Raw genomic sequence first — 57,671 nt, forward strand, 5'->3', positions numbered from 1 at the left:
GTTTGTGCTTTGTACAAATATAAGAAATTAAAGCGGAAGGGAGTAGGAGGGCTTGTGTTTGTATCCGGTTATACTTTTTATGCAGCCTTTGAATATACCATAAGTTCTACCATAAATAAGTTTGGGGGCATCAACTTTTGCTGGAAGTTTATTTGCAGCACCGGGTCCAACCACCCTGCCCATTCTGGGGATTAAGGGGCCCCCTTTAAAGCCAAGGACGGGAGTTTTTGCTATTACTTTAGCCGCTTTATAGAATAATAGTCTTGGCCACGCATCGGACAGGTCGCGACCTGTCCCTACGAAGGTGGAAACACAACCCTGCACCCCTCTCTTTAAAAGAGGGCCCCTACCCCCAGAGGGGAATTTCTGCCATTACCTATTTAAATTTCCTCTCCATTTTCAATAGCCGCCAGCTAAGAAGTGTCAACCCCAGCCTTTGCGTTGAGCGCCTTAGCGGGTTCCGGTGACGAACGGAGTGAGGCAGCCCGAGGCACGATAAAGAGGGCCCCTACCCCCGGCAGGAAGACGGTGCAGCGCGATGCGAAAAGGCGAGGCCTCGCGGCCTTGAGCGTACCAAGCCTGATATGGAACAATAGGCAAGTAAGACTGAGGATTAAATCCAGTTTGAAAGAATAGTACCTCTCTACTTCTCTCTAACCCTCTTATAAACCCTGATCGCCAGCATAAGCATAACCGAAAAAAGGATCAACCCTACAATGCCCCAAACCATACTTAGCGCATTCTTCAGCACCACTAAAAACACAATACTGATAAGGAAAAGCGTGGCTACCTCGTTCCAGATACGAAGCTGCGTAGAAGTATACTTTAACACACCCTGCTGCTGTTGCCTGAAGATACTGTGACAAAGAAAATGGTATACATACAGCCCGGCAACAAAGGCCAGTTTCCAGAGCAGCCACCCCGGAAATGGGTCATAGAGTTGCAGTGAAATAACAATGCTTGTCCCGAAAATAAGGGTAAGTATGGCCGAAGGCCAGGTAATGCCATACCACAGACGCTTCTGCATGATGGCGAACTGTTTTTGCAGGATACCACGCTCCGGCTCATTTTTTTCAGAGGCCTCTGTAAAGTATATAAACAAGCGAACAATGTAAAACAGACCTGCAAACCAGGTTACTACAAAAATTATGTGCAGTGCCTTAAGGTATAGATAACTCATAAAGTATGGGTGGCGGTTTCTGCAAAGGTATGATGAAATGTTCAATTAAGCGGCCGTTACCTTCCGGAATGCAAACTCATTTTATCATGCAAAGTCTGTTTCCGGCTAAGGGCATTTGCCTAAAGATTAGTACCTTCACAGCACTCTAAAAGAAATTGCCTTTAGAAAAATGAAAATAACAACACCTACGCTACTACTGGACAAGAAGAAGGCCCTGAACAACATCCAGAGGATGGTGGAGAAAGCCAGAAACAGCGGTGTTCGCCTGCGCCCACATTTTAAAACGCACCAGTCGGCGCAGGTGGGGGAGTGGTTCCGCGATTTTGGCGTGGATGCCATCACTGTTTCCTCTGTCAGGATGGCCCATTATTTTGCCGACCATGGCTGGCAGGACATACTGGTGGCTTTTCCGGCTAACATTCTGGAAATGGAAAGTATAAATGAGCTCTCCGGTAAAATTAACCTGCACCTGGTGGTGGTGAACCTTGAAACGGTAGAGGCACTGGCAAAACAGGTGAAACATCCGGTTCGTGTCTGGATAAAGGTGGATACCGGTTACCGGCGCACTGGTGTGTTGCCGCATGCACACCATGAGTTCGATAACATCTTACAAACTATAAGAGATAGCAAACAGTTAGCTTTTGAAGGATTTCTGGCGCACGACGGGCATACCTACAAACAAACCGACAAAGACGCCATCCAGACAATCCATAATACATCGGTATACTTACTGCACCTGCTCCGCGACAGGTATAAACAAAAATTTCCGGAGCTTAAGCTGTCCTTAGGCGATACACCCTCGTGCAGTATTCTGGATGATCTGAGTGGGGTGGATGAGATAAGGCCTGGCAACTTTGTATTTTATGACCTAACGCAGCAACGCATCGGGGCATGCGCTTACGAGGATATCGCCGTGTGTGTAGCTTGCCCGGTGGTAGCCAAACATCCCGACAGGAATGAGATCATACTTTACGGAGGCAGTGTACACTTCTCTAAAGATCTGTTACTGCAAGAGGACGGCTCCGCAAGCTTTGGCCGCATTGTAACCTTAACCGACAACGGCTGGTCCGAACCGCTGGAAGGTATAGAATTGGTATCGCTGAGCCAGGAGCATGGCATTGTGCAGGCTTCACCAGAGCTGTTTGAGAAGTATAAAATCGGCGATCTGATGGAAGTATTGCCGGTGCACTCCTGTCTTACTGCCGACCTGATGAAGGGATATCTGACAACTGACGGGGAATATCTGGAACATATGTCAGGGGTTGTACAGCAGCACGTGTAGCTATGGCAAAGCAGATGGATTTGTGGCCGGATGATTTTAAGGCCACCAAAGAAGAAGAACTGGCACTGGCAACTATCAAAAAGATAAAAAATGCTGCGCCAAAGTATAAAGACAGCCCTAAGCGCCCCGCATCCAAAAAGCCTCGAAAGCCCAGGGCTAAGAAAAAACAGTCAAAGTCCTCTAAGCCATTCTGGATTGGGGTGGCAGTACTGGCATTTATTGCGGTGCTGGTTATCTATGTGGAGTTTTTTGCTGGCAGAAAACAGCCTGCCTGGCCCGAAGGCCACAGCCCGATGGGCAATACCTTGCTGGGAGTGGATGTGTCGCGGTACCAGCATAAAGTGGACTGGGAAAAAGTGAAAGCCAACGATGTGTCTTTTGCCTTTATCAAAGCCACTGAAGGGGAGAAGCTAAAAGATGGCTTCTTCGAAAGAAACTGGGAAAACACCGGCAAGGCGGGCATCATCAGGGGTGCGTATCATTTTTACCTGCCGTATGTTACGCCAGACCTGCAGGCCAAAAACTTCATCGGCTCTGTTACGCTCGGCCCAGGTGATATGCCTCCGGTGCTGGATGTGGAAGTAAGAGGTAAGATGCCGTTAAACTATTTCCGGGGCGACCTGAAAGAGTGGTTGGTAAAAGTAGAACGTGCCTATGGGGTTAAGCCCATAATCTATACCGGTTATAGTTTTTACAAAGACTACCTGGAAGGCTACTTTGATGAGTACCCGCTCTGGATCGCACACTACAATGTAAAAGAGCTGTCCCTGCAACGAAACGACCGGACACTGCTTTCGTTCTGGCAGCATACTGACAGGGGAGTTATCGAAGGTATAAAAGGAAATGTGGACTGCAACATATTCTACGGCAGCATGCGTGAGTTGAAGAGCTTTTGTATACAACCAAAACCGAATAACTAAAAAGGGCAGCCAAACGGCTGCCCTTTTTAGTTGCTATACTAGTTACAGTTAAAATCTATCAAAATCTCTGTCGCGGTCTACGTCTCTGTCCCAGGTTCTGCGGCGGTTGTGGCTGCCCAGGAAATCTGGTTTTCTGCGGGTATCAAAGGCGTGGTTCGGATCATAGTCGTAGTCGCTGTCCGGGTGGTGAATGCGTGTATTCTCTATATCCCGTGCATATGGGTCGTGACGCTCACGGCTGCTGTAGCCTCTGTCTAAAGAGCTGCCTGATCTCTCTGAGCTGCCACTTCCGTAAAATCCCGAAGAGCCGTAGTCGCCCTGGCTTGAGCCTCTTGAGCTGCGGCTATAACCACTGCCCATGTAATTGCCCTCTGAGCCTCCGTAGTTTTGAGAACTGAAGTTATCACGATCCCAATAGTTACTGCTGTCGCTCACACCACGCTGCCCACGGTTTCGGTCGCGGTCTCGGTCTCGATCTCGATCTCGGTCTCGGTCTCGATCTCGGTCAAAGTCGTAGCGGCTCTGGTCAGAACCCTGGAATCTTCTGGAAACATCTGATCCGTAAAGGTCCCGTGGCGTGTCGTCGTGACGGTATCCGGTGCCATGGCTATCGTAATCACTGCTATAGCCAAATGAGCGGCGTTCGGAGGAAGGACTCTGGCTGGAGCCTCTGCCGCTTTCATAATGGTAAAGCGAGCCGGAGCTGCCTTCGCGCTGCGACGAATACCCGCCACGGCTGCTGCCATAGCCCTGTGCACCGCCATAGCTGCCCATGTTGCCAAAATTGCGTGATGTACTGTAAGAGTCGCCTTGGCCGCTCACATTTCTGGAGCCACCCATTTCGTTGCCCTGGTTGCCCCAGGTGCCACTGTAGCTTTCGTTGCCATAGCCACCCCTGGCCGAAGCGCCGTAATCGTCGAAGCGGACGTTAGAATCACGTTCCGGGTGGCGATAACGGTCAGAGCGCCGTGTTTCAAAATTTTCTTGTCTACCAAAATGTTCTGGCTGATTCGTGTTCATAGCTTTCGTTTTTATTAGTTGTAAACTTGATTTTACTTTCTTGTAAACGAAAGAGACGGGGAGGGGTTAAGCAAAATGTTTAATCCTGCTTGTTTTGCTTCAGTTTTTGAGAATGGAAAAAAGCTGACAGTGAACTTGGCTTGGGGCGCATAGGGTCTGCCTTAACTACTGTAGGCTGCAGGTAAGAGCTTAATTGGCTACGGCCCAGGGTATAACCCGCTGAAATAAGCGCGGCTGCCACAACCAGTACGTAGGCAGTATACCGGATACCATCGTAAAAGCCATGGCGCGTGCGGTGCACCATCAACCTGAGTGGCATAAACACCGGCTCCAGCAAAGAGGCATGCAGGATGTTGCGCCGCACCCACATCATAAACCGTTCCTGCCCGATCACAACAATCGCACCCACAATGGCCACGTTGGTAAGGGCAAACAAAGACATCATCTGCACATAGGGGTTATTATACACATGCCCATACTTATGCTGACTATACACGATGGCGCCTATACTTAGCAGGCATATCAGTATATTGGGCAGACTAAGTATAAAGTTGTTTTTGGGCTTGTCGTCTTTGGGTGTGGGTATGTATGGCACCTTAATACGGAGTATCGCATAGACCAGGCCCAGGCCAAACACCCACCAAGTGCCGGTGCGCAGAATGCCGCCAAACAGGTGAAAGCCCTTCTCATTCTTCTCGTGGTACCAGCGCTGCGCAAATTGCCTGATACAGATCGAAATGCACAGAAATGGCATGAACATGACTATGAACTCACCCAACGATACATACCACGGAAATTCGGCAAGTATAAGCGCCAGCACCGGTATGATGAAGTCAAAAAAGTTGAATACCCCGAACAGGTAGTATAAAGGCAGTGTGAAATAATGGATCTTCTGTTGCCAGGTAAATTTGGAGAAGAGCTTGGGATATACTTCAAAAAGCAACTCGAAGGTACCGCGTGCCCACTTTATCTGCTGCTTATAGTATGCTGAAAGTGTGGCCGGCACAAGTCCACGGGTAAGTATTTTGGGCACGTACACCGATTTCCAGCCCTTGGCATGCAGTTGCATGGCCGTGTGCATATCTTCAGAAAGGCCAGCGGCATGGCCGCCTATACTGTCCAGGGCACTTCTCCGGAAGGTGCAGTTTGCCCCGATGGCCTGCACGGTGCCGTAGCTGTTCATGCCCATCATCAGAGGCCCATAGAAGTTGTAGGTCTGCTCGGCGGCGCCATAGGCGATCAGGCTTTCTTTCTGATTGCTGTAGGCCTGCACCACCTGTACAAACCCAACGTCAGGGTCCTCAAAGTATGGCAATACCTCATCCAGAAACTCAGGCTTTGGCACGTGGTCCGGGTCAAGTATAAGGCAAATATCACCGGTGGCCTGTTTCAGGGCATTATTTATGTTACCGGCTTTGGCGTCAATCTTTTGTGTGCGGGTTACGTGTTTTACGCCTAACCTTTCACAAACCGACTTCAGATAAGGGTCGTTGCCCTCATCGCAGAGGTAAGCCGTGTGCGGGTAATGGATCTGCTGTATGGCCTCCAGTGTGTTTACGATCATCTCGTGCGGCTCGCCGGGGCAGGCCGTAGTAAGTATATCTACTTTATACTTAGACTTGAGATTGGGTTTTATAGGAGCACTTACGCTAAAGTAATGGTACCATTCGTGCAGCGTGCGCAGCAGCTTAAAACCCAAAACGGTGGTAAGGAGCCAGAAAAGCGGACCATAGCCAATATGATCTTTATCCAGGAACCAGTAAAGGAACAAGCCCATTGTAATAAGGCCAAGGATGATCATAAGCCGGATGGCCTGAACATCTTTCGGTTTAGGTTCATGGTCTACGTCAGGCTTTGTAAGCTGAAGTTTCTGATGCTCTGGGTTAGTAGAAAACATCATATTAGGGTTTACTAAAAGGAGTAGTAATTAGTTTAATCGCAGAAACTGCACGGGCCTAACATCACATCTTCGTCTTCCGGATTCGTGAACATCTGTACCCTATCCTCGTAACTATACTTATCCAAAAATCAAAAGTTGATTTCCACATCCATATTAGACTATATTCATATTTAAGTTATAGTACATCATCCTTATGTTATATTTGAGGCTTTGTTTTTACACTTTTATACTCTCTTTGGCAGTTTGCTCCCTCCAGTTTTTGAACAGCTGCACCTCAAAACCCACCTCCCAAGACAAGTATGTTGCGAGTAACAGAAAAGTAGAGGTGGTGCGGGAACAGGACGGCAGGTTTACACTATATCGCAACGGAGAGCCCTACTATATTAAAGGCGCAGCCGGCTACGACCACTATGATAAACTGTCGGCTTATGGGGGCAACTCCGTGCGTGTATGGCACACCGACAATGCGCAGGAAGTACTGGACGAGGCACACCGGAACGGACTGACCGTTACCCTAGGCCTTTGGATGCAACGTGAACGGGAGGGTTTTAACTATTACGACAAGGAACTGGTGCAGCAGCAACTGGATGAGATGAGACGGGTTGTTTTAAAGTATAAGGATCATCCGGCATTGCTGATGTGGGGTGTGGGCAATGAGCTTTATGCCGAGGGTTCCAATGTAAAAGTATGGGATGCCGTGAACGGTATAGCCGAGATGATACATGAAGTTGACCCTGACCACCCAACCACCACCACTGTAATGAACGTGCCTGTAAAAGTGATAAACCTGATTGTAGACCGTTGCCCTGCACTGGACGTACTTTCCATAAACTCGTTTGCCGGCATGCATGCCCTGAAGGATGATCTGGAGCAGACTGACTGGAAAGGCCCTTACGTTGTATCGGAGTTTGGCGGCAGAGGCTACTGGGAAGCATACCTTACCTGGTGGATGGCACCCATCGAGCAAACAAGCTCTGAGAAAGCAGAATTTACCAGGAAGTTTTACAAAGACATAATCCAGAAGGACACCAGCCGCTGCCTGGGCTCTTATGTGTTTTTGTGGGGCGAGAAACAGGAAACCACCCCGACCTGGTTTAGCATGATAAACAAACAGGGCGAAGAAACCGAAATGGTGCAGGTAATGCGCGAACTCTGGAGCGGAAACAAGGCAGATAACGGAGCACCCTATATCGCCTACCTTAAATTGAACCATCAGTTCGCCTTCGACCAGATATACCTCAGGCCAAAGCAAACCTACCTTGGCGCAGTTTATACTTTTGATCCCGACAAGGATTCACTGCAACTACACTGGGAAGTTTTGCCTGAAGTAAACAGCGAAGACGGAAACACCGGCAACGAAGTGACCCCACCACCCATACCGGGGCTGCTGTCTAACATAGCAAACGACAAGCTCATACTTACTACCCCTAAGAAGGAAGGGGCCTACCGCCTTTACGTTTATGTAAGGGATGGCAAAGGCAACCTGGCAACGGCAAATGTGCCTTTCTATGTAATGGACTATTAAGTAATTGAAGTTGCGCGATACAAAAACAGTTTGATTTCTGGTATATGCAACACACCCCTAACCCCTCTCAAGAGGGGAATCAAATGCATGATCAAAGTTCAACCCCTCCGAGGATACGCTTAGAACACAAGTATAAAAATGCACCTTCTACCGCGAGTTTTCAACTCGTGGTTGTCCATGAGGCAAGCTTTCAGCTTGCGTGAGTCGCTTTTTTTATACTTGTGTATTTCTTCGCAAGCTGAAAGCTTGCCATCTAATAAGCCATGAGTTGAAAACTCGCGGCAGGAATAGCAGCGAGTGTAAGTTTGTTCCCTAATAGTAGCCTCGGAGGGCTTAGGGGTGCGTAAATCCAGTTTTTAAATAAAGAAGCTCGCAATTTTAAGTTAAGTAGCATTTACCGACACCAAGGCTGGGTTATACAGTATTGCACTAAGCAAACTAATAGTTGCGCAAAACCAACGAGTTTCAGGTATAGTGACACCATAGTACAACAAACCAAATCCTACTCAAGTACATCTATCTTACCTGAGACCACGGGAGTAGTGCTTTGCTTTACGTTCTGGCACTACCAAATGCTCAGGCTAAAACGAGAACAAACACTATGTCAAAAATAATAGAACTGCAAGAGGGCATACATCAGCAGAAGGCGCACGATTTCTATCGTGAGGCCCTGGGTATACTTGCTCAAAGCAAAATAGATTTTTTGGTGGGAGGGGGCTTCGCCCTGCGCCTTTATACCGACATCATGCGCGACACCAAGGACCTGGATATCTTTTGCAGATCCGGCGACTGCCCTAAGATACTGAAGGTATTTAAGGAACACGGTTTTGAAACAGAGCTAACGGATGCCCGCTGGCTGGCAAAGGCAATCAGCGGACCCAACTTCATGGACATCATCTTTAACAACCCCGGCAACCACTGCGCCGTGGACGATACCTGGTTCGAGAAATCAGTGAAGTGTGAGCTGTTGGACATGAAAATGCGCGTTATTCCGGCCGAAACGTTAATATGGTCAAAGCTGTATGTGCAGAACAGGGAGCGGTACGATGGGGCAGACATTAACCACATTATTCTGCGGTACGGTAAAAAACTGGACTGGAAGTGGCTGTGGATGCACATGGAAACTCATTGGCAGCTGGTGCTGCAACAGTTCATGTCTTTTATGTTTGTATACCCATCTGAGCGTGATCTGATTCCGAAATGGCTTTACGATGAACTGCTGGAACGGGCAAAGGAGCAGTATGAGATGCCGGCCCCGGTTGAAAAAATTTGCAGAGGGCCTTTAATTGACCAGACACAGTATGCAACCGACATCACCAATTGGGAATATAAGGTGGTAACCATCAGATCAGTGTAACACATGGCAACACAGAAAAACAAAGAACCTAAAGTTAAAATCGCAGCCGTTGGGGATATACATGTTCGCGAAAACGACACAGGCAAGTTAGAGGACTTTTTTAAAGATGTTTCGGAGAAGGCTGATGTGCTGCTGCTTTGCGGCGACCTGACCGATACGGGCAGAGTGGCCGAGGCCGAAGTACTGGCACATGAACTTAAAGCCTGCTCCATACCGGTAGTAGCTGTGCTGGGAAACCACGACTATGAGCGCGACCACCACAAAGGCATCCGGAAAACCCTGATCAGGGAAAACGTGCATGTGCTGGATGGCGATTGTGTGGTTATTAACGGAGTAGGGTTTGCAGGCGTTAAAGGTTTTGGAGGCGGCTTTGACAAGGGTATGCTGGGTATGTTTGGCGAACCAATGATCAAAAGTTTTGTGCAGGAGGCAGTAGACGAAGCGCTTAAGCTGGATGGCGCGCTAGCCCGCTTAGACAGTGAGCACGAAAACATCAAGAAGGTAGTGCTGCTGCATTATGCCCCTATTAAGGCCACCGTGGTAGGAGAGCCGGAGCAGATCTTCCCGTTCCTGGGGTCCTCCAGGCTGGCAGAGCCTATAAACAGGCGCGATGTGGTGGCGGCTTTCCACGGGCACGCCCACATTGGCACCCTGAAAGGAGAAACCTCTAAAGGTGTAAAGGTTTTTAATGTGTCTAAGCCTATACTTATAAAAGAAGGCTACGAGCAGCCATACTTTGTGCTTGAAGTATAAATTGCTCTAAGCACGATTGCTACCTTATCTGCAAAGGAAGCCAATTTGTTTTCGGGAGATGCAATTAATAATAAAAAAGTATTGTTGGCTTTCAGGAGATTAGTAAGTAATGATATATGTCAGTAATTATTGCTTCAAAATCTCCCGAAATTTAACATACCTTTACACCCATTTTGGGTCGGAAATTATTATCCAGCCTGAATTTAACAACATTAATAATTTATGGCTGCACCTAAGTTTCAGTCCCAGAAAGACTCTTTTCACGCTGAATTAAAGCGAAGAATACATGAATACTTCCAGGAGGAAGGTATAGAACCCACCGGTAATTACAAGCTTTACACCAAAGCGATTATACTTACCCTGGGCCTGTTGCTGCTTTATATCCATCTTGTTTTCTTTACGCCGCAGAGTGCTTTGCTGGCACTTTTAGAATGTGCTGTGCTTGGAGTTATCACAGCGGGCATAGGGTTTAATATCTCGCACGATGGTTCTCATGGCAGTTTCAGTAAAGTGAAAAAGGTGAACGAGATGGCGGGCCTTTTCCTGAATGTGCTTGGTGCAAACGAGTTTATGTGGAATTCAAAGCACAACGTTATTCACCATGCCTACACCAATATAGACGGAATAGACGATGACCTGGATGCAGGCCCTTTGTTAAGGCTTTGCGAGTCTCAGAAGCGGCTTAAGATACATCGCTTTCAGCATTTTTATTTTTGGGCGGCATACTCCATGCTTTTCTTTTTCTGGGTGTTCTTCTCTGACTATCAGAAGTACTTTACAAAAAGAATCGGATCGATGCCTTTAAAGAAAATGAAAGCATCCGACCATATCGAGTTTTGGGGATATAAGGCGCTGCATTTAGTTTTCTTTGCTGTTCTGCCTGTTTATACTGTTGGCTTTTTGCCTTGGGTTTTAGGGTTCCTGGTATATGGACTCGTGACCGGTTTTGTGATGAGCATTGTGTTTCAACTGGCGCACACAGTCCGTGAAACACAGTTTCCGGTAGCTGAGGCTACTACAAACAGGATGGAAGATGAGTGGGCCATCCATCAATTGAAGACTACCACGAACTTTGCAACGAACAACAAACTGGTGACTTGGTTTTCTGGAGGGCTAAACTTTCAGGTGGAGCACCATCTGTTCCCTAAAATTTCGCATGTGCATTATCCGGCCTTAAGTAAAATAGTGGCTCAGGCGTGTGCCGATTTTGGTATTCCTTATCATAACATACCTGGCATGCGCATGGCGGTGGTGTCTCATGTTTCGCACCTGAAGCAGTTGTCAAGACCGTAAAGTATACTTTATACTTACTTAAAACGACTGAGGGCCGCAATTTTGCGGCCCTCAGTCGTTTTAAGACTTCGTGATGGCAAGCCCGCTGCTCAGCATAATGGCATCCTCGAGGGAACCACTGAAAGAGTCGGGTAAGTTTGTGAACTTCCGGATGGCTTTGCGAAGATAGAAGCTGCCAAAGGTGCCGGCTATGGCAGCGGCAGCGCCAACCAAAGCGCCTTTCACCGTTTTATCCTTATTAGCCGTGAACAGAGTAGCGCCTACTACAGCCCCAGAGAGCGCCCTGATGATTAGAGAAGGCGGGTTGATCCGGTCTGGAACTTTAGGCAGTTTATCGCCGAGCAGTTCTGTTGCAGCCATTATCTTTAACCCGGTAGCCACAGAATCGGACTGTAAAAAATGAAGTGGACTGGCAGCCAAGGCATTAGTTGGCATTTTGCTTAGCTCGTCACTTAACAAGGCAGGCGCCGACATGGCCCGCATTCCGGCAACAGCACCAAGCCCCACTGTTTTTAAAATGTAGTTGTTCTGATTGTACAGCATAAGTTTGTTTTTTATGGGGTATACGTAGGGGAGGGGATAAGTATGGTTTTATGTGAAGTTGTGTGCTGGGTTGAATGTTTGATTATACTTTACACTGGTCTTTTTAACTGGCTTTCTTCCTCAGTTTTACTAGCCAATTATTTCATAGTTTGCTGTGGTACCCTCAAGGCGGTGGTTGGGGTGGTTTGACCCGGTAATGCGAGATTTCCCTCTGGGGGTAGGGGTGTGTTTACACCTTCGTAGGGATAGATCGCGACCCGATGCCGTCAACTTAGGAAACAGCTCTTTCGGACTTCTTAGTCCGGAAGCTTTCTGCCGGGGATTTCCTAATCCTCATATTACATGTAATGCGCGGACTAGGAAGTCCGCAGCAGAAAAAGATCCGGACAAGGATGTCCGAACCAGCATTACAAAACCCTTAAGTTGACGGCATTGGGTCGTGACCTTTCCGTTTGATGGCTGTACTACGAAGCTTATACTTCAATTTAAAAAAGGCGGAAAGTCCCCCTTGGGGGTAGGGGCCCTCGAAAAAGAAGGGGGTAGGGGGATGTTTACACCTGTGTAATTACCCGCCTTGGCTTAGAAGAGATAAAGGTAATTATACCCGGTTTAGCCAATATATTATATTAAATCAAAAAGAGGAGCCTATTTTCAGGAACTCCTCTTTTATACTTAACCAGCTTTGTTATAGAGCTTATAGGTATAAATAAAGTCAACAAAATCATCAACAGAATAAACGGGCACATCATCAGGTATCACAAGATCAAACTTCTTTTCGAGTTTAAGTATGATCTCAACCACATCCAGGATATCAAAACCAAGCTCAGTCAGGTCGTTAACCTTTATCAGTTGCTGAGCCGTTACTTTTTTTATTGAGGTAATAACGTTTATGACTTCTTTAAAAATTGTCTGTGATGTTAAGGTATTCATAACAAAAGTTTAAATTACTGTAATTGTGCATCCGGGTGTAATTGGCTTGTTCAGGTGCCTCCTACACCCGGACACACAAATAATTACTATGCATGTGCATGGCTCATCTTAGACTCTTCCAGCAGGGCAGTCTCGTGCTCCAGCTCTTCCAGCGTCTTCTCTTCCAACTCAATCACAGTCTTCTTGTCCATACCGAACTTTGCCAGAATCCTATCGAAGCCGTAGTAAATGATCGGCACTACAATCAGGGTAAGGAACATGGATGAGCTCAGACCACCGATCAGGGCCCATGCCAGACCGTTCTTCGTAGCCGCTACTGAACCACCTGCCAATGCAATCGGCAACATACCAATCACCATGGCCAGCGTCGTCATCAGGATCGGGCGGAAACGGATACGAACGGCTTCAATCAGCGCCTCTTTCACTTCCACGCCTTCATCTTTCAGCTTGTTCGTAAAGTCAACCACCATAATCGCATTCTTCGCTACCAGACCGATCATCATGATGATACCAAGTATAGAGAAGATACTCAGCGACTGCGAAGCCAGCGCCAGGGCAAGCAAGGCACCGATGATCGCCAGAGGGATTGAGAACAGAACCACCAGCGGGTACACGTATGAGTCGTAAAGCGCCACCATGATCAGGTACACGAAGATAATGGAAGCCAGCAAGGCAATACCCAGCGTACCGAAACCTTCGCTCTGGTTTTTCAGGTTACCGCCAAACTCGATGCTTACACCGGCAGGCATGTCCACTTCAGCAATTTTTGCCTGTATGTCGGCACCTACCGAACCAGAAGGACGCCCTATTACCTGTGAGTTCACGTTAACGGAAGTTACACGGTTGTAGCGCTCCAACCGCGACGGACCAGTAGACTGCTTGATATCAGCGAACTGCGCCAGGCGAACGATCTGCCCTTTGTTGTTCACGAATGACAGGTTACCGATATCGGTTACGCTGCGGCGGTCAAACTCGTCCAGGCGGATGTTGATGTCGTAGTCTTCGGTGCCGGAGCGGAAGGTAACATCAGAGTTACCGCTAAAAGCTAGCTGCATACTTGCACCCACGTTCTCCAGCGACAGGCCTACGTTTGCCATCTTATCACGGTCCACTACTACTTCAATCTCAGGGTTACCGCCCTCTACCGACATATCCACGTCGGCAGTACCTTGCACACTCTCCGTAATGGCCATCACCTGCTGTGCGAAAGTCATCACAGAATCCAGGTTAGAACCAGATATGATTAGCTGGATCGGAGCCTGTGCAGTACCTACCAGCCCCACCGGAACCGGCGTTACCTCCACGTTCGGCAGTTTGCTTTCGATGTCTGCCTTGGCTTGGCGGCTGAACTGCTCTGTGCTGAAATCACGCTCCTTCACGTCTACCAACGATACCGAAACGTCTGCTTTATAGGCCGTGTTCTGCCCGGCTTGTGCCGAAGAAGTAGTACCTACGGTGGTAAATACTTTCTCTACCTCAGGGATAGACTGCAGGTATTGCTCTACTTGTCTGGTGGCAAAGTTTGTCTGCTCTACCGTTGCATTCTTAGGCAGTTCCAGCTGTAAACTTACTTCACCGCGGTCACCGGCAGGTATAAATTCTGAACCGATAAAGCCAAAAGGAACTAGCGCAAACGAAGCAAACAGCATCAGTATAGTTACAGCTAGTGTAATGAACTTGTGGTTAAAGGCCCATTGCAAAGCAGCAGTGAAGCCATCGATGATCCTGTCCAGCAGGCGCTCGAAACCAAGTATAAATCGTCCGAAAATATTCTTGTCCGAGATGTGCTCCAGGCGTGAGAAACGGCTAGCCAGCAGCGGGATCAGGGTAAAGGCCACGAACAACGAGATCATGGTTGCTACGGCTACCACCACGGCAAACTGGCGCAGGATATCTGATACCAGACCCTGTGAAAGCGCAATCGGGATAAACACGACCACGATCACCAATGTAATGGAGGTAACTGTTGCCATAATCTCGCGGATACCATCATAGGCAGCCTGCGCAGGCTTCTTACCCATCTCCATGTGGCGGTGAATATTCTCGATCACTACAATGGCGTCATCCACCAGAATACCTACCACCAGCGACAGCGCCAGTAGCGACATCAGGTTAAGTGAGTAGCCAAACAGGTACATGGCGATAAAGGTGGCCACCAATGAGGCTGGGATAGAGATCATTACGATCACCGCGTTACGCAGCGAGTGCAGGAACAGCAACATCACTACCGCCACCAGTATAACCGCGATTACCAGGTCATGCATTACCGAGTCGGCAGCCTCCAGGGTAAAGTCAGAAGAGTCGCTGGCAATGTTAAAAGTCAGGCCCTGCTCTGCATACGTTTGCTCCAGTTTGGCAAGTGCTTCCTTGGTCAGGCGGCTTACTTCCACGGCGTTGGCATCAGACTGCTTCTGAATTGTGATACCCACAGAGGCTTTTCCGTTGTTACGGGTCAGCACTTCCACATCTTTCTGCGTATCCTGCACTTCAGCCACATCTCCCAGGCGAACTATACCTTTATCATCTTCGCGGATGATCAGGTTGCGCAACTGGTCCAGCGAGCTGAATTTACCAGCCAGTCGGATCTGTGTCTGTCCACTTTCCTGCTTGATCTTACCCGTAGGGAAGTCCAGGTTGGAGTTGCGGATTTTCTGCTGCACCTGCAGGATAGACAGGTTATTGGCTTCCAGTTTATCTGCGTCGATGTTTACTTTGATCTCCCGCTCCTGGCCACCCAAAATTTTGATGGCAGCCATACCTGGTACACGCGATAGCTCCGGCTTGATTTTTTTATCGATCAGGTCATAGAATTCTGTCGCTGACAAGTTAGCCGTAGCACCCATCTTAATGATCGGCAGGTCGTCGAAGTCGAATTTGTTAAGCGTTGGTGAATTAGCATCGTCAGGCAACTTCGATAAAATGGTGTTGATCTTACGCTGCGCATCCTGCAGGCTCAGGTCTACATCGGTGCCTTGGTTCAGTTGAATGGTTATGATAGAAAAGCTCTCCAGCGAAGTACTTTTCATCTCCTTCACGTTCTCCAGCGACGATAATGCGTCTTCAATTTCTTTTGTTACCGAGTTCTCTACTTCGTTAGGCGAAGCACCCGGGTAAATGGTACTAATCGTAAGCACCGGTGGGCTGAACTTCGGTAACAGTTCGTAGTTAAGCGATTGGTAGCTGACCACACCAAGCAGGGTAAGGACGGTAAACACCACCACTACAAGGGTTGATCGCTGTATCGATAATTTGGTTATGTTCATTTCTAGATTCTCTTATGAAAGAAATTTTATACTTTGGAGATGTTACTCTCCTGATGTGTTTCATCCCCCTGCCCCCTTCAAAGGGGGACTTTTTCTGTAAATATTCCCCTCTTGAGAGGGGTAGGGGTGTGTTATGGTTTGTGCTTAACAAGATCCTTTCAAGATGACAAAAGGAGTGGCAATAACTTCAAAGTCCCCTTTGAAGGGGGTAGGGGGATGACAATCGTTGTACAGTCTTAAAGCACTGTAACTTTAGAGCCTTCGCGCAGGTTGATCTGGCCAGTTTGAACGACCTTTTCACCCGGCTTCACGCCTTCCAGTACCTCTACCTTATCCTGTGTAACTACACCTACTTTTACCTGGCGCATGAAGGCTTTGCCATCTTTTACCACGTACACGCCTGGGTTCTGGATGCTACCTACAATGGCCTCACGCGGCAACAACTGTGCATCGCGTTGATCGGCTACATCAAAGAAAGCGGTGCCATACATACCTGCTCTCAGGTTATTGTTAGCGGCATTTTTTACTTCCACTTCCACGTCAAATTTCAGCGTTGGGTCGGCTTGCGCGGCAATAGCTGTCACCACACCTTCATACTCCTGACCAGAACCGGCATCTGCTTTCACCGTTACTTTTTGCCTCTTCTCTATCAACAATACTTCGCTTTCGTTCACTTTTGCTTTCAGTTTTAGCTTGTCCACGTTCACGATGTCGTACAGCTTTGTGCCCGGGTTCAGGAACGAACCTACTTCCACGTAAATCTCGTTGATCTCGCCGCTGATAGGGGCTGTGATACGGGTTTTGGCCAAACGCTGACGTGCAGCTACCAACTGTGCCTGTGTAGACTTCGCAGCCAATCGGGCATCTTCCAGTTGTCTCTGTGTAATGGCTTCGCCGGCTGCCAGGTTCTCGAAACGCTCCAGGTCACGCTTTGCTTTCTCTGCATTAGTTTGTGCAGTAGCCAAATCGGCAGCCATAGTATTACTTTCTACCACTGCCAGCAGTTCACCTGCCTTTACTTTATCGCCTTTGCGCTTCAGCACGCTCTTTATCTGGCCCTGTGTTTCGGATAGTAATGTCAGGCTCTGGATAGGGGCGAAGTTACCCTGTGCCGTAAAGGACTTATCCAGTTTAGCGGTTTCTACTTCTGTCAGCGTAACCGGAATGGCATCGCTCTTGATCTCTGCCACCGCTGCCTTTGCCGCCATTTGTTCTTTGTTGCTCATCAGCTTAAAGCCAATAGCGCCCAAAATCGCGATAACAACTACGATATAAATTACCTTCTTCATTTTAGTTTTGATGTATGTCTTATTTAGATAGTGTTTCCAGAATTCCTTTTGCTTTCAGATAGTTGAGTTGTGCTATCTGGTACTTAAGTCTTTCGTTATTAAGGTTGGTCTGTGCTTCGCGTAAGGCTGTTTCCGCATTCAGCAGATCGCTAAGAGGTGCCAGTGCTTCCTTGTATAATTTGTTGGTGGTGTCGTATACTTCCTGTGCTAACTCTACATTTCGTTGCTGGGCTGCTATGTTGTTCTGGCTGTTGCCTAGTTGGCTCAAGGCATTGCTCAATTCCACCTGTGTGCTCTTGTTGTATTGCTGTATGTCCAGGTCAAGTTTTTTGAGCTCTACCTGGCGCTGCTGCACCTGGGACTTTTTGCGAAGGCCATCAAACACCGGGATGTTAAGCTGCACTCCAACCTGGGAGTTCGGGAACCACATGGCATCCGAGTTGCCGATCATCTGCCCATCGTACTGCGATTGGTAGTTGTAATTGCCAAAGGCTGCTACAGAAGGGTAGTACCCGGCTCTGATGTTCTCCATCTCCAGCGCCTTAAGCTCTTTCTGCTTGTTCAGGATCTTGAACTGGGCACGCTCTTCGGCAGCTTCGCCGGCACTGGCCAGTGTTGGCTGCTCTTTCAGTAGCACGTCTCCTGCAGACCCTTGTAAGGCAATCTCCTGCTCTATTGGCATCCCCATAAAGAACTTCAGCACATTAAGCTGCTGCACATAAGCTGTCTGCAGGTTTTCCTTCTGGTTCTCCAGGTTGATCTTGTTTACTTTGATGCGGTTTACATCCACCTTCTTTACCAGGTCGTTCTTGTACTGCAGGGTAAGTATCTTTTCCAGCTGTTGTAGCTTATTAAGGTTGGCGTTGATGCTGTTAAACTGCTCTTCGATCTGTAAAACCTGGTAGTAAGCGCTGCCCACGTTAAAGATCACGTCTTCAGTGGCCATTTCCTTGCGGATGCGGTACAGGTCTTCGGCACTTTTAGCGGCCTTTAAGCCCACAAAGTATGATTTGTTAAACAGCAACTGTATAACCGATAAGCCAGCCTGTACCATGTTGTCAGTACCCATTGGCTTAATAAGCGGACCGGTTCCTTCCGGGTTAAAATCGGCAGGTAAAGCGATCATAGACTTTTCCAGGGTTCTTACTGCCGAGCCTTTTATATCAACCTGCGGCAAACCGGCACTGCGAACTTCATTGATCTGGTATTTAGAGCCTAACTCATCGTAACTGGCCTTTTTTATACTTTCGTTGTGCTCCAGGGCATAGTTTATACTTTCCTGCAGCGTTAGCTCCTTTACACCACCTGTAGTTTGCTCCTGAGCAAAGCCTGGCGATACCATCAGAGCGACTAAGCCAACAAGTATGGTTTTCTTTATCACGGTTTTCTTTGTTTATTAAGTATTATAATATTGTAGTTAGTTCTGAAACAAAAGAACTAAAAAGCTAAATTTTTTTATTTCCTGGTTTGTTCCCACTTCTCCAGAAGATTAGGCAACTCATGCTGCAAGTAATCCAGGAAGTCGATAAACTCGGCTAAGCAAGCATTAAACTCAGATGCCTTCTCAGACCGGGCTTCCTGCACTTCTTTCAGCAGCGACTTAAAGTTGATGATGTTATTGAAACGCTGCGCCAGCGAATCCCGCCAGTTAGACGTTTTTAACTTAAAATAACGTTTTCTGTCGCCGGCAAAAGTAATGTACTCAACGGGGCCGGTTTCCAGCAAAAGGTTAAGCGCTGTGCTGGTGGCACTTTTGCTTATGTTCAGGGCCTCGCGTATTTCATCAAAAGTCAGCTCTGGCCTGTCCGATACAAACATTAATCCCATGATGCGCCCTGCAGCTGGCTGCATGCCCAACTTCTCATAGAATATGCCGATCTTCTCAATGAGAGCTTTCTTCTGTTCTGATAATACCATGCTGTTTTATATATGTTCTGAGTTAAGAACATGGCAAAGGTAGAGATTAGTTCTTTTGGTTCAAAATTTTAAGAACTAAAATTCTGCCTTCAATTTTCTGTGAATATAAAACTGTTTGACTAAAGGAGGTAGCTTTTACAAAAAACTTATAAGTAAAGGCTGAAGATTTAACTAGCTGTTGAGGTTTACAGGGGATGAAAGCGCAGGTAATTTATAGTGTTGGAGCTGTGGCAATATCCAGGCTTTGGCCTCTTCGGTGGTATCAAAGAACTCCACGCCTATACTTTTGCCATAAATGCGGTATGCCTTCTCCCGGAGTGAGTGACCCGGATTCGATTGTGTGCTGCCCAGAGAACGAACGATGGCAATATGCCTCAGTTTACTTTGAGTAAGTATAAGTGCAAGAACCTCAGTTGTCCACTTTTGGTCTTCAACGCTTAGGTCCTGCAGGCGCCTGCTCTCATGTATCCACAGCGCGATCTCTTTATCGTGAACGATACGGACAAGATGCTGCAAGCCTTCTCTGTACTGTGCACTATCGATAGGGGTTGCCCATTTACTATACAAAAGTTTTTTTGAGGCATCGATCCCATATAGCAGATAATCTAATTCAATTTTCATGACCAGGTACCTTTAAGCTGAAAGTATAAACACTCTTTCCTCTAAATCCACAAAGCACGAGCCAAACAGGACTCTAAAAGTATAAATATTTCTGCTATATTATGCTGAATAAAGAAAAAACTGCAGCTGTAATGCCGGAAGCAATAATTACAGCTGCAGTTTCAGGATGGCTACTTGTGTTATAGGTAAATAGTTATAAAACGGTAATTTCTACTTTTGGGAATTTTACACCTTCCAAATACTTATTTGGGATATTTAAAAACGCTTTTGAGGGAGGTTGTTCAGCCCTGATCTGAAAGCGTACGGCATTGTACAGGTATTTGTAAAGTACCACTCATTATTGCGTTTAAACTCTAATCCTCCTCATTGTTTTTCCACTTCTGTGCCGCCATGCCGGCAAGTATGGCACCGCCCAGTCCCAGAATGCCGCTTAGTACTTTATACTTATTTTTACTCAGCCATAGTTCCGGGCTAAAGTCTGTTGCCTCGGCATCGAAATTACCGTGTGCTCCATGGTCGCCGGGGATGGGCTCCCAGAGGTTGTGCTTGCGGTTAGGGTCTTCGGGCTCGTCGGTTTGCTGTCCTTTAAATCCTGTTTTTGCCAGTACATAATCGCCTAGCTCTGGGGCAATTTTATCTCCTACAATGGCCTGTACGGTAGGGTAGCCCACGTAAATCTCGCGCCTGTCGTGTTCGGAGGCAAAAAGTATGGCATCTGCGGCAACTTCGGGCTGGTAGATCTTACCCATCGGGCGGGGCTTATTGGGCAAGCGCGTTTTTACAAAGCCAAACTGGGTGGTGTTCATGGCAGGTAGCTGTACCATGCATACTTTTACTTTGCTTTCGTCGTGCATCAACTCAGAGCGTAGCGAGTCGAAAAAGCCCTGAATGGCGTGTTTGGAGCCACAGTAGGCCGATTGTAGCGGAATGCCACGGTAAGCCAGCGCAGAACCTACCAACACTATAGACCCTCTGTCGCGGGGCAGCATGCGCTTTAAGGCTGATAGGGTGCCATATACCTGGCCAAGATAGGTGACTTCGGTAACCCGCTTATACTCTTCCGGCAGCATCTCCTTTACAGGACTAAAAACACTGTTCATGGCATTGTTCACCCAAACGTCGATCTCGCCAAGCTCCTCTTCGATTTTGGTTGCAGCATCGTCAACCGCCTGCGCATCGGCCACGTCGACCTGCACATACAATGCTTTTCGGCCCATTTGCAGTACTTCTTTCTTGGCGCCTTCCAGTCCGTCCAGGCCCCGTGCCAGTAGTCCCACATCGTAACCAGCTTCTGCAAATTTACGTGCGCAGGCTCTGCCAAGCCCCGCCGATGCCCCGGTTATCACCACGACGCCCTTTCTGGTATCTTCAGTTTTTTCCATAGGTCTATTCTGTGTTGGTTCAGTTTATATGGTTGTGTTACGCCGCTGTTTTACTGTGAGTTTATTTTTCCGGATGAATAAGAACTGGGAAGCGCCGCAGAGCAAGTATAATTCCGGAAAAACACCTGCTGTAAATGCACCGTAAACCTGAACCATACTTCAACAGCTATGAAACAAGAACTTACAACTATAGATAAGATCCGAAGAGACAGCAGCACCGCAACCGAATGCCGCCGTGATATTGCCGCCCTGGCCGCTGTCGGCTTATTGGATTTTAGTTTGATCTCACTTTTTCAGATGGGTAAGATACGGGAACTGCCCGACCTGCCAGATAAAGTGTTTGACACGCATAAGGTAAACTCCTCGGAGGACGCAGTAGTAATGGGCTTGCCAGACGGTGTGGTAAGTTTGGGTGCCTATACTGCCACCATGATGCTGGCGATGGCCGCTACTCGCTATAAAAAGCAGTCGAGGGTATTGGACGTGGCGCTGGGCGGAGTATTGTTAGGGCAGGCGGCAGGGGCGGCACACTACCTGGTAAACATGACCACGGTGCAGAAGAAGGCCTGTATTTATTGCATTGCCGGTGCCGTGATCAACTTCGCTGCTTTGGTACCTCTGAGCAGGTTGTTTAGGAGGAGGGGGTAAGAAGGTATAAATGGGAAGAAGGTTTTTTAATGGCTTAACTAAATTATGGTGTAGCAAAAGTTTAAGAGTGGTTGTGGGTTATTATTCAACTCTTATCTCTTTTGAAACCTGATCTATTAATTCGGCACAGTTTAAAACTAATTGACTATCTACCTCAACTAATGTAGATACTTCTGAAATGTCCCCTTCTTCAAAGAAATTCTCTCTTGTCATTTTTACCCTAAATGGTAATGAACCAGATTTTGCAAGAAGTGCATCATAGCTCTTTCCTTTGCCATGTTTGAGTACGTTGATAGCATAATAGAAGACAAGGAATCGGTCGTGGAGTTCATCTTTACCTTTTTGAATAAGTATCTTTTAGGCCTACTCGAAACCATTGCGGCATGATAGTTCATCTTGCAGTATTGATTCAAATATTGAGAATATACCAGTAGCTAATATTGCTCTTTGTAATTGAATCATTTGTAGATTCTTAACAGCAATAGTTGATGCCCCTGTTTGGAGTGTATCTAATATTTGAGAATGTACTTCTTCCAATGCATTCAGTGTGAATGCTGTACTTCTGTATACTAGGTCGTCAAAGTTTTGCATATTTTTAAGTTACTGCTTACGGCTTGTATAAAATGCGAACCAGGCGTAGCCGAAGTGTGACTTTTATACCTTGATGGCGTTTCGTTTTTCTATTTAACACATCCAGAACTTCTTGTTCTTGAAGTCAATTATTGATGGTCCACCCGTACATCCACCGATTTCATCAACATTCACATCTTTTCTGTCACTTGCTATTATCCAGTTCCCAGATTTATGTTGAAGAATAACCCCTTCATCCAGCACTTCACTCTTTTCTGCCGTCAATTTTCCGTCGCCAGTATAAATAACTTTTGCAGAATCTCCTTGAATTACTACAGTCACTTTCTCGCCCATAGATTTTCCCTCCCATTCCGCGAATGCTACATCAAATCTGTATTCTCCGTCTGGCGGTATCGCTAAACTATCTTTCTCAGTTGTTCTGTTCTGATTATAGGTTACTATTTCTGAGCCGTCATTATTTTCAATAATTGCTTTATCCGCTTCAGATGAACACGAAAACAATAATGAGGTCATAAGTATAAATGAAGTCTTTTTCATAGCGCTAAATGTACGCCAACTAGCGTTTATCTGTAAACATACACTTATACCTTCAAATTTGCTGGCTAAACGTAAGCCTTGTTATGTTAAATATACCGAATTGTATATAAAAAGAAAGCACCTTGATCAAGGTGCTTCTTGCTAATTAATTTACTCTTCGGTTTCCTCCAGGTGCACGAGGTATTTGGTTAGTTTGTCCCATTGCAGTTCCTGCACGCCGGCCCATCCGCCTTCGGCAATTAGCGTGTTGATCAACGCACGTTCTCCGGCTTCCTCACCCTGGTTGTTTATGCCTTCGTTCTTGCCAATTTCGTAGCCATAGATGGTGTTACCCTCGCGTGTAACTCTGAACGTGCTGCTAGCTTCTTTAATGAAAAAATGCTCAATTTCTGCCTCGCCCTCTCCAAGTTCTTTAGGCTGCTCGCTGGGGTGTACAATAAACTCTGCCAGTTTTTCCTCTACGCGTATGTCCGTAATCTTTACCCAATTATCCATGGTGGTAGCCGGTAGCACAATTTTTAGATAATAGCCTACCTCGGGCATTTTTGCTGTGGTGCGCTTGCCACGGTTATCATACAGCTGGAATGTGGAGTTGATCCCCGACATGTTTGACCATTCATTTACATCAAAGAGCTTTTGTTTAGAGTGCTCAAACTCCCGGATGGCCGTTTGTTCGTCGGGGTAAGAGTGCTTGTTGCTGTATATTTTATCCTTGGTCTTATCACCCTGCACAACCTTCACCTCCTCCTTTATCTTCTTAAAAATATCCTTTATTGACATGATCTTGCAGCCTTGAAATAAATTGTAGCTAAAATTTATACTTTGATGGAGGTACGCATGGCTATGGCAGATGTTCTCTATATAAAACTACCTAAATGTTGCCGAAGTAAAGCCGCAAACAGGTAAAAGTTATAGCGGAGGCTAGAGTAGTTTTTTGAATAAGTAACTCAAGTTGCGTGATATTATAAACCGGGCAGGTGTAAAAAACACCTCTGCGCCCTTTCTTTGAAGAGGCCCCTACCCCCGGAGGTTAAGCTTGTCCTCCCAGCCACCAAGATCCTTCCAGGATGACAAAAAATAATGAAATGGCCCTGCCCCAGAGGGGAATGACGAACAAAATTCCCCTTCTCTAGACTAGACAAAACGAGCGCTTTGAGCTAGCTAGCTCAGCGTTTTAGGGCTGGGTAACCCCAGTTTTAGATATGTAATATGCTGTATATTAACAATTTGTGGCGGTGTGCCGTTAGAAACAATGCAGAACTATACTTAAAACTATGGAAGAACCTGTTGGAGATCTTTTTTTAGGCCTTGGAATTATCGGCATCATTCTGGGGCTTGTGGTGCTTATACTTTATATCTGGAGCATTGTGTGGGCATATCGGGATGCAGAGAGAAGGGGCAAACCCGGCTGGCTGGTTGCCATTGTGGTGGCCTTCCTGGCCTGGCCGCTGGGCTTGCTGGTATGGCTGCTTGTGCGGCCCGGCGATAGAACCACTTACCACCCATAACGCTGGATTCCGAAAAAGGAGAGGGGATTTACTTTTTATTGATCAGATAGGCGCCCACGATCAGGGCCAGGGCACCCAGGGCACGTGTGAGGGTAATAGGGCTTTCCTTTAATCCAAAGAAGCCAAATTGGTCGTACAGGAGTGCCGTGATCAGCTGGCCCGCCACAACCAGGCTAAGCAGGTTGGCCACGCTCATCCGCTGCACCGAAACAATAACACTGGTAATGAAGAACGCGCCCAGTGCGCCACCCACAAATTTATACCAGGAGGCACCAGCCAGCTGACGAAATTCAGGTAGTTCCTGCTTTGTGAAAAACACCAGCATCGCCAGCACCACTGTACCCACTGTAAAAGAGATCAAAGCGGCCACAAACGGACTTCCGACCACCACCCTGAGTTGCCCGTTAATTGCAGTTTGGGTCGCCACAGCGGCACCCGCGATAATTGGTAAAAGTATGATCCAGTTCAGGTTGGGCTGAGGCATATGCAGGGGCTAATGATTTTTACAAATTTATACTTTACCAGCTAAGTATAAAGTATAAAAACAAAAAAGCAGCGACCAGTAGCCGCTGCCTTTCCCAATGTCTATTCTCTTATTAGTTTCCTGTGCGGTTCAGCTCTTCCAGGTTTATGTTGCGTTTGCGGGCCTCAAACTTGGTGCCTTTGTTAAAGCGGTAACGCAGGTTAAAGCGAATGCTACGGGCACCCTGGTATTGGTTTATGGTGTTCACGTTGCCGTTCAGTTCTGTATCGATCTCCATAATGCGTCCCTTGAAGATATCTGTCGCATTCAAGCCCAGCGTAAGCTTGTCGTTCAGCAGGCTATACTTCAGGCCGGCATCCACCCACCACTGGTCATTCATACTATACAGGCCAAATACAGCAGGACTTTGATAGCCTCCGTTCACTTCCAGCTTCAGGTTTTTTGGCAACACTATGCTATGGTTACTCTGGATAATGCTGGTCAGTTTGTCGTTTACCACCGTGCCGCCTTTGGTCATCACCGTGTACTCCTGGTACATGGTAATGATATTGTTGCTCACCTGCCATTTGTTTGAGATCGTGATTGGGGCAACTATCGTAACATTGACGCTTTTCAGATCATCCACGTTCTGCTGCTGGAAAACAGTGGTGTTATCTTCGGGGTTCTGCTCCGGCATCTCAGCCATAAAGTCTTTGGTGTTGGCATAGCTCAGGATCAGATTGTAACGCTGCTTATAGGTGTTCGTTATCTCAAAGGAATTCACATACTGTGGCCTTAGGTCAGGGTTACCTTTGGCATAGGTATAACGATCTATGTAAAAAACAAAGGGGTTGAGTGCCTGGTAATTAGGGCGGTTTATGCGGCGGCTATACTTGTACCCTACCTGAAAATTATCGCTTACTTTCTGCTGTAGAAAGATGCTTGGAAACAGGTCCAGGTAATTGCGTTCGTTCTCTTTGTTTTTGGTCACGAGTAAGCCTGTAGAGATAGTCTGCTCGGCACGTAAGCCGGCTTGCATGGTAAGGTTTTTACCAATAGGTGCAGAGGCGTTGGCATACGCAGCGAAAATGTTTTCTTCATAGATAAAATGGTTGCTGCGCTTGGGGTCTGTTACGCGTCTGCCATCCTGCAGTTCAAAAAACTGCAACTCGTTATCCGACTTCACATAGCTGGCCTTGGCACCCATTTCCATTTTGGTCTTACCAATGGTCTTGCCAAAATCAACTTTGGCAGAGTAGATGCTGTAAGCCACCGGGTTGTCGCTTTCAAGTTGCTCTCTTTCATCAAAACCACTATTGCCGGCAAACTGCGACAGGTTGTTTATCCAGGCAAAGTTGTTGTTGGAGATGTTCACATAGTCCAGGTCTGCAGATAGGGTAGTGCCCAGCGAGTCCAGCTTGCCGGCATAATGCAGGTTAAACGTGCCGCCTTTGCCAGATTCCTGTGTTCTGTTTCTGGACTGAATATACTGGTTCTGGCTGTGGCGCAGGTAAGAGTCAGAGGAAAAGGTACCGTTGTTCTCGACCATGTTAAGGCGGGCCATCACGCCAATGCTATGGTTCTTGCTCAGTTCATAATCTGTGTTCAGGCGCAGTGCCGGGTACATGCGCTCCGACTGTTCGTAAGCAGTCTGGTCGTAGTTGCTTTTGCTGCCATCTTTATTTAAAAATACTCTTGCCAGTTCCGCATCTCTGTACCACATACGGCGTGTAAAGTCCAGGTTGGCCGAAGTGTTCCACTTTCCTGTTTTATGATGGACCTCACCTCCTGAAGTATACGTGCTCAGGCTGTTGTAATTGTAGCCTGCGTATACACTGCCGCTCATGCCGCTTGTCTGGGCTTTTTTCAGGTTAATATTGATCACACCGGAGGCGCCTTCTGCATCAAACCTGGAAGATGGATTGGTGATCACCTCCAGGTCTTTGATATTCTCGGCAGACATACCCTGCAGCATACTTTGCAGCTCTTTACCAGACAGGAAAGAACGCTTGCCGTTTATCATAACCTGCACGCCTGCTTTGCCGTTCAGCTGTATGTTACCGTCCTGGTCTACCCACACGCCCGGAGACTTTTCCAGCACCTCGTAGGCTGTAGCACCGCTTGCCAGGGCAGTTCCCTCCACGCTTACCACCATTTTATCAGGGTGCATGGTTACGGTTGGGCGTGTAGTCTGTATCTGCACTTCAGCCAGCACTTTTGTATCCGACTTTACCTGGATCTTACCAAAGTCCTTTGTAAAGCCAGGTCCGCTCACCTCAAAGGTCTGTGACTTAAAATCTGTGTAGCCAAGGCCGCTTATCTTTAGCAGGTAACTGCCGGCAGCAGGTGTCTTGATCTGGAAACGGCCATCCATGTCGGCAATGGCGCCGGTTACAACTTTGGCGGTGGCCGCCTCAAGTACAGCCACATTCACAAAGCCCGCCGGCTGCTGTTTCTCATCTGAAACAGCGCCGGTCAAAAATCCTTCGGATTGGGCTAATAAGGTTTGGCTGGCAAGCAGCAATAGCGAGAATAGGAGATAAACTTTTTTCATAGTGTTATTTGGTTCGTGGTAATGTTGATCGATTAACTGATACAAATTTAGTTATAGTACTTTGTAATGCAAGGTACTGTTTGCATATTTAGACGAACTGCTCAATTTTTTCTATTAACATAGGATGATGTTTGCCGAGTTTTGAAATGGCTGCCAGTAAAGTCGACAGTACATAGATGCAGCAAGTATGGAGGAGGTTGCCCGGAGGTCTGGAAAAAAAGGGAATAGGGTAGGTATAAAAAAACAGTGCAGACAACCTGTTGATTATCTGCACTGTTAAGAAGCGTTGCGCAACTATTTTACTTATTCACAACTTCTTTCGTGCTACCGCAGGTCATCATGGCATCGCCAAAGTATGGGTTGCGGATCTCTTTGTTAGTGCTAAGCCAATATGCGCCTTTGTTGTTAAGGGCCATCGGGCAGTGCTGGTAGTATAAAGTGCCTTCGGCCGCATCAAATGCTTTTGCCATTGCAAACACCGACTCGGATAACTGCTCCAGGTTTTCACGCTGTGCAGCTACATCGCCGGCTGCTGCGATTTTCTCTGCGCTGCTAACCACAGTGGCAGTTTTTTCTTCGGCAAAAGACTTCGCATCGCCGGTTAAGTTGGCTACAGGCATAGCTTTCGCCACAGTAAGTACCTCGTTAGCAGCTGCTTTGGTGGCAGCTGCGTCAGATGCCACCAAAGCGTCTTTTAGTTTAATGTATTGGTTTACCAACTGCTGTACCTGTGTTTTTACAGGCTCTGCAACGCTAGCATAGTCTGGCGTTTCTACTACTACAGTACCATCCATGGCGTCATGCTCCATAGAGCTGTGGTCCATTTCATCATGCATTTCTGTTGTTGCCTCAGTGTTTTCTGTTGTGTTCTCAGAGCAAGCCGAGAAAGCGAATGCTGCTACAAAAGCTGCTGCGAATAGCGTCTTTTTCATTTGTTGTTTTTTATAGTTATTGATTTAATTGATCCATTAATACAATAGTGACTGCTGCGCCAAGAATTACAAACCATACCCACTTCAGCCATGCTTTGTTTTTCTTTGGCTCTTCGTTTCCGGTTTTACAGCAGTCTTTCATTTTATACTTTTAAACTTATACTTATAGCTTTTAATGCACATGGCTCTGCACTGGCTCCGGTTTTTTGGCTTTGTCTACCATTACCTGTCCCTGGCGATAGGTTTGGGTAGTTTCGCCGCAGGTTAACATCGCATCGCCAAAGTATGGGTTGCGAATATCCTTCTGCTCGCTCAGCCAGAAAGCACCTTTATCGTTCATGGCCATCGGGCATTTTTGCTTGTATACCACATCTTTGTTTGTGCCGAAAGTCTCCACGGCATCAATCAGGTGATCCGACAGCGGAGAGAAAGCTATACGCTGCTGCTCTATTTTGGTACCCTGCTGTATTGCTTCGGCATGTCGCTTCAGGCCTGGTAAAAGCTGCATCCACTTGGCGTGCGTGCTGCCGTCCAGCAGGCTCATGTCCACTTTGTTGATGGCTAGTATAAGCTTTTCAGCGGCTTTACGGGCAGCAGCGGCATCAGATGCTACCAATGCGTTCTTTAAAGTATAATACTGGTCTACCACTGCTGTAAACTGATTCTGGAACGCCTCAGGCACTTCCATCATTTTATTGGCAGGGGCAGTCATCATGCTATAGTTTCCGCTTAGCTGCGCGGCACCGTCTACGGCAAAAACACCGTTGGTAACCACCTGCTCGCCCTGGCTTAATCCGGACTCTACCAGGTACATATCGCCTACACGCGGGCCTAAGACTACCTCGCGCATCTCAAAAGCCGGCTTTTCACGGTCATCTACTTTTACATAGACCACAGAGCGTTTGCCCGTCCAGAGTACGGCAGTACGTGGCACTGCCAGTGAGCTGCCTTGCGCTTTAGCGGCTTTACCCGATGACTTGATATTCGCATTCACAAACATACCCGGCTTCAGCTGGTTGCCAGGGTTCGTTACTTCGGCGCGTACCTGCACGGCACGGGTGCTGGCATCCAGCACCGGCGTCACAAACTGCACTCTGGCAGTGAACACTTTGCCAGGTATGCCTGGGGCTGTAAAGTTAACTGTTGCACCTTCTTTCAGCCATGTCAGATCCGTTTCGTAGGCATCCAGCACAACCCAAACGGAAGAAAGATTAGCTACCTCAAACATCACGGAGCCCGTGCTAACATAATCGCCCACCGATACCATACGCTCTGTCACTACCCCGGACATATCAGAGTAAATGTCAAAGTTAGTGATGATCTGGTTGGCATTCTGGATACGCTCTATTTGTCTGTTCGACAGGTTCCAGAGTTTAAGTTTTGTTCTGGCGGCTTCGTACAATTCCGGGAAAATATCTCTGGATTTGGCCGCTTCCTGCAGCTCGCGCTGTGCCGTGATCAGCTCAGGTGAGTATACTGATGCCAGTCTCTCACCCTTTCGTACTTCCTGGCCAGTAAAGTTTACATACAGCCGCTCAATACGGCCCGGAAACTTGGCTGTGATGGAAGATACTTTTTGCTCGTTTAGGGCTACAGTTCCGGTTAGTAACAACTCATTCTCCGGGTTCATCATTTGCACCGGTGTGGTCTGTATGTTGGCCAAAGCGATTGCCTCCGGTGTCATCTCCAGCACGTAGGGGCTAGGCTCTCCTGTACCGCCTTCGGCAGCCGTTACCGGTATCAGATCCATGCCGCAGATGGGGCACTTGCCTGGCTCGTTCTGGCGGATCTGTGGGTGCATGGAGCAGGTATACTCTACCACGCCAGCTGTTTCGCCTTCGTGGTCGTGCGCTTCCTCAGCGGCTCTGCCCCCGAAGATCAGCCAGCCCAGAAACAGGCCAGCCAAAGCTACCAGAAGGTATGTCGCGTATTTTTTATTTCTTGGGTTCATCTGTTTATCTCGTTTCCTGTCATTTCGAACGCTAGTGAGAAATCTGGAATCTTTTTGAATCGTAGAATGCTCCAGTTTTCTCCCGTTGGTCGAAATGACATTAGCTACTTAACTATCGCTGTTCATCATTCTGTTAATGGCCGATACTGCAATGTGCTGGTTTGTGATGGCCTGCAGTTGCTGTTGCCTGTAACCAAGTATGGCCTGGCGCTGGCGCAGGATCTCCTCAATGCCTGCACCTGCTACGCTGTAGTTGGTAGTCAGTAAGCGGATGGCCTGCTCGTTTAAGGTGATCTGCTCTTCCAATAGCTTTAAATTACTGGTGGCACGCTCATAATCGTAAAGCAGGTTTGAGAGTTCGGTAAACAGCATATTCTTAGCCGCTTCCTTGTTCAGCACCGCAGCCTCCTGCTCAAACTTAGCTTCTTTTTTAGCTGCGTTATACTTCTTGCGGTAGATCGGCAGCGTTACGCTTACCATCGGCATTACCATGTTATCGCCACCCATCTGCATCTGTGTAGATTCATCTGTGCGAGGTTTGAATACCATGTAATTCAGGCCTACTCCAAACATAGGTCTGCCCATCAGCTGCGCCATGCGGTATTGCGCCTCCCGGGCTTTCTCGTCCCATTCATACATTTTCAGCATGGGGTGGTTCTGCAGGATGGAGTCCTGGATTAGGGCCAGGGTAGCTGGCAGGGCAACAGGTTGCAGTGTGTCTGCTATCTGCACTGCCACATCCGGCTGCCGGTTAAGCAGGTTGTTGAAAGCAACGATCAGCGGTTTTTTCGCATCGCGGAGCAACGTTAACCTGTTCTCCATGTCTTTCACCTGCACCCGTATAAGTATAACATCCACCATGCTGCTACCAGATGATGCCATGGCTGCCATTCCGCCACCTGCCATGCCTGCATTGCTGCCAGACCTTGACTGCGTGGAGCTGCCAGTAGTGCCGCTGCCCATACCTCCCATGCCGGAAGATGTATTACCAGCAGAACCACTTCCCATACTTGAAGACGAACCTGAACTACGCTGTGGCGTACTTGGCGCACCACCAACCGGGGCAGATTTATACTTGGCCAGCGCCACACGTTCCAACGCCTGCAGTATCTCCAGTTCACGCTCCAGCAATTGCACTTCTTCATTTACCTGATACAGATTCAGCCAGGTGGTACGTACATCGTGGTACAGGTTGATCTTGGCTTCCATGAAATTCGAGAACTTCATCTGCGCCATGTAGTTTGCCTCGTTTTTAGCAGCACTCAAGCTACCAAACCATGGGAACATCTGCATGATGGAAGCTTCTCCTACCTGGTTGCCCATCACTCTTTCCATGGGTTGCAGAAAGAAACCAAAGTTTGCCTCTGGGTCAGGCAGGGCACCAACCTGTGGCACTTTCTGCAAGGCTGCCTGGTACTCGGCATAGCGGGCTTTCAGCAGCGGGTTGTTCTCGCCGGCAATTACCTGGTACTCCTGCAGGGTTTGCGCCTGCAGGGTAGGAGTAAGTATCAGGAGAAAAAGTATACTTGCTATTAACTGTTTCATTTTTATCTCACTTAATGCTTTTAGCCGGCTTTTCGCCTCGCCGGCTAGGCCATACTTTTCTCCTTGATGAGAAAAGTATGCAAAAGAATCAAGACGCTCCAAACTCGCTGAACGCTCGGACAGTGGAGCGTCATTTGGTGCACCTGGCCTAAGTTTCTGTTGCATAGTCTTCATTATGCTAACTCTTTAACTCGTTTGCTAACCTTAACCTCTTCGCGCCAGCTGTAAAGTACCGGCACAATGAACAGGGTGATCAGGGCTACTACCATCCCGCCAAACGTTGGGATAGCCATCGGAATCATAATGTCGGAGCCGCGGCCAGTGGACGAAAGCACCGGTAGCAGGGCCAGCAGTGTAGTGGCTGTAGTCATCAGACACGGCCTTACGCGGCGCATACCTGCCTCCAAAACTGCTTTTCGTACTTCCTGCTTCGTTTCCGGATGAAACTTCTCAAAGCTCTGCATCAGGTAAGTACCCATCACCACGCCGTCGTCGGTGGCGATACCGAACAGGGCGATAAAGCCGACCCAAACGGCCACACTCAGGTTAAAGGTGCGCATCTGGAATAGGTCCCGCATGTTGGTGTCCAGGAACGAGAAGTTCATGAACCAGTCCTGCCCGTACAGCCACAGCATCATAAAGCCACCGGCAAAAGCCATGGCGATAGACGTGAAGATGAACAGCGTGGTGGTAACAGAGCGGAACTGGAAGTATAAGATCAGGAAGATGATGAGCAAAGAGAGCGGAATCACAATGGACAGTCGCTTCTCGGCACGCACCTGGTTTTCGTAGCTACCGGAGAACTTATAGCTCACACCGGCAGGCACTACCAACTCACCGGATGCAATTTTATCGTTCAGGTAACGCTGCGCATCCTCCACTACCGGTACTTCGGCAAAGCCATCACGTTTATCGAACAGCACATAGCCGGTCAGGAAGGAGTTCTCGCCACGGATCATCATCGGTCCCGGACGGTATTCCAGGTCAGCTATCTCGCCCAAAGGCACCTGCGCGCCACTGGCTGTCGTGATCAGGATTCTGTCTACGGCTTCCGGGTTGTTACGGTACTCACGGGCGTAGCGGGCACGGATGGAGTAGCGCTCGCGGCCTTCTACGGTGGTTGTCAGGGCCATGCCACCCATCGCCACTTCAATGTACTCCTGCACATCGGCCACATTAAGACCATAGCGGGCCATGGCGCGGCGGTCAAGCTCTATCTCCATGTAGGGCTTGCCCAGGGAGCGGTCCGCAAATACGGCTTCCTGCTTCACCGACGGCACTTCTTTCAGGTAACGCTCCAGCTGCAGGCTGAAATCCTCTATCGTTTTCAGATCCGGGCCATATACTTTTATACCCATCGGGGCACGCATACCCGTCTGCAGCATCACCAGTCGTGTTTCGATAGGCTGTAGCTTAGGGGCAGACGTTACACCCGGCACATTGGCCACACGCACAATCTCATTCCAGATATCATCCGGGGTTCTGATATGGTCGCGCCACTGGCGGAAGTATTCGCCGTTATCATCCGGAACCAGGTTACCAGCTTCGTCACGCACAAACTCACCTTCGTCATCTACTTCGAATCTTATCTTATAACCATGCTCGTCGGTTATGTACTCAGATTTATACTGGATGATGTTCTCGTACATCGACATCGGGGCTGGGTCCAGGGCGGTTTCGGCGCGTCCTGCTTTACCTACTACCATTTCTACTTCTGGTATGGCCGTGATGAGCATGTCCAGCTGCTGCACGATGCGCTTGTTGGCCTCCACACCGGAGTGCGGCATAGACGTTGGCATAAGCAGGAAAGCACCTTCATCCAAAGAAGGCATAAACTCTTCGCCCATACCCGGAAACGTATGCACCATTCCACTCCAAACCGATGTGGTGCGGATGTTGGCCCCAACTTTATCAAAACCATTGGCTACCCAGCCGAACAAAGAATTAAAGCCAATCCAGCTCAATAAGCCGATCACCATGATCACCGCAGGTATAGCCAGGAATTTTGCTTTATTGGCAAGGCACCAGCGCAGGATGCGTGGGTAAGCCCCGATGAACAGCGCAAACGTGCCCAGTACCAAACCGATGATGAGCAGGATGAACAGGAAGTTCACAATCAGGCTTACAGAAGCACCCAACGGCATCCAGTTCTCCGCCAGCAACCATGATACAGCCACTACTGCAATGCCCACCATTACAGGCGTATTATACTTGCCATAGCGGCCCGGCTGGTAATATGTAAGCAGATTGTTGGCGGAGATAAGCAGCAGCGTGATACCCGCCAGCGGAAGTATAAATATGGCAACCGCACCCAAACCCAGCAGCACCCAGTTCAGGATCTTAGACCAGGCGATGTTCTTCGACCTCAGGCCAAGTACGGTATGCGCAAAGGCCGGCATGATGAGAATGGTGAAGATTAGGGAAGCCACCAGCGCGAAGGTCTTGGTAAAGGCCAGCGGACCAAACAGTTTGCCCTCTGCCGCCTCCAGCGTAAACACCGGCAAGAAGCTGACAATGGTAGTCGAAACCGCCGTAATAATAGCCGTAGCCACCTCCGTAGTACCCTCATACACCGACTTCAGCAATGACTGCCCCGGTGAGGCCTCGTCAATGTGCCGCAGTACGTTCTCATTCAATATAATACCCAAATCCACCATGGTACCAATCGCAATCGCTATACCCGACAGGGCTACGATGTTGGCATCCACGTTGAAGTACTTCATCATGATAAAGGTCATGAGCACAGCCAGTGGGAGCAGGGCAGAGATGAGCAGCGAAGCGCGCAGGTTGTACACCATCACGATGATCACGATGATGGTGATAAGGATTTGAAGTATGATCGCCTCGTTTAGGGTGCCCAGCGTTTCGTTGATCAGCTGCGTGCGGTCGTAGAACGGTACGATAGTAACTTTGGAAGTGCGTCCGTCGGCCAGTTTTTTAGAAGGCAGACCGGCAGAGATCTCGTCCAGTTTCTCCTTCACGTTATTGATCACGGCCAGCGGATTGTCGCCGTAGCGGGCAATTACCACACCGCCCACAGCCTCGGCACCGCTTTTATCAAGTATACCCAGCATGGAGCGGTCGGCAGGGCCAATGTTAACGCGGGCAATGTCCTGGATGCGAATAGGTACGTTGTTATTTACTTTTACAACAGCCTGCTCGATGTCCTCTATATCCTTTACATAGCCGAGGCCACGCACCAGGTACTCCACCTGGTTTATCTCCACGGTATTGGCGCCTACGTCCTGGTTGCTGTTCTGCAGGGTGTTCATCACCTCCATCATCGAGATGTTGTTCGCCTTCATGGCCACCGGGTCAAGGTCTACCTGGTACTCCTTAATATAACCACCCACAGAAGCCACCTCAGCCACACCCTCGGCACCGGACAGCGCGTAACGCACATAGAAATCCTGGATAGAGCGCAGCTCGTGCAGGTCCCAGCCGCCGGCAGGTTTGCCGTTTTCGTCGCGGCCTTCCAATGTATACCAGTACACTTGTCCCAACGCCGTGGCATCCGGACCAAGTTTTGGCGTTACCTCGTCTGGCAGCAGGTCGGCTGGCAGGGAGTTTAATTTCTCCAGAATTCGGGAGCGGCTCCAGTAGTACTCGGTGTCCTCGTCGAAGATGACGTAGATGCTAGAAAAGCCGAACATAGAAGTAGAACGGATGGTTTTCACACCCGGCATACCCAAAAGGGAAGTCGTAAGCGGATAGGTTATCTGGTCCTCCACGTCCTGCGGAGAGCGGCCCATCCACTCGGTAAAGATGATCTGCTGGTTCTCACCGATGTCCGGGATGGCATCTACAGGAACCGGGTCGCTAGGTAAAAAGTCTACCTTCCAGTTAAAAGGAGCGACTACAATACCCCAGCCAACGATGAGCAGAAGGAGCAGCGTGGTTACAAGTTTCTGCTCCAGGAAAAATTTTATAATGTTGTTTAACATGCTTTATTCGATTGAATATACGGAAGTATGGCTACCAAAGGGCAGCAGCAAACTATACCAGCCTCAAAGGCAGGTAGAAATCGAAAAAAGCAGGTTTATAGCAGGAAAGACTGCACCAGCACCGGAATGTCGCGGGCCAGTGGGGGAGACTCGTACAGCGCGTAGGCTGGTTTAAAGTCGGTTTCAGGGGCAAACCACTGCAGTATAACTGCCTTTACAACAGCTATGAATTTAATGTCCTGCAGCTTTAGGATAGAAATATCTTTGTGCTTGGCAGCAATGTCCAAACGCTCCACGATCACCTGGTGGTCTTCGCAGCAACTTTTGTCGTCAGCCTCTTTTTGTGCGGCATGGCAGGGAGGAAGGACTTCTTTTTCTTTCTCCATCGGGCACTCCGCCTCGGCACCAAAGAAGGTTACATCACGCAACTCACCGCCACAAATATGCATGCCCACGGCCATACCCGTCGAGGAGACGAGCACCAGCAGCGTTAGGGTTAGCAGTATGATCTGGCGGTATAATTTCATGCTTTGGTTTTATACTTGTTGCAAAGGTATAAGGTAAGGCACAAGTATACTTACACAATTAACGAAAACTTTTACATTTTTTCTCCTTCTGTATAAAAAAACTGTTACTGAGTGCTTCATTCATAACGGTTTATACTGATCCTGGCTAGATATTATTAAAATACACACGACCTATACTTGTTGCGTAGCTTCACCAGCAAGTATAATTGCCAGTGCCTTTAAATTGTTGGTGTTTCAGAACGGATTGCGTGCATGCAGAGCCTAAAGCGATAGCGAAGGTTGAGCATGTATTGTGTGGAGCATTCGTATTTCTACCTTTTGTTTTTCTGCATGAAGATCTTTGCGCGGAACTCGACTTCTATTTCAGCAGACTCCATTTCATAACTTTCTTTCTTCAGCTCAACAGTCATTGGAGGCCTCCTATAACCCACCACTAATGCTTACTACTTCAAAATAACCTTTGAGGTCAGAATAACCCAAGTCATTTTGTAGACATACACTCTATCTATCGCCTCAAGAGACTCTGCGTCAAGTTCAGTTACATAAACTTCTTGTACACAGTTACATGAACTCAGGAAAGTAGTGTGTTAGCTATTTTTTTCAATTCTATATAATACTATTGATGCTAACACTACTAGCTAAATATAATAAAATAGACTTTTTATCGGAATCAACAAATAACCGTAACGGGCAAAGTAAATTTACTATTTGCACTCCACCACAATCTTCAGCACTACCTATCTAATCACATCCGCGCCTTTAGCTATGGTGACTTTGGCATCGTGCGGGAGTTAATTTTTAATCCTGTCTTTAGGATATCAGGGAGTATTTTCAGATGCGGATCATTTTCCTCATCCCTACTATATACTACTTTCCCGTCTGGGTCAATTAGATAAACCACTGGTATCGCCTGAGCCCCAAAAGTAGCTACCAAATCAGCGTTACCTTTAATGTGTACTCCCTTCATTCCGTATCGCTCAAGCGTTTTCATAGAAACAGCAAAGTCCTTATCAAGAGAGATATAAAGAACCTCCAGTTTATCTTTGGAGTAGCTATCTTGTACATTTGTTATTACTGGCATTTCTTCAAGGCATGGCTTACACCACGAAGCCCAGAAATTAATCAGGAGGTATTTCCCTTGGAAGTCTTTATTAGTGAATGTTTTTCCCGTAAAATCAATAGCGGAGAACTCTGGAACCTGCTGTCCTTTCTTAATATTTCTACCTCTTAGGCTTTTTGCAACAGAGGTCCCCTCTGCACTTTGCTTCCATTTTGCTGGGAAGACAGTATTAAAAACAGCTGTCAGGCTGTCCACGTTGAGAAGCTTGTTTTGCGCCAGCTCTTTTCTGAACAGCCAAAAAGAATAATAGAGCGCACTGTTCTGCTTAACAAATTCAGCCTTTTTCTCAGACATAAGTGTGCTTTTCTGGAAAAGGATCGCTACCAGTGAGTCGCTGGTACCAAGCTTGTTTTGGTTTGCTGACAAAAAGTTAAAAAAATCATTTTCAACTTCCGAGATATAGGCCTTCATCTTTTCAGCACCCATTCTATCCATGTCATATGCGTTTTTCAAAGTGAAGTTACCGAATGGACTTTCATGTGCTTTGGCTGAAGCAAACACAATTTGAGCTGGCTTGTCTGCTATAAAAAAGGACTTGTAGTGAGGGCGCATAGGATCACTGGCTGGCATATTAAATCCTATCGAAGCAAACTTTGAATAATACGTGTCGGAAATAGTAACCTTGCCACCATTCAACTCAGGCTTTAACGCTATCTCCTCTCTGCCATTGTCATAGAAGATGGTCAAGTTATTCTGATCAACATTTGCAGGAAACTGAACTGTTACGGTGAATTTCTTCTGGGCAAATGCAAAACCGCTGCCTAGCATCTGCAACATGACCAATAGGAGTATAATTCGTTTAGGTTTCATTATGTATATTAATAGATTTATTTAATAAATTTATTTTATGCTCGGTGCTCCCCGTTAGATAAATACAACACATTCTAAAACAGCCAATCCTATTCTCTAACTACAATATTTATGTAACTTAGGAAAATCAAAGAGACTAGTTTTTAACCACTACTTCCATTCTAGGTGCAAACAAGCCACTCTTGTTGACGATCCACTTACTCTGGCTTGTGTTCCGAGTAAAAACTGTTCCCCCGAATATTTTCTTTGCTCCAAAGTATAACCCTGACTGCTCCTTTCTGGCAAAGTTCACCTTCTGTAGTTTCTTTATGTATTCCAATGAAACTACAAAATCCTCATCTACTGCTATATTGTAAGGGATCAGGTTTACACTTGCCTTCCCCTTTACACCGCTAAACTTAAGATAAATCGGCTCTCTGAGAATGTTTTCCTTTGGGAGTCCACCTTCCAAGGCATAAACATTAAGTCTGAAAAAAAGAGTGTCGTAATCGTTTAGAAAGATATCTACTCCGAACTCCTCCAAGTAAGTCATTTTACCATTCACTTTGCACAAAAGTCCTATTTCATTGCCAAGGCTGCTAAACTTAAAGGCTGTCATTCCGACGCCAGCGGGAGTCGCTTCATTTCCTAAAACATCTCTTTTGAGTCTTTTACCTGAGACCCTTACTTCCTGCAGGTTAACTGTCTCGGCTTTGAGCAACAGCTCTCGGTTAGGCTGCGTTTCTGGTAAAAGATCACTTATTAAAAGAAGCTGTTTCTTATAGCCAATGCTGGAGACTACAAGTGAATCATTAATCTTCTCCTTATTTACCAATAGCTCGAAAAATCCGTTTTTATCGCCCACTGTACCCACATCCTGCCCCTTAATACCGATACTTATAAAGGGTATGGGGGTACGAGTTAATGAATCAACAGTCCTGCCTGTAATCATTATTTGATTTGATTGTCCAACAGATAGGATTGGAAGAAAAAGTACACTCAAAAACAGCAATAAAACGTCTTTCATAATTTGGGAATTTGATGTTTAATAAAATATTGCTCTTTATTATCTAATTTTAAAGGAGAGGAAGCGAACTATACTTGGAAATAGGTAGGTTCTCTGAAATTGCTCTATGTGTTGTTGCTAGGAATGCCTGAAGTTGCTAACAGCATCCATTGTAGGGCCTGCAAGCACGGATTTGTAGACTGTAGGTCCAAAATTAACTTCAATAGCAGAGGGAGGTACTTTTACCCGCAACAGGGCTTGCCTGAATTCATAAATTGTAGCCCAAGGTATCACTTCAACAGTTGGTAAAAGTTTGGATATACTTTGCAGATAGATAACAACAGAGTGACTATTGCTGTCGAGGTTGCTAGGGATTACAAGATAATACTCTTGAAATCCAAGCGATTTGAAATGAACAGTGTCACCGATGAGCACAGGCATGGAGAAAAAGCCGCTATTAGAGGTAGTTGTTTTCCTACTTAGACTGGAAGTATAAACAGCTGCACCCTCTATTCCCACTAAGCTATCTCCTGTAGCTACAACACCAGAAACTTGCACCAACCGATGCTGCTCCTGCGCTACAGCCTGCCCTACCGTTACGAGCAGGACTAAACGCATTGCCCATAATAGGTAGTACCCACTAATCTTTCTGCTGCCGCCTTGATTCCTGTAACAAACCCGAAATGCTTTTAACATTCGACAAAACTAACAGGCGTGGGATTATTTAGATGTGCCTTATTTGCTCAGGAAGCCTTGTTTTCGGAAATTGAGACCTTCTTTTGAGGGCTATCAACAGTGTCTACCCTGAACTCCTTCGGTGAGACTCCCGTAATTTCCTTGAACACACGGTTGAAGGTTGCCTTAGAAGAGAAGCCACATTCCTCCGCTACGGCAAACATGGTCAGGTGCCGATATTTCTCATCCATGATACGGGCCTTGAATTCTTCAATACGGTAACTGTTTACAAACCTAGTAAAACTGTCTCCAGTTCGGTTCTTAATGAGTTGAGAAACATACTTAACATTTGTATTCAGCCGTTCTGCCACATCGCTCAACTTTATATCAGCTCTCCTGTACAACTTCTCACTTTGCATCAGGTGGAGCACTTGACCAAAGTATAACTCTTTTTGATCTTCAGTCAGGATATAGGAAGCCTTTCTTACCGCGTGTATCTCATTTGTATGTCGAAAAGAGAAGAAGCTGATACTAAAGATCGCGATGAAATCCATCGCGGTGAATAAACCAATAACCTTGTAAGTATACTGTGTTACATCTTGGCCCCAGGCAAAAGTAAATGCCATTGCAAAGTACAAAGACCAAAAGCTGAAACGGATTGCAAAATATCCCAAAATATACTTCAGCCATTTGTTCTTTATAGGTGCGAAATTTTCTCTGCCTACTGCCTTACGGGCAAGTTTGAGAGCTCGAATAACAAAATAAATAGAGTATAGGCTAGCTATAAAGCTAAGCACAGCAGCTCCCCAAATAAAAGTCTTATTACTGGCAAGTCGAATCAATCGCTCACCTCCAAGGCTCAGGAGCACAAAGTTACCTACCAGTTCCACAACAGCAGGTATAAACCAGAGCCCATAGGCAGGCTTCCATGAAAATTCGTTCTGAGTGATTGAGGCGGTGTAGAAATAAAGAAGAGGTCCAAACCAAAAAAGAAACAGTGACGGGAAACCTAAGAGCCAGTAGTACTTAAAGGCTAGCCCTGAGTTCAAAAAAAAGCTGTGAAGCGAGCCAAAATTAAATGCGAGAATAAATAGCCCAAGTAACACATTTGCATTACGATTGCCTCTATTGTTGCTCAGAAACAGAAGCCCGAGCAATAGCCCCTGCGTAAAAATCAGCAAGTCACTAATGGAAAGTAAATTTAAGCCCACTATGTTTATTATGAATCTTGTAATAGAAAGATGGCTCTAAATTAGCAAATTCAAGAGTAAAATATGATTTATGATGCTCAACTGTATATACTAGAAACTGTTTAGCGTTTTGGTTAATGTTAATAGTTTGATTAAAAAGTATAAACCCGCCATTATTGATGTTTTTCACCAACAATCAAAAGGCAGCCGCTATTATACTTGCTGGTGAAAACACACAGCAAGGGCAGCCAGCTTAGATTTTATTAAACTCTGAACAGATTCCTTATCAATAATGGTGTTTGCTTTCGCCGGAAAGGTCGCGGTTAAGTTGATAGGCTGCGCTTATAAGGGCAAGATGCGTAAAGGCCTGCGGGAAATTGCCTAATTGCTCGCCTTTCAGTCCGATCTGCTCTGAGAAAAGCCCCAGGTGGTTGGCGTAGCCCAGCATTTTCTCGAAGTGAAGCCTCGCTTTCTCTACCTCGCCGCTTTTTGCCAGGCTTTCGATGTACCAGAATGAGCAGAGGCTAAAGGTGCCTTCCTCACTGTCAAAGCCATCAGCTGCACCGTCTTTCTGGAGATAACGGTAAACCAGCGAGTCGGAAACCAGGTGCTCCTCGATCGCTTTTAAGGTAGATTTCCACCGGGGTTCATGGGGACTTAATATGCGCGCCAGTGTCATCAATAATACCGAGGCATCCAGCACCTTAGATCCCTTGTACTGCACAAAAGCCTGCCGGTCCTCGTCCCAGTAGTTCTCAAAAATCTCTTTATAGATCGTATCACGCACTTTCTGCCACTCGCCCAGCGGGGCCGGAAAAGAACGGTCCCGTGCAATAAGTATGGCTCTGTCCAGGGCAACCCAGCACATCATCTTAGAGTACAGGAAATCCTTTTGCTCATGGCGTACCTCCCAAATACCGTGGTCTTTTCGTTGCCAGTTCTCAATTACATAATCCACGAACAGGCAGATGTTTTTCCAGAACTCGTAAGTTATAGGCCCGCCGTGCTTGTTGTAGAGGTAAATGGTATCGATCAGCTCACCGTAAATGTCCAGTTGAAACTGCTTGTATGCGGCATTGCCAATCCGTACCGGGCTTGAGCCAAAGTAACCTTCCAGATGTTTCAGCTCTTTTTCCTCCAGCTTCGTTTCACCATCCACGGCATACATCAGCTGCAGGTCTGAGGCGGTTTTCATATCTTTGCAGCGCTCCATCAGCCAGGCCAGAAATGCTTTGGACTCTTCCGTAAAGCCAAGCCTCAGAAAGGCATACATGGTAAAGGCGGCATCCCTGATCCAGGTATAGCGATAATCCCAGTTGCGGTCGCCGCCCAGGGTTTCGGGCAGGCTGAAAGTGGCGGCGGCAATGGTAGAGCCATGCTGCAGCGAGGTCATCATTTTAAGGGTGATGGCTGAACGGTGCACGATCTCACGCCAGCGGCCCTTATAGGTGCTATGCTCAATCCATTCGCGCCAGAACTCCACTGTGGCCGTAAAAGTAGTTTCGGAGTAATGTTCCAGGTTTTTGCGCTCAAACATACTTTCATCCTGCGGCACCGCCTCTATGGCAAACACAGCCGATTCGCCTTGCATCAAAGACCATCTGCCGTGCACGTCGCCCTTATGGAGCGATACTTTCTGGTTACTCATCAACCGGAACTGATAACCGTCGGAGCCTTTGCTGCGGAAGAAAATATCATCCTTGCCCCGTATTGCCTCGTGTTCGGCACGGGCATAGTCGAAGCGGGGTTTGCAGTCCATGCTAAACTCCATCTGGCCTTTTATAACCTTCAGGATGCGCACCAACGCACAGTTCTGCTCTTTCTTCTTTACAGGCATGAAGTCGATCAGCTCGGCCATACCGCTGTCTGTAAAAAATCTGGTAAGCAGCACACCGGTATCGGGTAGGTACAGCTGTTTGTAATGTGTGCCTTTGTGTGTTGGGGCTATGCTCCAGTAACCGCCCTTTTCCTTGTCGAGTAAGGCCGCAAATATGGTAGGAGAGTCGAAGCGGGTAAAAGGCAGGTAGTCCAGTGAGCCTGTTTTGGATACCAGCCCAACGGTATGCAGGTTCCCTATTAACCCATAGTCCTCAATTGGCTGATATTCTCGTTTCATGTACAGGTGCCTGTTTGCTGTACTTTACAAAACGGCCGGCAGCATTTATTGTTTATAACAAGACAGCCCCTGAACATATTAAAGTATAAAGTTGTGCGGTTGTTTATACTTCTTCCAGGGCTTTTGTTACCGGTGTTTTTGTCTGCAGATGATCGAGTATAAGGTTAAAGATGTCGGTGGCCTGCAGCTCGGCAGGCAATTCCTGCTTATACTTTGTCAGGAGCACGGGCCATTCGTTTTTATCAGCAGGCAAATGCCCGTGAGACCCTTTAATCAGCGTAGCATCCAGGGGTATAATGTCCATGACAGTTCTGAAGCCAAGTTTCTTTTTCAGCAGTTTGCCTGCTACCAGCGGCAACGGGAATTTAATTTTCGGATCAATGAACATCTCTACCGGGTCGTAACCAGGTTTTTTGTGGATGTCCACCATGCGGGCATAGTCAGGGGCTTTGCTGTCGTCGAGCCAGAAGTAGTAAGTGAACCAGGCGTTTGGCTTTGCTACCACCACTAACTCTCCGCAACGTTCATGGGCCAGGTTATACTTGTTTCGTTCGTCGCCAGCCAGTACTTCGGCCACACCGTCCTGCTGCTGTAACAGCGCCTTTAACTCCGCTATTTTAGATTGGTCTTTCATGTACACATGGGCCACCTGATGATCTGCCACGGCAAAGGCCTTGCTCATGGCGGTGTCCAGAAGTTCGGTGCCTCGTTCTGTACGTACTTGTATATACCCGTTTTGCCTCAGCACGCGGTTCAGGTGTACAGGTTGGTTCACATCCGAAATTCCATACTCCGACAGCACCATGACATGTGCGCCTTTCGCCTCATAAAATTCGATCAAATCACCGACCACAGCGTCTATTTCCTGCAGGTCTTTGGCAATGCGCGGGTTGGAGGGGCCCAGGCGTTGCAGGTTGTAATCGAGGTGGGGCAGGTAAATAAGCGTAAGTGTGGGGTTGTACAGGTTATCGGTTATTTTAGAGGCATCGGCAATCCATTTGCTCGATTTTATACTTGTTTTCGGCCCCCAGTAGTTGAAGAGCGGGAAAGTGCCCAGTTCTGCCTGTAGCTTATCCCGCAGGCTGGCAGGTTGGGTGTAGCAGTCGGGTAACTTACGGCCATCAGCCAGGTACTGCGGACGCGGGGTTAAAGTATAGTCGGCAGAGGTGTTCATGTTGTACCACCAGCCCATGTTGGCAACCGTAAAATTTGTATCAGCCGCTTTGGCAACCTCCCATACTTTAGGGGCCTGCACTAGCTTGTTCGATTGTCGCCACAGCTTTACCTCATCCTCGTCACGGAAGTACCAGCCGTTGGCGACAATGCCGTGCGCTTCGGGCCATTTGCCGGTAAGGTAAGTAGACTGCGCTGTACAGGTAACAGCAGGTACAGCGGGTTTTATACTTGCCAAGCGTGCCTGCTCCGACCATTTGGCCAGAAAAGGTGTGTGCTCACCGATGAGTGATTTCGTGAGGCCAACTATGTTCAGAACTACTGTCTTCTGCATGTGTGGTGTCTTTTATGTGCTCCAGAACCCAACGCATTTCACGCTCAATGGACTCTGGCAGGTCTTTTTTAATTTCTGCGGGAAGTACCTCCCAGGTATAGGTTTCCACTTCCAGGTGGCGGGTTACGGGTTCCTGCTTTTGTAGCCGGATCACTTCAACCACATCTTCCTGCGTGGATTGTAAGCTACTATAGGACTTCGTGAACAGCGGCACATGAAAGTGCGTGCGCCACTCCACGGCATTGGGTTTACGGATATGCTGCAAGGCAAAAGTAAGATCCGGGTAATGCGTAATTTCCCCGTCGTTGCTGCGCTCTACCACCTGGTGCAGGTACGTCGATTCTGCCAGTGATGCCAGCGTCTCGCATATCTCGCCACGAGTCTCCACATCTTCCGGAAGGCTCGTTTTAAGGGCTGCGCTTAGCTGTATTTTCCCGATTTTAATGCTGGCTGCCTTTAGCCTGGCAAATGCCTCTGCAGGTTTTTCGTAGGCCAGTGCAAAATGGCAAACATCATAACAAAGCTGCAGGTGCGTGTAAACAGCTTCTTTGGCTTGTTCCTCGGTAAGCCCTCTTTTTTTATGCAGTACCCGGATGGCGGCAGGGATTAACCACTCCTGGTAATACCCGATCACTTCCTCTGTATTCTCCAGAAAACCATCCGGCTCCGGTTCCAGATCTAAATGAATGAGTTTACCGGTTTTCTCCCTGATATCCAGCAATGCCTCTGCTACCTGCAAAAGGTGTTTCGTGCTCGAAGTATAAATCCATTCTATCTTGCTATCGTCTTCCTGCATAAACCAGGGTTTGTAAGATAAAGGGGAGGTAGAGATGCCTCCTTCTATACCATCGGGCAATAATTCGGCAAGTATGGTTGCCAGCCGAACAGTGTACTTTACCCTTTCCTCTGTGGTCCAGTCGGGGTGGTGTACCTTGTCTTTCACCTCCTGGTGGTGGAATCCACCGTAAGGGAAGCCGTTCATGGTAAACACATACAAATTTTCCTGTGCAAGCCAGCTTTTAAATTCCTCCAACACATTTCCTTCCAGTAAGTCGCGGCTGGCCTGGTCAGACAATCGCAACCCTATACCGAAGGGCCTGCCCGGACTTAGTTTTTGCCTGAGTGGGGGCAGGTATTGCTTCAACGAGTCGAATACTTCCTCCCAGGTTTCGCCGGGGTGGATGTTGGTGCAATAAGTAAGGTGGGAGCCATGGTCTAACTGCATAGTAAGTTTGTTTTAGTGGTGGTATATCAGGCCTGTTGTGCCAGCTGCCGGGGCTGGTGCCTCACCCGTAACTGATGTATCGCTTTCAGGATCAGGGCCTCGTCCATGTGGTGCACCTCTACGCCTTTTCCGATGCCTTCCAGCAGCATGATGGTAAGTTGTCCACCCAGGTGCTCCCGGAATTCCTGCAATCCCGCAATTACAGCGGGTTTGTCCTGGCCATCCTGTTGGTGCAGCAACTCTGGCGCATACAAATCGAATCCCAGCCGCTGAAGCAAGTGTAACACGTCGTTGCAGTCCTCCAGGTTTAGCATCCCGATCAAGTGAGAATAAATTACATCCAGGGCAATGCCAATGGTAACAGCCTCGCCGTGGCGCAGGGTATAGTTACTGATTTGCTCGAGTTTATGTGCCGCCCAGTGGCCAAAATCCAGCGGACGCGAGGAACCGGTTTCGAAAGGGTCTGCGCCGCCAATGTGCTGTACGTGCAGCTCGGCGCAGCGGTGAATGAGGTGCTGCATGGCTTGCATGTCGCGGCCTGCTAGCCTGTCGGCATCGTGTTTTATACTTCGGTAAAAAGCGGCATCCTTAATCAGGGCAACTTTTATAGCTTCCGAAATGCCTCCGCGCCAGTCACGGTCGTCGAGGGTGTGCAGAAACTCGCTGTCGTTGATAACGGCCAGAGGCGGGGCAAAAGTGCCGATGAAGTTTTTCTTGCCAAAGGCATTTATGCTGTTCTTCACGCCCACACCGGAGTCGTTTTGCGACAGCACGGTAGTAGGAACACGGATATGCCGGATGCCCCTGTGCGCTATGGTGGCAGCAAAACCGGCCAGGTCCAGCACGGCGCCACCACCGACGGCGATTAAATAGGAATGGCGGCAGATGCCGTGCTCGTTCACTGCCTGTAAAATCTGCTGCAGGTAAGCCGGGCTGTTCTTGGATTCTTCGCCGCCTGCAATCAGCAAGGGTTCTGCAACCAGCTTAACATGTTGCTTATACTTTGAGGCGTAATCCTTTATGTGCTGCAGCAATTCCGGGTGCGCACCGGCCACGCCACTGTCTATCACAAACAATAGCTTAGGCTGGGCACTGGAAGTGTGGTTTTCTGTTATTATGTCTGCCAGCAGGGTGTTGTCTGCCGCAAACAGGCTTTGTGTAAAGTATACCCCATACCTGAAACTGACTTTAAATTCTTGTTCTATTGTGTTGTGCATCCGGGGTTTGTTTTTGATCAGGGTAAGCAAGAGTAAATTATAATTGAATGTAAGCGGTGATCTTGCGGAAAATAAAGCAAGATGCTTTAAAAAGGTACTTCATTTATGTTACGCTAAAATTTCGGGCAATGTAAACGGAAACAGGTAAAAGCAAGAGCACCAGCAGGCCGTATTGCCACCCGGCAAAACCGGCAGCTATACTGGCATTCATCACGATCAGGGCAAGTATGCCGGCCTTAACGGCTTTCATGATCAGGAGGGGCTCTTTGGCAGGCATGGCCCGCACCAGTGGAGGAAATATTAAGTATGCAAAGAGTAACAGGAACGGAATACTATAGATCAGGTTAAATTGTGGAAGAAAGCTCAGGCAAAGTATGCCCAGGAAAACCAGGAGGTACATCAGCAAAGCGCCTTGTAAAGCGGAGGTGTTTCCACCATGAACTTCGCCACGGCTGATCATGGTAATGGCGGCAATGTAAATGATCGGGATGAGGGCAATAAACCAAAGGCTTTCAACCATAGCAGGTATAGCGCTTACGCCCAGTAAGAGGTTACCCCCACGGCAGGCCCCCATGTTCAGGGGACCAAACACATTGTGGTGTTTCCCTTTCCAGTCGTAAAGCAAGGCCAGCAGGGCAACTGTGAGAGCAATGGCTGCACTAATTAAGGATACCTGCCAGGCAGCGAGAATACCACCAGCCAGAAGTATGGCCCCCAGCGTGCTGGCGCCGCCTATACTTGCCTGGCCGCTGGGGATTGGGCGCTTAGGGCGCTCTACCCGGTCCAGGTCGGCATCGAAAACATCGTTAAACACCACGCCACCGCCGTACAGGCCAATGGTTGCCAGCACCAGCCAGCCAAGCGGCTGCAGGTGGTCAGGTATAAACCCGTTGTCCAGTAAGGTTATGGAGTACAAAGCGCCGGATGCGGCAAACCCCATCATAATATCGGCAATGGCCGTTACGATGTTTGCCGGACGCATCAGCCTCAGGTATGCTCCTGCTACGCTCATAGTTTAACGTACAATGTTGGACTCAAGCACATCCCCTGACTTTATCTCGCCTACAACCGGTGTCTGGCCGCCGCGAAGTATAGAATTGTCAGAGAATTTTTCACGCTGGTCTACTGTATTTGGGGTCAGCCAGTCCGATTCGTGCATCTGGCCGCTCTTGCCAAAAGAGTCCAGGGCATTCTGGTAGCATACTTTGCGCACGTCCTCCAGGCTTATTCCTTTCTCCAGCATCAGGGAGGCGGTTTTAGGTACAGACAACGGATCAGAAACTCCCCAGTCGGCAGAGCTGTTTACGATAATGCGCTCAGAGCCATATTTTTTCACAACCTCCACCATACGCTCATTACCCATTTTTGAATTAGGATAGATGGTAAAGGCGGCCCAGAACCCGCGGTCCAGGACATCACGCACAGTTTCCTCGTTGTTGTGGTCTATGATCACCATGTCCGGGGCAATGCCGTGCTCCAGGCATACTTCCATACTTTTAATGGTGCCGGCTTTTTTATCACGGTGCGGTGTGTGTACTTGTACAGGTAGGCCTACTTCTTTTGCCAGGTCTAGCTGTGCCCTGAAGAATTTGTCCTCAGCCGCCGTCTGATCGTCGTAGCCAATTTCGCCTACGCCCACTACACCCTCTTTGCAAACAAACAGCGGCAGCAGTTCCATTACCTGCTCGGCTAGTGCCTCATTGTTCGCCTCTTTGGAGTTAAGTCCGATGGTGCAGTAGTGCTTGATGCCGAACTGGCTGGCCCTGAAACGTTCCCAGCCAACAAGGCTGCTGAAATAGTCTTTAAACGATCCCACTTCTGTGCGTGGTTGCCCCAGCCAGAAAGCAGGTTCTATAATGGCCACAATGCCTGCCTGCCGCATGCGTTGGTAGTCGTCGGTGGTACGGGAGGTCATGTGGATGTGCGGATCGATCAGCATGAGGTTTTGGGTATTCATAAGGGTTGTGTGTAAAGGTTAGAAATCGGGTATTGTTGGTTAGTTTAGTTCATGGATAAAAGCTTGCTTCCGATCAGGTCCCAGGTTACCTCGCCGCTGCTGACGCGCTCTTTCAAAGCCGCGTGCTTGTTAAGAAGCTCTTTGGCGGGGGCGTAGTCGCTTTGGTGGCAGGCCAGCGCCGCCGCAGTCTGTTCAAGCTCATTGGGTTGCGAGAAAAGCTTTTGTATGTCCCGGATCAGGTTCTCATCGAGGCAGGGCCCAACAGAGCGCCATAGCTCCGGTGACACAGGGCGTCCTGCAGCCCAGCGTTCATGTGCATAATCCGATAGCATCCGTGCCAGTTTGGGGTTCACGCGTTTCTCGATGCCATAGATGCGGTAAATGGGTTTGTCTACGAACAGGGTTTTGAGCACAAGCTGGTTCCAGGCATCTTCTTCCAGGTAATCGGCAGGGTAGGGGTTGTTCAGAGCCACAGCCTCAAACACATCTCCCATATTTGTGCGTACGCCCTCCGCTGCCCTTTTCCGGAACTTTTCAGGATATGGTAACAGTGGCAGGGCGGCATACAGGGCCACCAGTTCTCCCATGTCGGCTGTATTAAAAAGCTTTTCTATAGTTGCAAAGTATGTTTCCGGGTCCTGGTAAGAGATGGAAAGTATAAGTAATGTGCGGACTGTCTGGGCCGTAGTCCAGGCGCTGGGGTTAAAGCCTTCCCGGATGCTATTGGCTTGTTGTAGGTCCTGAGCTGTGAGGTGTAACTTTTCTTTGCCTGCAAAACGGGGTGCGGCGCTAAAAGCAAGGTATAACTCTTTAGCCTGAACAGTATCCGTGCGAAGGAGTGTGAGTTTTTGATCGATCCAGTCCAGTGCCTGGGGTGTGGCTGTCTTACTGATCAGGTCTAGGAGAAAAGCACATGCTTCAATAACATCTGTTTGGAAGTTATCTGGTTTTGTAACAGTTCCACTCATTCGGTCCGGGTTTTTTTAAAAATATAATGTGGCAATAACTATGGCGAGCTATGCAACAGTAACAAGCCGATAGTTAATGCCGGCAAGGCAGCTTGTTCTGACAGGTTGCAAGGTATTGCGGTATGTTATGGCCAAAAGTTGAATAATTCAGCTATGCTAATATTACTCGTAAACTTTTACGGTTCCTTAAGTATAAAGTTGTTTAACAATTGTACTGTTTTATTGAATTTTATTTCTAATAGACTCTATTTAGTTTCTGCAAAAAGTAGATTTGAAACTGGTTTATTGGTTACAACAGACTGATACCCGGAACATTAATATTAATTATGACCCTGAGGAATCAGGGTTTAAACACACTTCTGTATGGTTTTTAGTCTCAAAATTACTTTCACCCGGAAAAAACAGCCGTTAACTCAAAAATGGATTTGTATAGAGTTTTTTTTCAATATAAAATTGAACTATACAAGCTATCAATACGTGTAAAAGGTAGTTTTTATAACATATGAAAGATTTAGATAGATTAAAAAAAGGATTAGGCGGAAGCAATGTATTGCTTTACAAAAATGATGACCAAGGATTAAAATGCTCTTTTGTAAAAGAAGGCCTGGTTGTTGACTCTTTTGTAATAGAAGATGATGTTTTGGCAAATGCCCTTGCTGAGAAAGGTACAAATGGCATCGTTGAGGGAAGTAATTTTCAGATGCTTCGAAATAATTATGACTGGTTTTCTCTAAGTGTAAAAACGAAAAAGCTGTATAAAGAGCTTAAATAGTAGCTATTCAATTAAACATGTGTACCGCTCCATTATCCCGCAAAGGTGGAGCGGATTTTTTATGATTATTGTCAAGTCCCTTTATGCAACATCCTGCGTATTGCCTTTCTGTTAAAATTCCATTTTAGTTTAAAATGCCGCTCGTTTGTATCAGTTTTAGCATAAACGGCGTAGCCTTTTAAGATGCAGTATTTCATAACGCTGCATTCGGTCTGAAGCTTACATGTATACTTATCAAGGCCACTATACCTAAAAAGTTGATTTTATAAAATTACGAATATGACGCAGTATAACCGGTGGTCACACCCACACGATATTGACAAGCGATATACCAAGAAAGTGGCCTATTTTAGTATGGAGTTTGCCATACATCAGGCCCTTAAAACATACTCTGGGGGGCTTGGCTTCCTGGCAGGCTCGCACATGCGCAGCGCTTTTGACCTTCGCCAGGACATGATTGGCATTGGCATGCTCTGGAAGTATGGCTACTACGACCAGGAGCGCAGCGAGGACCAGACCATGCGGGTGCTTTTCCAGAAGAAGTTTTACAATTTTCTGGAGTACAGCGGTATAACCGTGGAAGTGGAAGTGAATGACCATCCGGTGCTGGTTAGGGCCATGGTACTAAAGCCAGAGATATTCGGTACTGTGCCAATGTATTTTCTAACCACGGAGGTGCCTGAGAATGATTACCTTGCCCAAACCATTACCCAGCGCCTTTACGACCCTGAACCCATGGCCCGAATTGCCCAGAGTATTGTGTTGGGTATTGGAGGCGCCAAGGTAGTGGAAGAGCTGGGCGGAGCCGATATTTACCACATGAATGAAGGGCACGCACTGCCAATGGCCTTTTATCTATATAATAAGTATCAGGCCGTGGACGAGGTGCGCAAGCGCATGGTGTTTACTACCCATACCCCCGAGAAAGCCGGCAACGAGGAACACGACATACATTTGCTCGATCAGATGGGCTTTTTCAATGGCTTGCCCTTGGAGGAGGCCCGCCGGATCACGGGAATGCATGCCCTGATGTTCAACCACACGCTGGCTGCACTGCGGCTTTCAAAAGTATCGAACGGGGTGTCGCAGTTGCATGGCGAAGTGGCCCGCACCATGTGGTACGACAACGAGGGCGTGTGCGAGATAAAAGCCATTACCAATGCCCAGAACGTGCCCTACTGGATGGACCAGACCATGCAGGAGGCCCTGGAACAAAATGACGATGCCAAGCTGAAACGCCGCAAAGCCGAAATGAAAAAGCAGCTTTTTGATGTAGTAGCCAACCAGTCGGGTAAACTCTTCAGGCAGGATGTACTGACTATTGTGTGGGCTCGCCGCTTTGCTGCTTACAAGCGTGCCGACCTCCTGCTGCGCGACCCGGAGCGCTTCTTCAGGCTGATCACAAATCCGGATTACCCGGTGCAGGTGATCTGGGCTGGCAAACCATACCCATTCGACCACGGCGCGGTGCAGGTATTTAACAAACTCGTGAAGATGTCTTACAAGCGTGACAATGTTGCTGTACTTACCGGTTACGAACTCCAATTGTCTCGACTGCTGAAGCAAGGCTCTGATGTGTGGCTTAACACGCCTCGCCGCCCAAGGGAAGCATCCGGTACCAGCGGCATGACGGCTGCCATGAACGGCTCTGTAAACTTTTCGGTGCAGGATGGTTGGATTCCGGAGTTCTCACGCCACGGCGAAAACAGCTTTATACTTCCCATAGTAGATACAACCTTGCCAGACCATGTGCAGGACGACATTGATTACGAGAACATGATGCGCATACTGGAGCAGGAGATAATACCCACCTATTATAACAACCCGGACCGCTGGCTGGAAATTGTTAAGCAAAGTATGCGCGATGTGGTGCCAGCCTTCAGTGCAGACAGAATGGCGCATGAGTATTACGAGAAGATGTATAATTACTGAGAGTAAACCATATACATCTGTTACATAATTGTGTAAAAAAAACAGGCCGCTCAGGTTATATTTGAGCGGCCTGTTTTTTTATGATGGATCCTTGTGGTAGTAAAATTAGGGGTGGATTATTCTATTTTTTTGTCATCCTGGAAGGATCTTGGTGGCTGGGAGGCCGAGCTTAACCTCTGGGGGTTAAGGCCAAAGCCCTCAATTTAAGGCAAATGCTCTTTCGGACATCCTTGTCCGGATCAGCTTTACAAATTTCTTAAGTTGACGGCTTTGGGGCTTAGGGGTGGGTTTACGTTAACCTCAAACTTACACCTTCTCCGGCACACGCTTCAGCGTTTCCAGCAGAAAGTCCCAGTACTTCTTCACAGAACTTATCTGCACTTTCTCGTCAGGGGAGTGGGCGCCGGTGATGTTAGGGCCGAAAGAGATCATCTCCATGTTCGGGTAGTTGGCACCCAAAATGCCGCACTCTAATCCTGCGTGGCAGGCATTTACGTGGGGCTCTTCGTTAAACCTGGAGCGGTACAGGTCACTCATTAACTTTACGATAGTAGCATCTGGTTTTGGCATCCAGCCAGGGTAAGAGCCACTGAACTTTACATCGGCACCAGCCAGTTCCAGGGCAGATTTAATTGCACGGGCAAGGTCCATTTTCTCAGAATCCACGGAGCTGCGGGTAAGGCACATCACGGTTAACTCACCGTCTTTTACAAGAACGCGCGCCATGTTGTTGGATGTCTGCACCAGGTTTTCGATGTCCGGGCTCATGCGGTAAATGCCGTTAGGACAGGCGTAAAGCGCACGTACAAATTTGTTTGTGAACTCAACCGTTGCAATCTGAGCGGGTGTATCTATACTTTCAAGTATAACCTGCAGGTTAGGATCAGTTGTATTGTGTTCGCTCTTAAGTATGGCTTTCTGCTCTTCCACAAACTTCTTAAAATCAGCTTCCTTATCGGTAGGTACCGCCAGTTCTGCAAAGCTTTCGCGCGGGATGGCATTGCGCAGTCCGCCGCCGTCTATCGTGGCCACACGTACTTCAAACTGCTCTACTGCCTGCGCCAGTACACGGTTCATCAGTTTGTTGGCGTTGCCGCGGCCACGATGGATATCCATGCCGGAGTGGCCACCAGTCAAGCCTTTTATACTTAGCTTATAGCCTTTCGCACCAGCAGAAGTCTGTTCCTGGCTATACTTTCCGGTAGCGGTGATATCCACGCCCCCGGCACAGCCAATGGTCAGTTCACGGTCATCCTCGGTGTCCAGGTTCAGCATAATGCTGGCATCCATCAAACCGCCTTTCAAGCCCATGGCACCCGTCATGCCGGTTTCCTCGTCAATGGTAAACAGCGCCTCAATAGGAGGGTGTGCAATGTCTGTTGAGGCTAGCAGCGTCATGATGGAAGCCACGCCCATGCCGTTGTCAGCGCCAAGTGTTGTGCCTTTTGCTCTCACCCAGTCACCATCCACGTACATGTCGATGCCTTGTGTATCGAAGTCAAAATCGGTGTCGGCGTTTTTCTGGTGCACCATGTCCAGGTGGCTTTGGATGGCAACTGTCTGGCGGTTCTCCATACCTTTGCTGGCCGGCTTCTTGATGATCACGTTGCCAACTTCATCCACATAGGTCTCGAGGCCAAGGCCCTCGCCAAAGGCTTTTATAAATTGAATAACGCGTTCCTCTTTTTTAGATGGGCGCGGTACGGCATTCAGGTCCGCAAAATTGTTCCAGAGCGCTTTCGGCTCAAGGTTTCTTACTTCAGTACTCATAGTTTATAGGGTTACAGCGCATCATTACAACCAGATGCGGCTAAATATTTATCAAACCGGATAAAGATAAGAAGAATAGCGGAATTTGAGGCTCAGGATGTTGGGCAGGCTTAACTTAATACCTTGTGGGTAACCTATACTTTTGCCTCAACTTTGCTTACTTTGGATGAGATTTGAGCGCGCAGGTTCACGAAAAACTTCAGGGTAAACTGGAAGATAGGACTGAAGAGCAAAGTATAAAAGAAGGTTACCAGACCTACAGGCCCACCCATCAGCCAGCCAATCACCAGCACCACCGACTCCACCACAATGCGGGCCTTGCTCACGGAAAGCTTGGTTCTGTCGGAAATGGAGAGCATAAAGCCATCCCGCGGACCTGCCCCGACGCCACCCGCCACGTACAAGCCCCCGGCAGTGCCACCTATAAGTATGGCAACAAGCAGGTATGCATAGTCCAGCCAGGTGCCGGTTTGGTCGGGCAGAATGTCCAGCCACAGGAAAAAATCCATAAAAGGGCCGATGAGCATGGCGTTCAGGAAAGTGCCGATGTTGATATACTTCCGGTTCACAAACCACGAAACACCCACCAGGAACAAACCAGTCATCACGCTCCAGGTACCGATGGTATAGCCAAACTTCTGCTCGAAGGCCACATTCAGTACCTCCCAGGGGTGCAGGCCAAGGTACTTTACTTTAACAGCCAGCGCATTGCCTAAGCCAAACAGCAGCAGGCCCATAAAGAAGAAAGTATAACGGATGATCCAGTCGCGCATTATAATAAGCTCTGAGCACAGGGCTCACACTAAATAGTTCAAGTTTTGATTTACACACTCTGCGCCCCTCTCAAGAGCAGGGCCGTTTCATTCTAAATATTTCCCCCTTGGCTTTTAATAGAGCAAGGTATCAATTCTCCCCTTGAGGGGAGTTAGAGGGGTGTTAGCTTTTTACGAAAGGCCCTTCCAACTGGCTTTACACCCCTGCGGTCCCTTCAAGGGGACAATTATTCTTAGAATGAAACGACCCTGCTCTTGAGAGGGGCGCAGGGGTGTGTTTACACCTGCCTGTTATCATGTATCGCACATGTGTTAAATAAAAACACCTGCTCGCAGGCAGGCGCAAGATTACAAAATTAAAGCAGAAAGGCAGGAGAAATGTTTAAAAGAATGCAAGTATAAAAAAGAACGTCTTCTACGGGTTGCAGCAAGACGTTCTTATTTGCCAAATGTGATCACGCTGTAAAGCTCTGGCTCCAGGAAAGGGCCTCCAGGGTAGCTACCTGTATAGTCAAAGTTTATCCAAAGGTCGCCACCGGTCTCGTGGAAGTGGATCTTTCCCCCGTTTACCTCGTCCGGGAACAGGGTCCTGATGGCGTAACTCACCTGGTCAAGATCATCCATGGTGCCCACCTTAACCTCGGTGTACATGTGGCTAGGCGAGATGACAATGCGTGCCTCGCCGCCAATAGCCATGATAGACGAAGCCATAAGTATAGCATAGTCATCGCAGTCGCCGGCCAGCAGGCCCATACTTTCGGTTGGGGGTGAGTAATAGTCCATGCCCAGTGGGTCGTTCACATACTTCCAGTTTAACCGGATGTGCTTGAAAAGGGAAAAATAGCGGGTTGCCTTGCCAAACTTACGGTAATACTCATCATGAAAATAGCGGGTTGAGTTCTCCACGGCAAAGGCACGCACTTTGGGGTGTGTGGGCTGCATGGCCCGCTTCACGCGCTGGTCCTGGAAATAGGTGCCGCGAACTGGTTTAAAGTATGAAACCTTATGCGGATTGCTGGTCATGTTTACCAGCATGGCGTTGTAATCGGCATAAATGCCATCGAGTGTCTGGTCTTTAAAGGTTTTGTTAAAGGCCATCACGCTCAGCATACCGATAAACATAAGCACCAGCAGTTTGCGGCTTATCTTAGTAACGACAACAGAAATAGCGGCTGCGAACATCAGGCACAGTAAAAAGTGCAGTTCGTAGTCCATGGAGTTGTAGGGCGGTATGTAAAAGCTGAATAAAACAGCCATCGGAAATACAATAATGATCTGTATGAACCGGATAGCAAAGTTCAGCAACTCAGTTGGTCGGAAATATCGCGTCATAGGATCTCAGGGTTTGAGGGTTCTGGCGCCGGGTAATCTAATGCCGGCTATAAAGAGTGTGCCGGCAGAAACGCTCTGTATTTTTGTAACGCAAAAGGTAGGCCTTTTGACTCCATTAATTTACATTTTTTTTAAAATTTTTTCAGATTTTTTCTAACCTGATATTTATCAGGTATATTTATACTATGGCCCTATGCCTTAAGCAGCGCATCTACTACCTGAACTATGAATTTAAAAGACCAACCTACATTTATCCCCAGCTTTTCGAAGCTGGTGGAAGGACAACGGGCTGCCCCCGTGCCCGCCGATACCTCACACATTTACCACTCATTCTTTAAATCATACTTTGGCGAGACAATAAACCAGCATGGCTATGCCCTGAAGTATGTGGTATCGGGCAGGGAGCGGTATGAGGTAAACGGACGCCGGCACACTGTAACCGATGGCAAGTTACTGGTAGTAGGGCATGGCAGTACGTGCAAGGTAGAGGTAAACGAAAGTACTACCGTAGAGGGGCTTTGCCTGTACCTGAACTCCGGCATGGTAACAAAGGTGTGGAGGACTTTGCAGCAACCAACCAATAAGCTGCTCGAAATGCCGGAACTGTGTAAGAGCACACCTGAAGTATTTGAGCATGTTTTTGAAGCCGACACACATACCCTGAAACCCAAGCTCGATAACCTCAGGCTTTTGCTGCACGAGGGTACTTTTGGTGACTGCGCCCAGCCGGAGGAGTTTTTCATGAGCCTGGCAGAAGACCTATGCCGCCTGCAACTGAGAACGCAGCAGCTTGTGCACCAGATACCCGCCAGCAAAAAAGTAACCCGCGAGGAACTGACACGCCGCCTGTTACTTGCCCGCGATTACCTGCACGATAACCTAACTGAACCCCTAAACCTGAGGCAGTTGGCAGAAGTGGCCAGTTTGTCTGAGTTTCATTTCCTGAG

46 protein-coding genes (1 of these 46 only partly in view) are annotated in these 57,671 nt (G+C 47.8%); 11 read left to right on the top strand and 35 right to left on the bottom strand.

Annotated features, from left to right (window positions below; translation table 11 throughout):
• Positions 1–643: 643 nt before the first annotated feature.
• Positions 644–1,180 carry a CopD family protein gene (locus tag AC4BAP_RS16015; RefSeq protein WP_490583681.1) on the bottom strand — a complete coding sequence of 179 codons (537 nt, stop codon included), beginning with the start codon at positions 1,178–1,180 and terminating at the stop codon, positions 644–646.
• A gap of 169 nt (positions 1,181–1,349) precedes the next feature.
• Between AC4BAP_RS16015 and AC4BAP_RS16020 the strand changes: the two genes are divergently transcribed.
• Both AC4BAP_RS16020 and AC4BAP_RS16025 read left to right on the top strand, forming a co-directional pair.
• A complete protein-coding gene (locus AC4BAP_RS16020; RefSeq protein ID WP_490583682.1) occupies positions 1,350–2,462 on the top strand; it encodes an alanine racemase in 1,113 nt (370 codons plus the stop codon).
• A 2-nt stretch (positions 2,463–2,464) separates the two neighbouring features.
• Positions 2,465–3,382, top strand: a complete 918-nt coding sequence (locus AC4BAP_RS16025; RefSeq protein WP_490583683.1) for a glycoside hydrolase family 25 protein — start codon at positions 2,465–2,467, stop codon at positions 3,380–3,382.
• A gap of 48 nt (positions 3,383–3,430) precedes the next feature.
• Here the strand turns inward: AC4BAP_RS16025 and AC4BAP_RS16030 are convergent, their stop codons facing one another.
• Both AC4BAP_RS16030 and AC4BAP_RS16035 read right to left on the bottom strand, forming a co-directional pair.
• Positions 3,431–4,402 carry a hypothetical protein gene (locus tag AC4BAP_RS16030; RefSeq protein WP_490583684.1) on the bottom strand — a complete coding sequence of 324 codons (972 nt, stop codon included), beginning with the start codon at positions 4,400–4,402 and terminating at the stop codon, positions 3,431–3,433.
• Positions 4,403–4,481: 79 nt separating this feature from the next.
• Complete coding sequence (locus AC4BAP_RS16035; RefSeq protein ID WP_490583685.1) at positions 4,482–6,302, bottom strand: glycosyltransferase family 2 protein; 1,821 nt, start codon at positions 6,300–6,302, stop codon at positions 4,482–4,484.
• A 259-nt stretch (positions 6,303–6,561) separates the two neighbouring features.
• Between AC4BAP_RS16035 and AC4BAP_RS16040 the strand changes: the two genes are divergently transcribed.
• From AC4BAP_RS16040 to AC4BAP_RS16055, 4 genes are all read left to right on the top strand, one after another.
• On the top strand, positions 6,562–7,827 hold the full coding sequence (locus AC4BAP_RS16040; protein ID WP_490583686.1) for a glycoside hydrolase family 2 TIM barrel-domain containing protein: 1,266 nt from the start codon (positions 6,562–6,564) through the stop codon (positions 7,825–7,827).
• A gap of 601 nt (positions 7,828–8,428) precedes the next feature.
• A complete protein-coding gene (locus AC4BAP_RS16045) occupies positions 8,429–9,184 on the top strand; it encodes a nucleotidyltransferase (RefSeq protein WP_490583687.1) in 756 nt (251 codons plus the stop codon).
• 3 nt (positions 9,185–9,187) lie between these two features.
• Complete coding sequence (locus AC4BAP_RS16050) at positions 9,188–9,937, top strand: metallophosphoesterase family protein (protein WP_490583688.1); 750 nt, start codon at positions 9,188–9,190, stop codon at positions 9,935–9,937.
• 222 nt (positions 9,938–10,159) lie between these two features.
• Complete coding sequence (locus tag AC4BAP_RS16055) at positions 10,160–11,230, top strand: fatty acid desaturase family protein (RefSeq protein WP_490583689.1); 1,071 nt, start codon at positions 10,160–10,162, stop codon at positions 11,228–11,230.
• Positions 11,231–11,290: 60 nt separating this feature from the next.
• On the opposite strand, the gene AC4BAP_RS16060 is transcribed toward AC4BAP_RS16055, so the two are convergent.
• The 8 genes from AC4BAP_RS16060 to AC4BAP_RS16095 all read right to left on the bottom strand — a co-directional run bounded on the left by AC4BAP_RS16060 (position 11,291) and on the right by AC4BAP_RS16095 (position 21,175).
• Positions 11,291–11,773 (bottom strand): DUF4126 family protein, encoded by a 483-nt coding sequence (locus tag AC4BAP_RS16060; RefSeq protein ID WP_490583690.1) that lies wholly within the window; start codon positions 11,771–11,773, stop codon positions 11,291–11,293.
• A gap of 672 nt (positions 11,774–12,445) precedes the next feature.
• Positions 12,446–12,703 carry an acyl carrier protein gene (locus tag AC4BAP_RS16065; protein ID WP_490583691.1) on the bottom strand — a complete coding sequence of 86 codons (258 nt, stop codon included), beginning with the start codon at positions 12,701–12,703 and terminating at the stop codon, positions 12,446–12,448.
• A gap of 86 nt (positions 12,704–12,789) precedes the next feature.
• On the bottom strand, positions 12,790–15,966 hold the full coding sequence (locus AC4BAP_RS16070) for an efflux RND transporter permease subunit (protein WP_490583692.1): 3,177 nt from the start codon (positions 15,964–15,966) through the stop codon (positions 12,790–12,792).
• Positions 15,967–16,202: 236 nt separating this feature from the next.
• Positions 16,203–17,255: an efflux RND transporter periplasmic adaptor subunit gene (locus tag AC4BAP_RS16075; RefSeq protein ID WP_490583693.1), complete on the bottom strand. Its 1,053-nt coding sequence runs from the start codon at positions 17,253–17,255 to the stop codon at positions 16,203–16,205.
• A gap of 19 nt (positions 17,256–17,274) precedes the next feature.
• On the bottom strand, positions 17,275–18,636 hold the full coding sequence (locus tag AC4BAP_RS16080) for a TolC family protein (protein WP_490583694.1): 1,362 nt from the start codon (positions 18,634–18,636) through the stop codon (positions 17,275–17,277).
• 74 nt (positions 18,637–18,710) lie between these two features.
• Positions 18,711–19,172 (bottom strand): GbsR/MarR family transcriptional regulator, encoded by a 462-nt coding sequence (locus tag AC4BAP_RS16085; RefSeq protein WP_490583695.1) that lies wholly within the window; start codon positions 19,170–19,172, stop codon positions 18,711–18,713.
• Between the two features lie 171 nt (positions 19,173–19,343).
• Positions 19,344–19,793: a hypothetical protein gene (locus AC4BAP_RS16090; protein WP_490583696.1), complete on the bottom strand. Its 450-nt coding sequence runs from the start codon at positions 19,791–19,793 to the stop codon at positions 19,344–19,346.
• A 353-nt stretch (positions 19,794–20,146) separates the two neighbouring features.
• Positions 20,147–21,175 (bottom strand): SDR family oxidoreductase, encoded by a 1,029-nt coding sequence (locus AC4BAP_RS16095; RefSeq protein WP_490583697.1) that lies wholly within the window; start codon positions 21,173–21,175, stop codon positions 20,147–20,149.
• 168 nt (positions 21,176–21,343) lie between these two features.
• Between AC4BAP_RS16095 and AC4BAP_RS16100 the strand changes: the two genes are divergently transcribed.
• A complete protein-coding gene (locus AC4BAP_RS16100; protein ID WP_490583698.1) occupies positions 21,344–21,823 on the top strand; it encodes a vitamin K epoxide reductase family protein in 480 nt (159 codons plus the stop codon).
• An 81-nt stretch (positions 21,824–21,904) separates the two neighbouring features.
• Here the strand turns inward: AC4BAP_RS16100 and AC4BAP_RS16105 are convergent, their stop codons facing one another.
• The 3 genes from AC4BAP_RS16105 to AC4BAP_RS16115 form a co-directional block, all read right to left on the bottom strand.
• On the bottom strand, positions 21,905–22,036 hold the full coding sequence (locus AC4BAP_RS16105) for a hypothetical protein (RefSeq protein ID WP_490583699.1): 132 nt from the start codon (positions 22,034–22,036) through the stop codon (positions 21,905–21,907).
• A 471-nt stretch (positions 22,037–22,507) separates the two neighbouring features.
• The gene (locus AC4BAP_RS16110; RefSeq protein WP_490583700.1) at positions 22,508–22,951 is read right to left on the bottom strand and encodes a hypothetical protein; all 444 of its coding nucleotides are present in this window, start codon (positions 22,949–22,951) and stop codon (positions 22,508–22,510) included.
• 150 nt (positions 22,952–23,101) lie between these two features.
• Positions 23,102–23,731 carry a hypothetical protein gene (locus tag AC4BAP_RS16115; protein ID WP_490583701.1) on the bottom strand — a complete coding sequence of 210 codons (630 nt, stop codon included), beginning with the start codon at positions 23,729–23,731 and terminating at the stop codon, positions 23,102–23,104.
• A gap of 494 nt (positions 23,732–24,225) precedes the next feature.
• Here AC4BAP_RS16115 and AC4BAP_RS16120 point away from each other — a divergent pair, with 494 nt between their 5' ends.
• Positions 24,226–24,459, top strand: a complete 234-nt coding sequence (locus AC4BAP_RS16120; protein WP_490583702.1) for a hypothetical protein — start codon at positions 24,226–24,228, stop codon at positions 24,457–24,459.
• A gap of 28 nt (positions 24,460–24,487) precedes the next feature.
• Here AC4BAP_RS16120 and AC4BAP_RS16125 read toward each other — a convergent pair whose 3' ends face one another.
• The 18 genes from AC4BAP_RS16125 to AC4BAP_RS16210 form a co-directional block, all read right to left on the bottom strand.
• The gene (locus tag AC4BAP_RS16125; RefSeq protein ID WP_490583703.1) at positions 24,488–24,943 is read right to left on the bottom strand and encodes a DMT family transporter; all 456 of its coding nucleotides are present in this window, start codon (positions 24,941–24,943) and stop codon (positions 24,488–24,490) included.
• 112 nt (positions 24,944–25,055) lie between these two features.
• Positions 25,056–27,476: a TonB-dependent receptor gene (locus AC4BAP_RS16130; protein WP_490583704.1), complete on the bottom strand. Its 2,421-nt coding sequence runs from the start codon at positions 27,474–27,476 to the stop codon at positions 25,056–25,058.
• Between the two features lie 299 nt (positions 27,477–27,775).
• On the bottom strand, positions 27,776–28,408 hold the full coding sequence (locus AC4BAP_RS16135; RefSeq protein WP_490583705.1) for a DUF3347 domain-containing protein: 633 nt from the start codon (positions 28,406–28,408) through the stop codon (positions 27,776–27,778).
• 172 nt (positions 28,409–28,580) lie between these two features.
• Entirely contained in the window at positions 28,581–30,359 is a 1,779-nt protein-coding gene (locus AC4BAP_RS16140; protein ID WP_490583706.1) for an efflux RND transporter periplasmic adaptor subunit, read from the bottom strand.
• Positions 30,360–30,467: 108 nt separating this feature from the next.
• Complete coding sequence (locus AC4BAP_RS16145) at positions 30,468–32,069, bottom strand: TolC family protein (protein WP_490583707.1); 1,602 nt, start codon at positions 32,067–32,069, stop codon at positions 30,468–30,470.
• An 8-nt stretch (positions 32,070–32,077) separates the two neighbouring features.
• Entirely contained in the window at positions 32,078–35,848 is a 3,771-nt protein-coding gene (locus AC4BAP_RS16150; RefSeq protein ID WP_490583708.1) for an efflux RND transporter permease subunit, read from the bottom strand.
• A gap of 95 nt (positions 35,849–35,943) precedes the next feature.
• A complete protein-coding gene (locus AC4BAP_RS16155) occupies positions 35,944–36,375 on the bottom strand; it encodes an HYC_CC_PP family protein (RefSeq protein ID WP_490583709.1) in 432 nt (143 codons plus the stop codon).
• Positions 36,376–37,138: 763 nt separating this feature from the next.
• On the bottom strand, positions 37,139–38,272 hold the full coding sequence (locus AC4BAP_RS16160) for a TlpA family protein disulfide reductase (protein ID WP_490583710.1): 1,134 nt from the start codon (positions 38,270–38,272) through the stop codon (positions 37,139–37,141).
• A 169-nt stretch (positions 38,273–38,441) separates the two neighbouring features.
• The gene (locus AC4BAP_RS16165; RefSeq protein ID WP_490583711.1) at positions 38,442–39,311 is read right to left on the bottom strand and encodes a carboxypeptidase-like regulatory domain-containing protein; all 870 of its coding nucleotides are present in this window, start codon (positions 39,309–39,311) and stop codon (positions 38,442–38,444) included.
• A gap of 117 nt (positions 39,312–39,428) precedes the next feature.
• Positions 39,429–39,908, bottom strand: a complete 480-nt coding sequence (locus AC4BAP_RS16170; protein WP_490583712.1) for a peptidase associated/transthyretin-like domain-containing protein — start codon at positions 39,906–39,908, stop codon at positions 39,429–39,431.
• A 125-nt stretch (positions 39,909–40,033) separates the two neighbouring features.
• Complete coding sequence (locus AC4BAP_RS16175; protein WP_490583713.1) at positions 40,034–41,176, bottom strand: helix-turn-helix domain-containing protein; 1,143 nt, start codon at positions 41,174–41,176, stop codon at positions 40,034–40,036.
• A 265-nt stretch (positions 41,177–41,441) separates the two neighbouring features.
• On the bottom strand, positions 41,442–43,271 hold the full coding sequence (locus AC4BAP_RS16180) for a glycoside hydrolase family 15 protein (protein ID WP_490583714.1): 1,830 nt from the start codon (positions 43,269–43,271) through the stop codon (positions 41,442–41,444).
• Positions 43,272–43,374: 103 nt separating this feature from the next.
• On the bottom strand, positions 43,375–44,778 hold the full coding sequence (locus tag AC4BAP_RS16185; protein ID WP_490583715.1) for an alkaline phosphatase family protein: 1,404 nt from the start codon (positions 44,776–44,778) through the stop codon (positions 43,375–43,377).
• Positions 44,723–46,003: a metabolite traffic protein EboE gene (eboE, locus tag AC4BAP_RS16190; protein WP_490583716.1), complete on the bottom strand. Its 1,281-nt coding sequence runs from the start codon at positions 46,001–46,003 to the stop codon at positions 44,723–44,725. The genes AC4BAP_RS16185 and eboE overlap by 56 nt, the downstream gene beginning before the upstream one ends.
• A gap of 26 nt (positions 46,004–46,029) precedes the next feature.
• Positions 46,030–47,220, bottom strand: a complete 1,191-nt coding sequence (locus tag AC4BAP_RS16195) for a 3-dehydroquinate synthase (protein ID WP_490583717.1) — start codon at positions 47,218–47,220, stop codon at positions 46,030–46,032.
• A 103-nt stretch (positions 47,221–47,323) separates the two neighbouring features.
• On the bottom strand, positions 47,324–48,232 hold the full coding sequence (gene eboC, locus AC4BAP_RS16200) for a UbiA-like protein EboC (RefSeq protein ID WP_490583718.1): 909 nt from the start codon (positions 48,230–48,232) through the stop codon (positions 47,324–47,326).
• Between the two features lie 3 nt (positions 48,233–48,235).
• Positions 48,236–49,177, bottom strand: a complete 942-nt coding sequence (locus tag AC4BAP_RS16205) for a TatD family hydrolase (protein WP_490583719.1) — start codon at positions 49,175–49,177, stop codon at positions 48,236–48,238.
• 44 nt (positions 49,178–49,221) lie between these two features.
• Positions 49,222–50,145, bottom strand: coding sequence for an EboA domain-containing protein (locus AC4BAP_RS16210; protein ID WP_490583720.1), 924 nt, complete (start codon positions 50,143–50,145; stop codon positions 49,222–49,224).
• A 502-nt stretch (positions 50,146–50,647) separates the two neighbouring features.
• On the opposite strand from AC4BAP_RS16210, the gene AC4BAP_RS16215 reads away from it, so the two are divergent.
• Complete coding sequence (locus tag AC4BAP_RS16215) at positions 50,648–50,917, top strand: hypothetical protein (protein WP_490583721.1); 270 nt, start codon at positions 50,648–50,650, stop codon at positions 50,915–50,917.
• Positions 50,918–51,196: 279 nt separating this feature from the next.
• Positions 51,197–52,849: an alpha-glucan family phosphorylase gene (gene glgP, locus AC4BAP_RS16220; protein ID WP_490583722.1), complete on the top strand. Its 1,653-nt coding sequence runs from the start codon at positions 51,197–51,199 to the stop codon at positions 52,847–52,849.
• 306 nt (positions 52,850–53,155) lie between these two features.
• Here glgP and AC4BAP_RS16225 read toward each other — a convergent pair whose 3' ends face one another.
• The 3 genes from AC4BAP_RS16225 to AC4BAP_RS16235 form a co-directional block, all read right to left on the bottom strand.
• On the bottom strand, positions 53,156–54,619 hold the full coding sequence (locus AC4BAP_RS16225; RefSeq protein WP_490583723.1) for an aminoacyl-histidine dipeptidase: 1,464 nt from the start codon (positions 54,617–54,619) through the stop codon (positions 53,156–53,158).
• 134 nt (positions 54,620–54,753) lie between these two features.
• Positions 54,754–55,392 carry a YczE/YyaS/YitT family protein gene (locus AC4BAP_RS16230; RefSeq protein WP_490583724.1) on the bottom strand — a complete coding sequence of 213 codons (639 nt, stop codon included), beginning with the start codon at positions 55,390–55,392 and terminating at the stop codon, positions 54,754–54,756.
• Between the two features lie 438 nt (positions 55,393–55,830).
• Complete coding sequence (locus tag AC4BAP_RS16235) at positions 55,831–56,724, bottom strand: transglutaminase-like domain-containing protein (RefSeq protein WP_490583725.1); 894 nt, start codon at positions 56,722–56,724, stop codon at positions 55,831–55,833.
• Between the two features lie 225 nt (positions 56,725–56,949).
• On the opposite strand from AC4BAP_RS16235, the gene AC4BAP_RS16240 reads away from it, so the two are divergent.
• Positions 56,950–57,671, top strand: the 5' portion of a protein-coding gene (locus tag AC4BAP_RS16240; protein ID WP_490583726.1) for a helix-turn-helix domain-containing protein. Its footprint extends 220 nt past the window's final position; the window shows 722 of its 942 coding nt (coding positions 1–722); it begins with the start codon at positions 56,950–56,952; its stop codon lies beyond the right edge, outside the window.

This window comes from Pontibacter sp. GD7, assembly GCF_058216375.1.

Excerpts from the sequence above, each read along its gene's own strand:
- AC4BAP_RS16015 (WP_490583681.1), bottom strand. The coding sequence starts at position 1,180 with ATGAGTTATCTATACCTTAAGGCACTGCACATAATTTTTGTAGTAACC.
- AC4BAP_RS16020 (WP_490583682.1), top strand. The coding sequence starts at position 1,350 with ATGAAAATAACAACACCTACGCTACTACTGGACAAGAAGAAGGCCCTG.
- AC4BAP_RS16025 (WP_490583683.1), top strand. The coding sequence starts at position 2,465 with ATGGCAAAGCAGATGGATTTGTGGCCGGATGATTTTAAGGCCACCAAA.
- AC4BAP_RS16030 (WP_490583684.1), bottom strand. The coding sequence starts at position 4,402 with ATGAACACGAATCAGCCAGAACATTTTGGTAGACAAGAAAATTTTGAA.
- AC4BAP_RS16035 (WP_490583685.1), bottom strand. The coding sequence starts at position 6,302 with ATGATGTTTTCTACTAACCCAGAGCATCAGAAACTTCAGCTTACAAAG.
- AC4BAP_RS16045 (WP_490583687.1), top strand. The coding sequence starts at position 8,429 with ATGTCAAAAATAATAGAACTGCAAGAGGGCATACATCAGCAGAAGGCG.
- AC4BAP_RS16050 (WP_490583688.1), top strand. The coding sequence starts at position 9,188 with ATGGCAACACAGAAAAACAAAGAACCTAAAGTTAAAATCGCAGCCGTT.
- AC4BAP_RS16055 (WP_490583689.1), top strand. The coding sequence starts at position 10,160 with ATGGCTGCACCTAAGTTTCAGTCCCAGAAAGACTCTTTTCACGCTGAA.
- AC4BAP_RS16060 (WP_490583690.1), bottom strand. The coding sequence starts at position 11,773 with ATGCTGTACAATCAGAACAACTACATTTTAAAAACAGTGGGGCTTGGT.
- AC4BAP_RS16065 (WP_490583691.1), bottom strand. The coding sequence starts at position 12,703 with ATGAATACCTTAACATCACAGACAATTTTTAAAGAAGTCATAAACGTT.
- AC4BAP_RS16070 (WP_490583692.1), bottom strand. The coding sequence starts at position 15,966 with ATGAACATAACCAAATTATCGATACAGCGATCAACCCTTGTAGTGGTG.
- AC4BAP_RS16075 (WP_490583693.1), bottom strand. The coding sequence starts at position 17,255 with ATGAAGAAGGTAATTTATATCGTAGTTGTTATCGCGATTTTGGGCGCT.
- AC4BAP_RS16085 (WP_490583695.1), bottom strand. The coding sequence starts at position 19,172 with ATGGTATTATCAGAACAGAAGAAAGCTCTCATTGAGAAGATCGGCATA.
- AC4BAP_RS16090 (WP_490583696.1), bottom strand. The coding sequence starts at position 19,793 with ATGAAAATTGAATTAGATTATCTGCTATATGGGATCGATGCCTCAAAA.
- AC4BAP_RS16095 (WP_490583697.1), bottom strand. The coding sequence starts at position 21,175 with ATGGAAAAAACTGAAGATACCAGAAAGGGCGTCGTGGTGATAACCGGG.
- AC4BAP_RS16100 (WP_490583698.1), top strand. The coding sequence starts at position 21,344 with ATGAAACAAGAACTTACAACTATAGATAAGATCCGAAGAGACAGCAGC.
- AC4BAP_RS16105 (WP_490583699.1), bottom strand. The coding sequence starts at position 22,036 with ATGACAAGAGAGAATTTCTTTGAAGAAGGGGACATTTCAGAAGTATCT.
- AC4BAP_RS16110 (WP_490583700.1), bottom strand. The coding sequence starts at position 22,951 with ATGAAAAAGACTTCATTTATACTTATGACCTCATTATTGTTTTCGTGT.
- AC4BAP_RS16115 (WP_490583701.1), bottom strand. The coding sequence starts at position 23,731 with ATGTCAATAAAGGATATTTTTAAGAAGATAAAGGAGGAGGTGAAGGTT.
- AC4BAP_RS16120 (WP_490583702.1), top strand. The coding sequence starts at position 24,226 with ATGGAAGAACCTGTTGGAGATCTTTTTTTAGGCCTTGGAATTATCGGC.
- AC4BAP_RS16125 (WP_490583703.1), bottom strand. The coding sequence starts at position 24,943 with ATGCCTCAGCCCAACCTGAACTGGATCATACTTTTACCAATTATCGCG.
- AC4BAP_RS16130 (WP_490583704.1), bottom strand. The coding sequence starts at position 27,476 with ATGAAAAAAGTTTATCTCCTATTCTCGCTATTGCTGCTTGCCAGCCAA.
- AC4BAP_RS16135 (WP_490583705.1), bottom strand. The coding sequence starts at position 28,408 with ATGAAAAAGACGCTATTCGCAGCAGCTTTTGTAGCAGCATTCGCTTTC.
- AC4BAP_RS16140 (WP_490583706.1), bottom strand. The coding sequence starts at position 30,359 with ATGAACCCAAGAAATAAAAAATACGCGACATACCTTCTGGTAGCTTTG.
- AC4BAP_RS16145 (WP_490583707.1), bottom strand. The coding sequence starts at position 32,069 with ATGCAACAGAAACTTAGGCCAGGTGCACCAAATGACGCTCCACTGTCC.
- AC4BAP_RS16150 (WP_490583708.1), bottom strand. The coding sequence starts at position 35,848 with ATGTTAAACAACATTATAAAATTTTTCCTGGAGCAGAAACTTGTAACC.
- AC4BAP_RS16155 (WP_490583709.1), bottom strand. The coding sequence starts at position 36,375 with ATGAAATTATACCGCCAGATCATACTGCTAACCCTAACGCTGCTGGTG.
- AC4BAP_RS16160 (WP_490583710.1), bottom strand. The coding sequence starts at position 38,272 with ATGTTGCAGATGCTAGGCAGCGGTTTTGCATTTGCCCAGAAGAAATTC.
- AC4BAP_RS16165 (WP_490583711.1), bottom strand. The coding sequence starts at position 39,311 with ATGAAAGACGTTTTATTGCTGTTTTTGAGTGTACTTTTTCTTCCAATC.
- AC4BAP_RS16170 (WP_490583712.1), bottom strand. The coding sequence starts at position 39,908 with ATGCGTTTAGTCCTGCTCGTAACGGTAGGGCAGGCTGTAGCGCAGGAG.
- AC4BAP_RS16180 (WP_490583714.1), bottom strand. The coding sequence starts at position 43,271 with ATGAAACGAGAATATCAGCCAATTGAGGACTATGGGTTAATAGGGAAC.
- AC4BAP_RS16185 (WP_490583715.1), bottom strand. The coding sequence starts at position 44,778 with ATGCAGAAGACAGTAGTTCTGAACATAGTTGGCCTCACGAAATCACTC.
- eboE (WP_490583716.1), bottom strand. The coding sequence starts at position 46,003 with ATGCAGTTAGACCATGGCTCCCACCTTACTTATTGCACCAACATCCAC.
- AC4BAP_RS16195 (WP_490583717.1), bottom strand. The coding sequence starts at position 47,220 with ATGCACAACACAATAGAACAAGAATTTAAAGTCAGTTTCAGGTATGGG.
- eboC (WP_490583718.1), bottom strand. The coding sequence starts at position 48,232 with ATGAGCGTAGCAGGAGCATACCTGAGGCTGATGCGTCCGGCAAACATC.
- AC4BAP_RS16205 (WP_490583719.1), bottom strand. The coding sequence starts at position 49,177 with ATGAATACCCAAAACCTCATGCTGATCGATCCGCACATCCACATGACC.
- AC4BAP_RS16210 (WP_490583720.1), bottom strand. The coding sequence starts at position 50,145 with ATGAGTGGAACTGTTACAAAACCAGATAACTTCCAAACAGATGTTATT.
- AC4BAP_RS16215 (WP_490583721.1), top strand. The coding sequence starts at position 50,648 with ATGAAAGATTTAGATAGATTAAAAAAAGGATTAGGCGGAAGCAATGTA.
- glgP (WP_490583722.1), top strand. The coding sequence starts at position 51,197 with ATGACGCAGTATAACCGGTGGTCACACCCACACGATATTGACAAGCGA.
- AC4BAP_RS16225 (WP_490583723.1), bottom strand. The coding sequence starts at position 54,619 with ATGAGTACTGAAGTAAGAAACCTTGAGCCGAAAGCGCTCTGGAACAAT.
- AC4BAP_RS16230 (WP_490583724.1), bottom strand. The coding sequence starts at position 55,392 with ATGCGCGACTGGATCATCCGTTATACTTTCTTCTTTATGGGCCTGCTG.
- AC4BAP_RS16235 (WP_490583725.1), bottom strand. The coding sequence starts at position 56,724 with ATGACGCGATATTTCCGACCAACTGAGTTGCTGAACTTTGCTATCCGG.